42 protein-coding genes and 1 pseudogene (2 of these 43 running past the window's edge) are annotated in these 57671 nt (G+C 65.7%); 18 read left to right on the top strand and 25 right to left on the bottom strand.

Annotated elements, in window-relative coordinates:
- The 12 genes from RBA40_RS02955 to RBA40_RS02900 all read right to left on the bottom strand — a co-directional run.
- Positions 1–516: the start of an acyl-CoA dehydrogenase family protein gene (locus RBA40_RS02955; protein ID WP_306645834.1), read on the bottom strand. It extends 1230 nt beyond the left edge of the window; the window shows 516 of its 1746 coding nt (coding positions 1–516); it begins with the start codon at positions 514–516; the stop codon falls past the left edge of the window.
- Complete coding sequence (locus RBA40_RS02950; RefSeq protein WP_306645832.1) at positions 513–2225, bottom strand: acyl-CoA dehydrogenase family protein; 1713 nt, start codon at positions 2223–2225, stop codon at positions 513–515. The genes RBA40_RS02955 and RBA40_RS02950 overlap by 4 nt, the downstream gene beginning before the upstream one ends.
- Positions 2222–3883 (bottom strand): fatty acyl-AMP ligase, encoded by a 1662-nt coding sequence (locus RBA40_RS02945; protein WP_306645831.1) that lies wholly within the window; start codon positions 3881–3883, stop codon positions 2222–2224. The genes RBA40_RS02950 and RBA40_RS02945 overlap by 4 nt, the downstream gene beginning before the upstream one ends.
- A gap of 69 nt (positions 3884–3952) precedes the next feature.
- Positions 3953–5644, bottom strand: a complete 1692-nt coding sequence (locus tag RBA40_RS02940) for a thioester reductase domain-containing protein (RefSeq protein WP_306645829.1) — start codon at positions 5642–5644, stop codon at positions 3953–3955.
- Positions 5641–13239, bottom strand: a complete 7599-nt coding sequence (locus RBA40_RS02935) for a non-ribosomal peptide synthetase (RefSeq protein WP_306645827.1) — start codon at positions 13237–13239, stop codon at positions 5641–5643. Before RBA40_RS02935 ends, RBA40_RS02940 begins: the two co-directional genes overlap by 4 nt.
- 509 nt (positions 13240–13748) lie before the next feature.
- Positions 13749–14684 carry a hypothetical protein gene (locus tag RBA40_RS02930; protein WP_306645825.1) on the bottom strand — a complete coding sequence of 312 codons (936 nt, stop codon included), beginning with the start codon at positions 14682–14684 and terminating at the stop codon, positions 13749–13751.
- An 11-nt stretch (positions 14685–14695) separates the two neighbouring features.
- Positions 14696–14962 carry a hypothetical protein gene (locus RBA40_RS02925; RefSeq protein ID WP_306645823.1) on the bottom strand — a complete coding sequence of 89 codons (267 nt, stop codon included), beginning with the start codon at positions 14960–14962 and terminating at the stop codon, positions 14696–14698.
- A 68-nt stretch (positions 14963–15030) separates the two neighbouring features.
- The gene (locus tag RBA40_RS02920; protein WP_306645821.1) at positions 15031–15933 is read right to left on the bottom strand and encodes a hypothetical protein; all 903 of its coding nucleotides are present in this window, start codon (positions 15931–15933) and stop codon (positions 15031–15033) included.
- 11 nt (positions 15934–15944) lie between these two features.
- Positions 15945–16886, bottom strand: a complete 942-nt coding sequence (locus tag RBA40_RS02915; RefSeq protein WP_306645819.1) for a cyanobactin maturation protease PatG family protein — start codon at positions 16884–16886, stop codon at positions 15945–15947.
- Positions 16883–17746, bottom strand: coding sequence for a S8 family serine peptidase (locus tag RBA40_RS02910; RefSeq protein ID WP_306645817.1), 864 nt, complete (start codon positions 17744–17746; stop codon positions 16883–16885). The genes RBA40_RS02915 and RBA40_RS02910 overlap by 4 nt, the downstream gene beginning before the upstream one ends.
- Positions 17747–17754: 8 nt before the next feature.
- Positions 17755–18252, bottom strand: coding sequence for a hypothetical protein (locus RBA40_RS02905; RefSeq protein ID WP_306645815.1), 498 nt, complete (start codon positions 18250–18252; stop codon positions 17755–17757).
- A 252-nt stretch (positions 18253–18504) separates the two neighbouring features.
- Positions 18505–21606 (bottom strand): ATP-binding protein, encoded by a 3102-nt coding sequence (locus RBA40_RS02900; RefSeq protein ID WP_306645813.1) that lies wholly within the window; start codon positions 21604–21606, stop codon positions 18505–18507.
- 337 nt (positions 21607–21943) lie between these two features.
- On the opposite strand from RBA40_RS02900, the gene RBA40_RS02895 reads away from it, so the two are divergent.
- The gene (locus tag RBA40_RS02895) at positions 21944–22552 is read left to right on the top strand and encodes a response regulator (RefSeq protein ID WP_306645811.1); all 609 of its coding nucleotides are present in this window, start codon (positions 21944–21946) and stop codon (positions 22550–22552) included.
- A gap of 3 nt (positions 22553–22555) precedes the next feature.
- Here RBA40_RS02895 and RBA40_RS02890 read toward each other — a convergent pair whose 3' ends face one another.
- Positions 22556–26587 (bottom strand): two-component regulator propeller domain-containing protein, encoded by a 4032-nt coding sequence (locus tag RBA40_RS02890; protein WP_306645810.1) that lies wholly within the window; start codon positions 26585–26587, stop codon positions 22556–22558.
- Positions 26588–26922: 335 nt separating this feature from the next.
- Here RBA40_RS02890 and RBA40_RS33510 point away from each other — a divergent pair, with 335 nt between their 5' ends.
- Entirely contained in the window at positions 26923–27291 is a 369-nt protein-coding gene (locus RBA40_RS33510) for a hypothetical protein (RefSeq protein WP_374710449.1), read from the top strand.
- Here the strand turns inward: RBA40_RS33510 and RBA40_RS02885 are convergent.
- A pseudogene (locus tag RBA40_RS02885) lies at positions 27248–27490 on the bottom strand (transposase); the annotation flags it as partial. The gene RBA40_RS33510 and the pseudogene RBA40_RS02885 sit on opposite strands and share 44 nt — an antisense overlap.
- Positions 27491–27633: 143 nt before the next feature.
- Positions 27634–28650 (bottom strand): GlxA family transcriptional regulator, encoded by a 1017-nt coding sequence (locus RBA40_RS02880; RefSeq protein WP_306645808.1) that lies wholly within the window; start codon positions 28648–28650, stop codon positions 27634–27636.
- 110 nt (positions 28651–28760) lie between these two features.
- On the opposite strand from RBA40_RS02880, the gene RBA40_RS02875 reads away from it, so the two are divergent.
- Positions 28761–29558, top strand: coding sequence for an MBL fold metallo-hydrolase (locus RBA40_RS02875; protein WP_306645806.1), 798 nt, complete (start codon positions 28761–28763; stop codon positions 29556–29558).
- Between the two features lie 153 nt (positions 29559–29711).
- A complete protein-coding gene (locus tag RBA40_RS02870) occupies positions 29712–30065 on the top strand; it encodes a hypothetical protein (protein WP_306645804.1) in 354 nt (117 codons plus the stop codon).
- Here the strand turns inward: RBA40_RS02870 and RBA40_RS02865 are convergent.
- From RBA40_RS02865 to RBA40_RS02855, 3 genes are all read right to left on the bottom strand, one after another.
- Positions 30031–30408, bottom strand: coding sequence for an HNH endonuclease (locus RBA40_RS02865; protein ID WP_306645801.1), 378 nt, complete (start codon positions 30406–30408; stop codon positions 30031–30033). The two genes, RBA40_RS02870 and RBA40_RS02865, sit on opposite strands and share 35 nt — an antisense overlap.
- Before the next feature lie 359 nt (positions 30409–30767).
- The gene (locus RBA40_RS02860; protein ID WP_306645799.1) at positions 30768–31004 is read right to left on the bottom strand and encodes an acyl-CoA thioesterase; all 237 of its coding nucleotides are present in this window, start codon (positions 31002–31004) and stop codon (positions 30768–30770) included.
- 157 nt (positions 31005–31161) lie between these two features.
- Positions 31162–31440 (bottom strand): helix-turn-helix domain-containing protein, encoded by a 279-nt coding sequence (locus RBA40_RS02855; protein WP_306645797.1) that lies wholly within the window; start codon positions 31438–31440, stop codon positions 31162–31164.
- A 674-nt stretch (positions 31441–32114) separates the two neighbouring features.
- Here RBA40_RS02855 and vioA point away from each other — a divergent pair.
- From vioA to RBA40_RS02825, 6 genes are all read left to right on the top strand, one after another.
- On the top strand, positions 32115–33356 hold the full coding sequence (vioA, locus tag RBA40_RS02850) for a flavin-dependent violacein biosynthesis tryptophan-2 monooxygenase VioA (RefSeq protein WP_306645795.1): 1242 nt from the start codon (positions 32115–32117) through the stop codon (positions 33354–33356).
- Positions 33353–36388, top strand: a complete 3036-nt coding sequence (vioB, locus tag RBA40_RS02845) for an iminophenyl-pyruvate dimer synthase VioB (protein ID WP_306645793.1) — start codon at positions 33353–33355, stop codon at positions 36386–36388. The genes vioA and vioB overlap by 4 nt, the downstream gene beginning before the upstream one ends.
- Positions 36389–37678: an NADP-dependent violacein biosynthesis oxygenase VioC gene (gene vioC / locus RBA40_RS02840; RefSeq protein WP_306645791.1), complete on the top strand. Its 1290-nt coding sequence runs from the start codon at positions 36389–36391 to the stop codon at positions 37676–37678.
- Complete coding sequence (vioD, locus tag RBA40_RS02835; protein WP_306645789.1) at positions 37678–38796, top strand: flavin-dependent violacein biosynthesis monooxygenase VioD; 1119 nt, start codon at positions 37678–37680, stop codon at positions 38794–38796. Before vioC ends, vioD begins: the two co-directional genes overlap by 1 nt.
- A gap of 9 nt (positions 38797–38805) precedes the next feature.
- Complete coding sequence (vioE, locus tag RBA40_RS02830; RefSeq protein ID WP_306645787.1) at positions 38806–39381, top strand: violacein biosynthesis enzyme VioE; 576 nt, start codon at positions 38806–38808, stop codon at positions 39379–39381.
- A gap of 133 nt (positions 39382–39514) precedes the next feature.
- Positions 39515–40690, top strand: a complete 1176-nt coding sequence (locus RBA40_RS02825; RefSeq protein WP_306645785.1) for an MFS transporter — start codon at positions 39515–39517, stop codon at positions 40688–40690.
- Positions 40691–40734: 44 nt separating this feature from the next.
- On the opposite strand, the gene RBA40_RS02820 is transcribed toward RBA40_RS02825, so the two are convergent.
- Entirely contained in the window at positions 40735–41712 is a 978-nt protein-coding gene (locus tag RBA40_RS02820; RefSeq protein ID WP_306645783.1) for a GlxA family transcriptional regulator, read from the bottom strand.
- A gap of 79 nt (positions 41713–41791) precedes the next feature.
- Between RBA40_RS02820 and RBA40_RS02815 the strand changes: the two genes are divergently transcribed.
- From RBA40_RS02815 to lnt, 6 genes are all read left to right on the top strand, one after another.
- Complete coding sequence (locus RBA40_RS02815; RefSeq protein WP_306645781.1) at positions 41792–42394, top strand: DJ-1/PfpI family protein; 603 nt, start codon at positions 41792–41794, stop codon at positions 42392–42394.
- Positions 42391–42702 (top strand): cupin domain-containing protein, encoded by a 312-nt coding sequence (locus RBA40_RS02810; protein ID WP_306645780.1) that lies wholly within the window; start codon positions 42391–42393, stop codon positions 42700–42702. Before RBA40_RS02815 ends, RBA40_RS02810 begins: the two co-directional genes overlap by 4 nt.
- Before the next feature lie 305 nt (positions 42703–43007).
- Positions 43008–46079 carry a ligand-binding sensor domain-containing diguanylate cyclase gene (locus RBA40_RS02805; RefSeq protein WP_306645778.1) on the top strand — a complete coding sequence of 1024 codons (3072 nt, stop codon included), beginning with the start codon at positions 43008–43010 and terminating at the stop codon, positions 46077–46079.
- A gap of 211 nt (positions 46080–46290) precedes the next feature.
- Complete coding sequence (locus tag RBA40_RS02800; RefSeq protein WP_306645776.1) at positions 46291–47379, top strand: SGNH/GDSL hydrolase family protein; 1089 nt, start codon at positions 46291–46293, stop codon at positions 47377–47379.
- A 17-nt stretch (positions 47380–47396) separates the two neighbouring features.
- Complete coding sequence (locus RBA40_RS02795) at positions 47397–48080, top strand: hypothetical protein (protein WP_306645774.1); 684 nt, start codon at positions 47397–47399, stop codon at positions 48078–48080.
- A gap of 5 nt (positions 48081–48085) precedes the next feature.
- Entirely contained in the window at positions 48086–50542 is a 2457-nt protein-coding gene (gene lnt / locus RBA40_RS02790; protein WP_306645773.1) for an apolipoprotein N-acyltransferase, read from the top strand.
- 75 nt (positions 50543–50617) lie between these two features.
- Here the strand turns inward: lnt and RBA40_RS02785 are convergent, their stop codons facing one another.
- A complete protein-coding gene (locus tag RBA40_RS02785; RefSeq protein ID WP_306645772.1) occupies positions 50618–51043 on the bottom strand; it encodes an acyl-CoA thioesterase in 426 nt (141 codons plus the stop codon).
- Positions 51044–51186: 143 nt separating this feature from the next.
- Here RBA40_RS02785 and RBA40_RS02780 point away from each other — a divergent pair, with 143 nt between their 5' ends.
- Positions 51187–52020, top strand: a complete 834-nt coding sequence (locus tag RBA40_RS02780) for a 4'-phosphopantetheinyl transferase family protein (protein WP_306645770.1) — start codon at positions 51187–51189, stop codon at positions 52018–52020.
- A 12-nt stretch (positions 52021–52032) separates the two neighbouring features.
- Here RBA40_RS02780 and RBA40_RS02775 read toward each other — a convergent pair whose 3' ends face one another.
- Genes RBA40_RS02775 through RBA40_RS02765 form a run of 3 tightly spaced genes read right to left on the bottom strand, consistent with a single transcriptional unit; the run spans position 52033 to position 55039 of the window.
- Positions 52033–53301 carry a sensor histidine kinase gene (locus tag RBA40_RS02775; protein WP_306645768.1) on the bottom strand — a complete coding sequence of 423 codons (1269 nt, stop codon included), beginning with the start codon at positions 53299–53301 and terminating at the stop codon, positions 52033–52035.
- Positions 53298–53978, bottom strand: coding sequence for a response regulator transcription factor (locus RBA40_RS02770; protein WP_306645766.1), 681 nt, complete (start codon positions 53976–53978; stop codon positions 53298–53300). Before RBA40_RS02770 ends, RBA40_RS02775 begins: the two co-directional genes overlap by 4 nt.
- A gap of 8 nt (positions 53979–53986) precedes the next feature.
- Entirely contained in the window at positions 53987–55039 is a 1053-nt protein-coding gene (locus RBA40_RS02765) for a type 1 glutamine amidotransferase domain-containing protein (RefSeq protein WP_306645764.1), read from the bottom strand.
- Positions 55040–55504: 465 nt separating this feature from the next.
- On the opposite strand from RBA40_RS02765, the gene RBA40_RS02760 reads away from it, so the two are divergent.
- Positions 55505–56233 carry a thioesterase II family protein gene (locus RBA40_RS02760; protein ID WP_306645762.1) on the top strand — a complete coding sequence of 243 codons (729 nt, stop codon included), beginning with the start codon at positions 55505–55507 and terminating at the stop codon, positions 56231–56233.
- Here RBA40_RS02760 and RBA40_RS02755 read toward each other — a convergent pair.
- Entirely contained in the window at positions 56220–57044 is an 825-nt protein-coding gene (locus RBA40_RS02755) for a crotonase/enoyl-CoA hydratase family protein (protein WP_306645760.1), read from the bottom strand. The two genes, RBA40_RS02760 and RBA40_RS02755, sit on opposite strands and share 14 nt — an antisense overlap.
- A protein-coding gene (locus tag RBA40_RS02750) for a PfaD family polyunsaturated fatty acid/polyketide biosynthesis protein (RefSeq protein ID WP_306645758.1) crosses the window boundary here: on the bottom strand, positions 57037–57671 show its final stretch. 760 nt of this gene lie beyond the right edge of the window; 635 of the gene's 1395 nt are visible here — the last part of the coding sequence; its start codon lies off the right edge, out of view — the gene reads right to left on this strand; the stop codon is at positions 57037–57039. Before RBA40_RS02750 ends, RBA40_RS02755 begins: the two co-directional genes overlap by 8 nt.

Here is a 57671-nt window from a genome sequence, read left to right as displayed (position 1 = left end):
ATCGGTGCGGGCGTAGACGATGATCGCATCGGCGCGCGCGATGTTCGCGATCACCTGCTTGCCGCCGTTCAGGACCAGGCCGTCCGCGCCGGGCAGCGCCTCGAAGTCGCAGCGTGCCAGGTCGTTGCCGTGGTCGAGCTCATGGTAGGCGCAGGCCAGCTTGCGGTTGCGCAGCAGCAGATCGGCCACCATGCGCTGCTGCGACGGGGAACCGGCGCTCCACACGTTGACGGCGGCGATCAGCGAACTGGCGCCGTAGCCGAGCCCCAGGCATGGGTCGCGCCGGAATACGGCCCGCCCCAGTTCGATCATGCGCGGCAGCGCATGCAGGCGCCCGCCCAGCGCGGCCGGCACGAATTCGGCGCCGAAGCCGAAGCGGTCGAGCGTTTCCTCGCCGGCGGCCAGCATGTCGCCGCGTTCGTCAGCCGCCAGCACTTGGCCGAAGCCGCACGGATTGGCGCTGTCGCACGGGTCGCCCAGCATGTGTTCAAGAGCGCCGACGCCGGATGCGTTCATGCTGCCTCCCCTGCCGGCGCCAGGATTGATGCCCGCGGTGCGCCCGGGGCCGCCAGCGCCTGCGCCAAGGTATCGTAGATCACCATATCGTCTTCCAGTCCGGGTGCATCCGGGGTCAGTTGCGCCAGCAGGCGCACCAGCGCCGCTTCCAGCCACAGCGCGTCTTGCCACAGCGGCGCGCCCTGGTTGGCGGCGTGGTTGGCCAGCCAGTAACCGACACAGGCCGCGCCGGCGAAACACAGTTCGTAGCGGCGCGCCAGATCGAAGGCCGCAGGCGGCACCTCGCGCGGCGACGGTTGATACGCGCCGCACTGCTCCAGCGTGGCGGCGCTGGCCGCGCACATGGCGGTCGCCAGACGCTGCACGCGCGCTGGCGCGTCGGTCAGCTGCGTGCACGTGTGCGGCAGGCTTTGCAGCACGCTGCAGCCGCCCGCCGACATCAAGCTCAGTTTTTCGGGTGCGAATTCGGGCAGCGCGGCGCCGGCATCGAACACAATCGCCAGGCCGTCGCGGTCACAGCGTGCGTCGCGCCAGCCGCGCGCCAGGTTGCGGAACTGGTTGATCAGTCCATTGCGGTTGACGACCGTGCTGCCGTCGAAAATGGCGACAATGCGGTGATCGCGTTCGAGCTTCTGGAACATGCCATGCTCGAACACCTCGGTCAGGAAAGCGCGCGCGCCGAGCAGTTCGCCGAGGGAGCCGATCATTTCGTCGACCGCGCTCGGCACGTGCGCCTTCGCCAGCGCAGCCACCACACTCATCTCGCCCGGCAGCGCCGCCATGCAGCGCCCCGCCACCACGCTCACCGCCTCTGCGGCCAGCAAGGTGGCGGCGGCTTCGCCGATCGCGCGCCGCACCAGCGGCAAATCGATCATGCGCCGTCCATACAACTGGCGCTCGGCGGCAAAGCGCAGCGCCAGTGCCAGCGCGTGGTCGGCCGCACCCAGCGACAGGGCGGAGCAGGCCGTGCGGCTCATTTGCAGGGCCTTGAGCACGATTTCCACGCCCTGCCCGGCCGATCCGACCAGGGCACCAGGGGGTAACGGCGCGTTGGCATAGGCGATGCCGCTGATGTCGGCGCCGCGGATACCGTGCGTGGCTTCCTTGGGCAGGCAGCGGTACGTGTCGGCAGACAGGCTGCGTTTGTCGATCAGGAACAGACTGAAGCCGCGCGAGCCGCCCGCCGCATCGGTGCGCGCCAGTGCGCACAGCACCAGGCCGCGCGTGGCGTTATTGATCAGCCATTTTTCACCATCCACGCGCCAGCCGGCGGCATCCGGCCTCGCCGTCAGTTCACCGGCCAGCAGGTCGCTGCCATGACCGCGTTCGGTCAAGCCCCATGACACCACCGCACCGGCGGCGACGTCGCGTCCGAGCAAGCGCGCCTGCTCCGGGTCGGCCGCCACCCACACGCAACCGGTTCCGAGGAAGGTTTTGCCGTGCGCCACCGCCACGGTCAGGTCGCGCCGCGCCACAGCGCGCCACAGTTGCAGCAGTTCGGAGAAACTCTCCATGCGCCCGCCATGGCGGCGCGGCACGTACCAGGCCGCCAGGCCGAAGTCGTCGAGCACCTTGCACGCCGCCGCCGGAAAAGCTTCCAGGCGATCCAGCTCAGCGCTGACAGCGGGCGAAAACGGCTGGCCCTCGGCGGATGCCGCCTCCAGCACGCTCTCGAGCGCGACCAGGGCCGACAGGTCGCGCGCGCTCACGCCACGCTCCCGGCCACCGGCTCGGCCTGGCGCAGCGCCTGCAGGTGGGCATCCACGTCTTCGTACATGGGCGTAAGCGACTGCTGCAGGAAAGCGGTGCGCATGGTGCCGCGCTGGATCTTGCCGCTGGTGGTACGCAGCACCCCGCCCGGCCGCAGCAGCACAACGGCCGACACCCGCACCCCGACCGACGCCATGACGGTGGCCTTGATGCCGCGCGCCAGGGCCGGCAGCACGCTTTCGCACCACTGCCCGCGCAGTTCGTGGGTGACCACCACTTCCTCGTGCGGCGCGGTGACCGTAAACACCGCGCCGGCGCCGCTGGCCAGTTCCGCATGCTCGGCGCGCACCGCGCGTTCGATGTCTTGGGGGTACAGGTTACGACCGTGCACGATCATCATTTCCTTGTGGCGGCCGGTGACATACAGCTCGCCGCCGTGCAGCACGCCCAGGTCGCCGGTGCGGAAGTAGCCGCCCTGACCATCCACGGTGCAGGCGCCGAAGTCGCGCGCGCTCGCTTCCGGATGCCGCCAGTAGCCTTGCGCCACGCTCACGCCGCGCAGCCAGATTTCGCCGACCACGCCGGTACCGGCCACCTCGCGCGTTTCCGGGTCGACGATCAGCACGTCCAGGTCGTGCACCACGCCGCAGCTGACCACGGAGCGCGCGCCCTGCTCGTTCGGCACGAAGCGGTGGCGTTCGAGCAGGTCGGCGTCGACCGGGCACACGGGCGCCACGCGAGCGCCGCTGCCGGACACGAACAGGGTGGTTTCGGCCATGCCGTAGCACGGGCAGATGACGTCGGCGCGCAAACCCAGCGGCGCAAAGCGCTCCACAAAGGCGCTGATGGTGCGCGCCTGTACCAGTTCGGAGCCGTTGGCGGCGTGGCGCCAGTGCGACAGGTCCAGCCCGGCGACCTGGGCGTCGTCGATCCGCTGCAGGCACAGGTCGTAGGCGAAATTGGGCGCGGCCGTAAAGGCGATGCGGAAGTCGGCGATCATGCGCAGCCACAAATGCGGGCGCTTGAGGAAGGTGTTGGGCGTGGTCAGGATGCAGGTACTGCCGAGGAACAGCGCCGGCAGCAGAAGGCCCATCAAGCCCATGTCGTGGAACAGCGGAATCCAGCCGCCGAAGCGGGTCTCGGGACCGAGTCCGTAGGCGCGGCACAGGCTGTCGGCATTGTGCAGCAGGTTGTCGTGGCTGATCATCACGCCCTTGGGTGCGCCGGTCGAGCCGGAGGTGTACTGCAGCAGCGCCAGGGTGGCGCGGCTGACCTCGGGCATACGCCAGGCATCGACCTCGCCCAGCGCGGCGTCGTCGCTGGCCACGCAGGCAATGGCGCCGACCTGCTGGTCGCGCGCCCATTCCAGCACGGCCTCCAAGTTGGCGCTGTCAGTCAGCAGCGCGGCCACGCCGGCATCGCCGGCGATGCGGGCGATGCGGCGCTGCTGGTGCGGATGCTGTCCCGGCAGCGGGGCCGGCACCGCGATCATGCCGGCATACAGGCAGGCCACAAACGCCGCCGCAAAGTTCAGCCCCGGCGCGTACAGCAGCAGTACCCGGTCGCCCGGATCGGCGCGCTTCGGCGTCCAGCCGGCTGTAGCTGAGCGACTGGGCGCCGGCCGGCCGTGCCGGGTCCGGCACCAGCGTGACGGCATCCTGCTGCGGCGTGGCGCGGGCGTGGCCACGGATCACATCGACGATATTGCTGTGTTCCAGAAAGCGGTTCATGGTGCACTACCCTTCACGTTGGCCGCCGGCAGATAGCCGGTGGCGACAAAATAATCGAGATAAACCTGGATGAAAGCCGGATCGATCGCACGCCGTTCGATGCCGGAACCGGCCAGCGCGGCTTGCAGGCGTTCGTCGCGAAAATGCGGCGCGCTGCCCGGGTAGCCCACGTCGGCCGAGGGAATCTCGGCCCCGAACAGGGGGAAGAATTTGGCCAGGGCGTTGTCCTCGCCGCGCTCCAGCGCCGCCGCCAGGGCGCGGTACCAGTCCGGATAAGGCACGCGCTCGAGCGGATAGCCGCACACGCCCAGCATGTCGACCAGATCGTCCCAGCGCACCGTATTGGCGGCCGGCAGATTGAACTGGCTGCCGTGCCACTGCCCGCCCAGCGCGATATGGGCCACCGCCCTGGCGCAGAAATCCACCGGCGCCATTTCGAGGCAGACGTTGAAGTCGAGCGCCAGGCCAAGCTGGATGCAGCCCTTGATCGAGGCGTTCAGAAAGGTGTCGTCGGAGCAGGCGCCGGTGTCTTGCGCGCCCGTGATCAGGCCGGGCCGGTAGACGCACACCGGCAGCCCGCGTTCGCCGGCCAGGGTGACCAGACGGTCGCCCACCCATTTGCTCTGGCGGTAGCCGCCCACCACGCCGGTCGCGTCGCTCACCGCCACTTCGGCGAAATCCTGCGCTCCGTCGTGGCCCGGGAAGACCGCCAGCGAGGAAATGAAGTGCACCGGCTTGATGCGGTCGCGGCAGGCCAGGCGCAGCACCTCCACGGTGCCCAGCACGTTGACCGCCTTGAGACGTTTGTACGGCAGCGCGTAGCTCGACAGCGCGCCGTTGTGGATGATCATTTCCGCTTCGCGCGCCATCTCTTCGTAGGTGGCGCGCGCCACCCCGAAGTACGGCCGCGCAATGTCGCCCACCACGCCGATCAGGCGCGCACGGTCGGCATCGTGCGACAGGCCGTACAGCGCCATGTTCTCGACCACCCGGTCGAGCGCGGCGGCGCTGTCGGCCGCGCGCACCAGCACGTAGATCTGCGCGTCCGAGCGGTCCAGCAGTTCGCGCAGCAGGTAGGCGCCGGTGTAGCCGGTGGCGCCGGTCAGCAGGATGCGGCTGTACGGGCCGCACGACGGCGGCAGCGCGCCCGCCTGCGGGCGGATATCGTCGGCTAGCGCCGCTTCGGCGAACAGTTCGTCCGGATGCAGGCTGCGCGAATTGTGGCTGCTGTCGCCAGGTACGTCGGCTTTGCCGCTCAGCATGGCCACCAGTTCGGCGATGCTGGGCCGGTCGAACAGGCGCCGCAGGCTCAGGGCCACGCCAAAGGCTTGCTTGACCCGCGCCGCCATCTGCGCGGCCGCCAGCGAATCGCCGCCCAAATCAAAAAAACTGTCGTGGATGCCCACCCGCGCCAGGCCCAGCACATCGCACCAGATCTGGGCGACCTGACGCTCTTCGGGCGTGGAAGGGGCTACGTAGCTGGCCGCAAGCGGCTCGTCGTGCCCGTGCAGCGGCAGCGCGCTTCGGTCGACCTTGCCGTTCGGGAGTTTCGGCAGGTGCTCCAGCACCACGAAACGGCCGGGCACCATCGCTTCTGGCAAATGTTCACGCGCGAAGGCGTTCAGGTCGGCGCGCAGGCGCGTGGCCGAGGCGGATAACAGCGGTTCATTGGCGTACGGTACTGTCATGCTGATGTCTCCTTCAATCGTTGCTGGCCTTCGATCAGGGCGTCGAAACGGTCCATGCGGCCATCGGCGCCAACCATCAGGCGGACCGCGAAGCCGAAGCTTTCGGCCAGTTCGGCCACCTGTTCCGGGTCCACGGCGCTGCCGTCGTCATGCTCCCAGAGCGCTTTTTCCAGGTCCCACGCGGTGGCCGTGCCATCGGCCTCGCGCAGCAGCTCCACCAGTTTCAGTGGGCGCACCAGGCGCTGGTTGGGAATGCCGGTCACGCGCAGCGCGGCCGGTCCGGCCTGCAGCGCCGCTTCCAGCGCCGCCATGCCGGCCCAGGGTGTCTCGGGAGCGGACACGGGGCCATCGGTCCGATCGGCGCCCGGCAGCACCACGTCGAAGCGGAAGCAGTTCAATTCGTTTTCGGCATGGCCGCGTTTCAGTTCCAGGCGTGCGCCGGGCCAGCGGCGGAAAAAGGCGGTGGGCAGGCACAGCTCCGCCTCGGCGGCCAGCTGGCGCGCCAATACAGAGGCGATGTCGCGCGCCGGCATCAGCGCCGGGGCCCGGTGCAGCTGGACCGAGGCGTGGAAGGCTTCGAGCAGCCCGGCGTCGCGCACGTCGCCCACGAACACCGCGCCAGTTGGGCCGGCGATGCGCACAGCGTCGCGCAGCACGCGGTCGAGGTAATCGGTGCCGGGGAAATACTGGATCACCGAATTGATGACCACGGTGTCGGCGCTTCCCGCCGCGATCTGCTCCAGGCAAGTGGCGTCGCCCTCGCGCAGCACGATGTGCGCCGGCAGGCCGCCCGGCAGCCGCAGGGACGCCTGCGCGCTGCGCAGCGCGGCCGGGGATACGTCCAGGCCGGTGTAGGCGTCCACGCGGGGTGCGAATTCGCGCAGGAACAGGCCGACGCCAACGCCCACGTCGAGCATGCGCGAGGGCGCCAGGCGGTCGATGCCGCGCACCGCGTGGCCCAGCCATTCGCGCATCTGGGCCAGGGGAATCGGCGCGTTGTCGTAGCTGCTCAGCCAACCCGCGAAGTCATGCGCGCCGAGGCGCTTTTCCTCGCCATGCTGGCCTTCGGCCTCGGCGTACGCGCCGTCCCACAGCGCGCCCCAGCGTGCGATGTGACCGGCTTCGGCGGCGCGGTCGACCAGCGCGGCCGATGGCGCCACAAACGCCACCAGTTCGGCCGTGCCGGATTCCTTCACGACGGCCACCACGGCCACCGACGCCACCTGCGGGTGGGTCGACAAGACGCTTTCGACTTCGTCCGGCTCGACCCGGTGGCCCAGAATCTTGACCTGGCGGTCGACCCGGCCCAGGAATTCGAGCGCGCCGTCGCTGCGCCAGCGCACCCGGTCACCGGTGCGGTAGACCTGCGCGCCAGCGTCGCCCAGCACCGGGAAACGCTCGGCGCTCAGTTCGGGGCGGTTCAGGTAGACGCCGGAGACGCCATCGCCGCCGATCCACAATTCGCCCGCCACGCCAACCGGCACGGGACGTCGCGCGCAATCGAGTACCAGCACCTGGGTATTGGCGATCGGGGTGCCGATCGGGATGCCGCTCAACAAAGTATCCTTGCCTCGCACCAGTTCGTGCACGGTGGACCAGATCGTCGTTTCGGTCGGTCCGTACATATTAAACACACGGGTGGCCGGGAGCGCGGCCAGCAGGCGCGCCGCCAGCCCGACCGGAAACGCTTCGCCACCGACCAGCACCGCACTGGCGCCGGACAACGCGGCCAGCGCAGCCGGTTCGGCCGCCACCGCCGCCAGGAGCGACGGCGTGCCCTGCATCACGTCGATGTTGTGGCGCTTGCACAGGTCGGCAAAGGTATGCTCGCTGTCGGCGCACTCGGCGTCGTGCAGCGCGGCCAGGCGGGCGATGCCGGACAACTCGGCCATGACAATCTCCGGCGCCGCACCAGCATCGGGCTGGTATGCCACGCAGTCCGCGCCGGCGGCGGCCAGTGCATGCAGCATATCGGCATCGCCTGGCAGCACACAAGGCACGGCCACGGTAACGCTGGTGCCGCCGGCGGCGCGGTAGGCTGCCGTGCGTGCCGCCAGTTCCTCAAGCGACTGGCCCGGCAGCGGCGCGATGATCGCCACGCGGCGCGCACCGGCGTCCGCATAGGCCGCCACGTCGGCGCCGGCCGCGATCCAGCGCAGCTCGTCGCGCAGGCCATCCGGCAGCACCGGCCAATTGTTCGCCGCCGCCAGCTCGATGGCCGCGGCGCCCCAGCTGGCGGGCGTTGTCGGCAGCAGCAGGGCGTGACGCAGCATGCGGCGGCGATCAGCCTCGTCGCGCGCCAGGTTGCCGATGATATGCTCGGCCGCGATGACCACCCTGGCGCCGCGCGTCAATGGCCACAGCAGTTCCAGCACCGAAATGTCGAACGAGACGCTGGTGACGGCAAGTACCGCTGTTCCGGGCGCGCAGGGAATGCGCGCATCCATGCCGGCGAAGAAATTGATCACGTTGCGGTGGCGGATCAGCGTGCCTTTCGGCAGGCCGGTCGAGCCGGAGGTGTAGATGACATACGCCGCGTCGTCGGGACCGGCGTCGAGCGCGCTGTCGGGCACCAGCGGTGTGTCCGGCTGGGCGGCGATGGAAGCGGCATCGAGGTCGACCAGCAGCACTTGCGGGCAATCCAGGTTGCTTGGGCCGCCACGCTCGGTGACCAGGCAGTCGATGCCGGCGTCGCCGGCGATGTAGGCCAGGCGCTGGGGCGGAAACGCCGGGTCCAGCGGCACATAGGCGCCGCCGGCCTTCATGATCGCCAGCAGCGACACCAGCAGCGCACTGCCGCGCCGCAGGCTCACGCCCACCAGGCTGCCGCGCCGCACGCCGCGCTGGCGCAGTTCGCGCGCCATGCGGTTGGCGCGCGCTTCCAGTTCGGCGTAATCGACGTTTTCCCAGCGGTGCGCGGCGGCGGGTGCGTGCGGCTCCCATGCGGCCTGCAGCGCGACCAGGCCATGCACCGTGGCCGCGCGGTCGTAAGCGGATTCGGTGGCGTTCCAGCGCGCGATGGTGGCGTGTTCTTCCCCGCTCATCAGGTCGAGGGCACAGGCATCCTGGCCGGGATGATCGGCCAGCGCTTCGAGGGCGCGGGCATAGTAGGCCGGCAGGCGCTCGCACAGGTCCGCATCGAGGAGCGCAACGTCGCAATCGAGCCAGAACCGCAGGCCGCCCTGCACCGGATCGACCAGGAAGTTGGCGGCCAGGGCGATATTGGTCTCGGCCACGCCGAGGCTGTCGAGGACGATATTGTCGGCGCCGCGCCCGGCCTGCCAGTCGAGGTGGAAGTCCATGAAATTGACGTAGCTGTCGAGCTGGAGCTGGCCGCCCAGGTCGCGCTGGATCTGCCCGAACGGATAGCGTTTGTAGGGCGCCGCCTGGCGCTCATGCTCGAACACCTTGCCGGCTAGCGCCAGCAGGCTGGCGCCTTCGCAGTCGACGCGCAGCGGCAGCGTGTTGAGGAACACGCCGATCACCTGGTCGCCGCCGGCCGCTTCCAGGCGTGCGTTCGACACGACGCCGGTCAGCACCTCGTTGCTGTTGCAGACCATGCGCAGCAGCGCCACGTGCGCGGCAGCCAGGAGCGCCTTGAGCGGCAGGCCGTGCTGGCGCGCCAGTTGGCGCAGCTGCTCGCCCAGACCGGCGCGCAGCGGCACCTCGAACGCCTGCTGGCGGGTGGCGCGCTGGGCGCCTTGCTGCAGCGTTTTGCGCGGCAGCAGGGTCGGCTCGGCGCCGCGCAGCATGGTGGTCCAGAAATCGCGCGCGGCCGGCTCGCCCATGATGCGGCGTTCCTCGGCGACAAAGTCGCGGTACAGCGAGGCGATGGCCGGCTGGAACAGCTCCTGGCCAGCCAGGCGCGCCCGATAGCGGTTGACGATTTCCTGCAGCAGGGAGGCGTCGCTCCAGCCGTCCAGCACCACGTGGTGTTCGAGTACCGACAGCTGGAAGCTGGCAGGGCCGCGTGGATGAACCGTAAAGCGCAGCAGCGGCGCCGCGGACAGGTCGAAGCGGAAAAACTTGGCTTGCTCGACCCACGCGGCGATGGTGCGGGCGGCGCCGTCCGGGTCATGCGCGCCCAGGTCGTCGGCCAGCTCGAACGGCACCTCGACCTGCGCATGGACCAGTTGCAGCGGCTCGGAATAGCGCGACAGATCGAAACTGCTGCGCAGCGCCGGATGGCGCCGGAAGGTGTCGGCCAGCGCGGCGCGCAGCGCGTCCACGTCGAGCGGCGCACCGATATGCAGGCTGGTGACGACCCGGTACACCGCGCTGTCGGCATCGAAGTCGGCATGGAACAGCATCCCGCCCTGCATGGCGCTGAGCGGATAGGCGTCTTCCAGCCCGTCCGGCAGGCGTGCGCGGTCGTCAGGGCGCAGCAGCGCGAACGGCGGCGCCGGTGCGCGTGCCGGCGCATGCCGGTCGAACGGCTGCAAACGCGCGGCCAGGGCGGCAATCGTCGGTGCCGCGAACAGGTCGGCGATGGCGAAGGTGTATCCCTGCCGTTCGAGCGCGACGCGCATGCGGATGCTCAGCATCGAATCGCCGCCCAGCGCGAAGAAGGACTGGTCGACCCCGATCTGCTCCGTCTCGAGCAGCTCGCGCCACACGGCCAGCAGCACGCGCTCGGCCTGCGTGGTGGGCAGCGCCAGCGCGACGCCGGTATCGACCTGCGGCACGGGCAATGCGCGGCGGTCGATCTTGCCGTTGGAGGACAGGGGCAGCTGGTCCAGCATGACGATATGCGAGGGGACCATGTACTCGGGCAGCTGGCGGGCCAGGTCGGCCAGCAGCATGCTTTCCAGGTCGGCCGGCGCGCCGGCGGCGGGGGCGACATACGCCACCAGGCGGCGCTCGCGCGCGCTGCGGTCCCACACCACGACCACCGTCTGCCGCACCGCGGGATTGGCCAGCAGGGCCGCTTCGATTTCGCCCAGTTCGATGCGAAAGCCGCGCAGCTTGACCTGATGATCGAGCCGGCCCAGAAATTCGATGGCGCCATCCTTGCGGTAGCGCGCCAGGTCGCCGCTGCGGTACATCAGGCCGGGCGCAAACGGATTGGGCACGAAACGCTCGGCGCTGAGCTGCGGCTGGTTTACATAGCCAAGCGCCACCTGCACCCCGCCGATATACAGTTCACCGGGCACGCCGGCCGGCGCCGGCGCGCCGCTGGCATCGAGCAGGTAGATCTGGGTGTTCGCCACCGGATAGCCGATCGGCACCGCGCCCTGCGCATCTTGCGGACGGCAATGCCAGGCGGTGACGTCGATCGACGCTTCGGTCGGGCCGTACAGATTGAGCAGGTCGACGTTGGCCGTTTCCGGCGCGAAGGCCGCGAAGAACGCGCCTACGGTATCGGGACGCAGCGCTTCGCCGCTGCAGAACACGCGCCGCAGGCTGGTCATGGCGGGCAGCGTTTGTTCGAGGAACAGCTCGAGCATCGGCGGTACGAAGTGCAAGGTGGTCACGCCCTCGCCCACGATGGTGTCGGCCAGGTAGCGCGGATCGCGGTGCCCGCCCGGCTCGGCCAGGAACAGCTTGCAGCCGGCCAGTAGCGGCCAGAAGAACTCCCAGACCGACACGTCGAAGGTGAACGGGGTCTTTTGCAGCACGCAGTCGCTGATGCCCAGGCGGTAGGTTTCCTGCATCCACAGCAGGCGATTGACCACGCCCCGGTGCGGTACCGCCACGCCCTTGGGCTGGCCGGTCGAGCCGGAAGTGTAGATGACGTAAGCCGCGCACTCGGGCGTGGCGGCCGGCAGCGAGCCCGCGGCGGCGGGCGGCAAGCCGGCCAGCACCTGGTCGACCGCGACCGTGCGCACCGGCAGCGATTCCAGCAACCCGGCCAGGGTCGAACGGGTCAGCACCAGTGCGAGGCCCGCATTGTCGACCTGGTAGGCCAGGCGCGCCGGCGGCAGGTCCGGATCGAGCGGCACGTAGGCGGCACCAGCCTTCATGACGGCCAGCAGCGACACCACCAGTTCCAGCGAGCGCACGTCGCACACGCCGACGCGCTGTCCGGGAACGGCGCCGAGCGCGCACAGGTGTGCCGCCAGGCGGTCGCTGGCATCGATGAGTTCGCCGTAGCGCATGCTGGCCCCGGCCACCGCGATGGCGACCGCGTCCGGCGTGCGGCGCGCCTGTTCGTCGATCAGCTGGTGCAGGGTGGGCGAAAGGTCGTAGTCGCGCGCGGTGGCGTTGTATGACAGCAGTTGCGCATGCTCGCCCGGCATCAGCAGGTTCAGCTGGCCAAGTGCCTGGCCCGGTTCGGCCAGCAGGAAGGTATCGAGAAAGTGAACAAAGCGCTGCTGGTGCGCCGCCAGTTCGTCGCTGGTGTAGAGGTCGGGATTGGCGTCGAAATAGATTTGCAGGCCGGAGCCGTCCGATTTGCCGTAAAAACCGATCAGCAAGTCGTTCACCGGCCCCGACGACAGGTAGTGCGCGGTGGTGTCGTGCTCGCCGAAACGCACCTGGTGGTCGAAGGAAATCACGTTGACGGTCGGCCCGGTGAGCCGCTCGCTGGTGCCAGACAGTTTGAGCGCCTGATGCAGCTCTTCGCCGCGGTAGCGCTGGTGTTTCAGCACGCGTCCGACCTGCACGCTCACGTGGACCAGCAGCTCGGCGATGGTCAGCGAAGCGGGGAGCGCGAGGCGCAGCGGCAGTTCGTTGGCCATCATGGCCGGGGTGTCGAGCGCGGCGGGCGTCATGCGGCCCGTGACCGGCAAGCCCAGCACCACGTTGTCGTTGCCGGTGACGCGCTGCAGATAGGCGGCGGTGGCCGCCAGCACCAGCACCGACCAGCGGCAAGCGCCGCGGCTGCTGGCCGAACGCAAGTGCCCGATCGACCGCGCCGGCAACGTGACGGTGCGGCGCAGCAGCTCGCTGGATGCCATCGAGGCCACGCCCGACAAGCGCGCCGGTTCCGCGTGGCTGGCGAAGGCATCGGTCCAGTAAGCGCGGTCGCGCGCATGCTGGGGCGAGGCGCGGTAGGCCGCTTCTTCGTCGAGCAAGGTGTCCAGGCTGCTGTACGGCGTGGCCGGCGGCATGCTACCTGCGCGCAGGGCCGTGTAAAGCTGGCCCAGCCGGCTCCAGTAGCGGGTCTGCGCGAAGCCATCCATGACGATGTGGTGATAGCGCAGGTAAAACTGGTGCCGGTCCGGTCCCAAAGTAAAGATGACTTGCTTGAACAGGGGCGCTGCGCCGAAATCGGCGGCCTGGCCCAGGTCGTTGCGCATCCAGGCGGCGGCGCTCGCGTGCGGGTCGCGCTCGGCGCTGAGGTCGACCATGGTCAGCGTCTGCGGCGGCACATCCTCGATGGTCTGGCGCACGCCGCCATCGTGCTCGCTGAAGCGCACGCGCAGCGCCTGGGTTTCCTGCACCGCCAGGCGGGCGGCGGCATCGAGGATCGCCAGGTCGAGCGCACCGTCGATATCGAGATAGCCGCCGCAGTTATAGCGCGGATTGGATGGATCGAGCTGTTGCGCAATCCATACACCTTGCTGCGCCACCGATAAGGGCAAACCTCCCGGCGCCATCCCGCTATCGGTTTGGGCGGGCCGTATTTCATGCATTGCCGACATGGACATCATACTGTTCCTTCTTCCGCAGCAGCGGATCAATGGGGTCTCCGGGTCGCCCGCAATGACACTGCAGGGACGAGGGCCGCTATACATATTCATTCCGGGTAGTTAACGAATGAAAATAAAGATGAGTACGGTTTTTATTGCTGGGTTTATCGCTGTTTGCGCAGGTGGCGGCGTGTTTTTCTCGCAACAGATACTAGGGGGCGCAGACTTACAGATCGCCTACGGATTGCCGAAACCACGATAAAAAAAACCCGATAATATTGAAATAAGATGGAATAATAATTTCGTTGTGAAATTATTATTTCGTAATGGATATTATTTATGCGCGAAGCATTATCTGGAGGGAATTGTAACGATTAGCACGATCAGAGTTTATTGATCGAAATTTATTGGGCTTGCTGAAGAATTCGTTTTTTGATGTAGGGAAACAATGCGCTAGGTCGGCACGCGCGCCGGGATTCGCTTTTTACAGCTGTCCCGGCGCGGCCCGCAAAACTGCGCTTGAGCACCCCTCAGTTGGAGGACGACGCGATGGCCCCCGGAAGCCGAAGAAAATCGGACAGCGCACGCACGCATATCGAGGTGGTTAACAATGCCTTCATCTCCGGTTGCGGATCGAGTGACGTGTCCGCCTTTCGATCCGGCACGAGAAGCACTGGGGCCCCCGGCCAGGCAGGCGACTGCACTTGGTCGAGCAGCACGGCGCACCACCCGTTGGCTGCGTCGGCATCGTGCAGGGCCAGTGCGGCCAGAAGCCGGTGCGCGACGTCGAAGCCCGATCCGGGCCGGGGTACTGCGTCCAGCGCCTGCCGAAACCCGACCGGCCGGCCGCCCGGCGCCTGGGCTGGACAGGCACTCACCAATCGCAGGCTCCAGGCGATGCCGTAAGCCTGGGTGGACCACCAAAAGGTGTGGCCGGGACAGCGCTCGATCAATCTGCGCACGATCCGTTCCAGCGCGGCGCCCGCCTTAGGCATGGCGAGCAATGCCAACCCGGCGTTTGCCGCAACGTCATCGTGCGCGTCGGTCCAACGCCCCCATCCTGGCTCGACAAAGGTGTGGACGCCCCCGCCCGCATCGACGAAGGGTGCCAGCAGGCCGGCACCATCGAATGCCATGCCTTGGGCCGCACAGAACCGCAGTGCCCATGCCGTGGAATCGGCGTCGGCACCTGTGCGGCGGTTGTAGCCCCACCCCGCGTCGGTCCTGGCGGAACAGACCGCGCGGCAGGCGCGTGCCAGCGCCGCACGAACCCGCACGCGCGCCGCAGGGCCAGGGTCGGCGGCGCCTGTCAGGCACCAACCCACCCACGCCGTCGTCCATGCTTCGGACGGCCCGGGCGCAAGCTCGAACTCGCGCCAGAACCCGTCGTCATCCTGCTGCGATAACAGGTAATCGATGCCGCCCGAAATGGCATCGCGGATGGCGCGCTCGAAAGGCGCTGGCACGGGACCCCGATTCACCAGTCGTCCGGGCTCGAGACACCAATGCACACGCCGCAGGGATAAGGGGTGTGGGTGTCCAGGGTGCCGTAGCCGACGAAGACGCCGTTCCAGCTGACGGGCGCCGATCCGCCGGGGCAGAAATAGACATCCTTGCACCACTGGACCAAGGCGGTGCAAAAGGTATCGGTCCCGAGCGGCCTGCACGCGGCCGCCGAATCCCAGGGGCCGGCCAGCGCGACGGCCGGTTGCGAGGCTTCCAATGCTGTGAATCCTGGTAACATTTTATTCTCCTTCAATCGTTGCTGATGGGCAATATATTCGGACCGCACTATCACGGCCCGACCTGGTGCTAGTAGTGCGGCAGGCGGCGCAGTTCCCGCAGGTTTCTCTGGGTGTCGATGACGGGACGTGCCGGCACGCTGGTGCAGCAAGGTTCGCAAGCGAAATAGATGCGCCAGCCCCGCAGGCCATCGGGACCGTATTGCGCGCTCAGGTAGCTCGCCGCGTCAGCCCGGAGATCGCGCGCGGTCCGGCGCAGCGTGTCGATACGCTCTGCAGGGACCCGGGCGCGCGCCAGGAAATCGAAGGCGATGTCCAGCGCAACGTTGGCGGGATCGAACTTCAAGGCCCTAGCCTGTCCCTCTTGCCCGTCATCCACACCGATCACGCCGACGGGGCCAGGCCGGTACAGCGCGTGCAAGTCTTTCTCCAGCAGCGATTGCAGCCCTGCCGGGTAGCCGCAGGCGGCCAGCAAGGCAGGCATCCTTTCTCCGAGCGCCCTGCCCGCGTGTTCCCCGCTTTTGAAATACAAGGCCGTGTTGTTCATCCCCTTGTCGCTGGAACGGAAAGCGATCCCGCGCGGACCGTTCACGCCCAATGCGCGCGCGACATCGTCCGGCCCGGGACCGTTCCATTCGAATGGCCGGGCATGCGCGAGCGCCGATCGAAACGCGGCCTCGTCCGGCTCGCCCGGGAACCGGCAATACAAGGTGACCGCACTCGCCGCGTTCCCGTGCCAATCGAGGCGCAGCAGAAATGCATCGGGGCGGACCGCTTGCGCGAAGCGCCGCACCGACCAGGCCCAGTCGCCGGCGTACGGTATCTCGCCGGCCAGCACGTCCAGGTCGTTCAATTGGCTCCCGGTCAGCGGGATCATGCTGCTGAAGCGATGTTCGTCGTCGCTGTAGCTGTACTCCACCTGGCGGCTGAGCGCGCCTCGAAAGAGTTGCTGGAAAGTCGCAGCGGCACCCATGGCGCGCATCCTCAGCCGACCGCGTACATCGCGCTGTCGACAAAGGGAGCCAGGCCGAGTGCCGACGTGGACGCCTCCGTGCCCACCACGAAAGGCCATTCCTCGGTCACGTCGACGGTGCAATACAGGCGCTCGGCGACGCCGGTCGCGCGGTCGACGAATGCCAGGATGACAATCACGTGGCGCCGTCCGCCCACGGTCTGATGCACGCGCGTCTCGAGGCCCGCCAGGTGGTGACCGGGCCGTTCCGCAGCCGCCAGGAAGATACCGGGATGCTGCACCAGCAGATAGTTCAGCGCGCGGTGGCCCTCGGTGGCGCCCAGGTTCTCCGGGGTGCGGGACGTGTCGCGGAACAGGTTGCGGGCCACGGCGTCGAAGTGCGCGGGGTCGATCTTGCGCGATTCGAGCACCGGCTGCGCGCTGCGGGTGAGCCCCTCGACCCATTCCGACAAGGAGAAGTTGTAGAGCTGGTCGGCCGATACCGTCGTCAGCAGCAAACCGCCGTGCGCGGGTGCTGCCGCGAATGTGCCCGTACGCCCGACGAGCACGCAGAAATGGGCTTGGTCGTCGCAGCCGGCAACGGCGTCGAACAGCGCCTCCTTCATGAACCCCCCGGCCGGATTGATGGCATACGCGGGCATGCCGTCGATCAGGAAGATGTAGCTCATGCGCATGGCCAGATGTGGGTTGCGCTCAAGAACCGAACAGATGCGGGCTCCACGCGCGAGACCGCTCGACTCGCGCAGTGCGCACTCGCGTTGTTGGTACTCGCGCTCGATGCCCAGCGAGGGGAAGCGCACTTCCAGTTGCCCGATCGCGTAAACATACTGTTCCGACACGCTGGTGCGGGCCTTGCCGGCACAATCGGGACACGGCGCGGCCGATGCCGTGGCCGCTGGCGATCCGGGAACGTTGGCGGGGAGTGGGGACGTCTCGGGCTGCATCGCATTCATATCGGGATCTCCTGGGCAAGGCAATTTGGTTGGGAAAGTACGGAGGCGTCCAAAAAACGCCATGGTGGTCTGAACAGCGTAGCGACAAGATCAGGCCAGGCATCGGAGAGACGCCTCACGCGCAGCAGTTCCAGCGCGCCGGCCGCAAGCACCGCCGCGAAACTGGTCCCGGAACGCAGCTCGTAGCCGTGGCCCGCTCCGGCTCCGGGAACCTGCTCGCCAGGCGCGTAGACGACATTCGGCAGGCGTCGCGCGTGGGCGGAAAATTCCGAAATGTTTCCCGATGCGCCAATCGAGCCGACCACCAGGATCCCGGGCCACGGACAAGGCACCTGGCCCCAGCCGGCGCCGTGATTGCCCGCCGGGACCACGACGATGGCACCCTGCGCGCGCGCCCATTGCACGGCATCGCGCAGGCAGCGCCAGTGGGGCGAATCGGCCTGCAGCAGCTCGGTGGAAAAGACGATGGTGCGGCAGCCGGCGTCGACGGCTTGCCGCAGCGCCCGTGCGAGCGCGTCGGCGGTGGCCGCGATCGATGCGCGCCCCTGCAACATGGCGTCGTCGATGACGGGGAAGTTGAACACAGTGGCCCCCGCGCACAGGGCCAGCACGCGACCCTGGCGCGCATCGTCGTCATTGCCCACGAGCAGTGAAACGCAAAACGTCGCGTGCGCGCCGGCGCTGCTTGACGCCGGCGCCGCCGATGTCACGATGCGCTCGCCGCCTAATGCGGGGTGAGCGAGGTCGGCGGCACCGTCCAGCAGCGCGATGCGGGCCGACGCGGCGCTGCCGCGAAAATGCCCTGGCGATACGGCAATGCCCGCTTGTCTCAGTATGAAGCTTCTCGACACGCCATCCATGGCCCGGGTCAGCCGCCGGCAATGGCGTTGCAGTCGGCGGCGAAGGGGTAGGACACCTGCGACGCGTTTTCCTTGGCCCCCAGGGTGCCCGGAGCTGGCGGCACCATCGGATACGCGAGGAAGTAGTTGGTTGCCGCGGCGTCCGATCCGTCCGGTTTCTCCGTTTCCACGAGGATGCCGATCCGCGCATTGAGCGTCACGGCTTGCCCGGCACCGACCGGTACCGGGCCGGTGCCGCCCAGGTTCTGCTTCATCGGGGGCGAAGCGAGCTGCATGGCCGCCGAGTCGAACGACCAGCTCTTGCCGAGTTTGGTGTTATCGATACGAAATACCTTGAAGACGGCAATCGCGTGGCCGGCGGGCGCCGTGATGGCGCCGCTACCCGTCTGCGCGTGCGTGCACACGCCTAATTGCCGATAGTGAATGACCGCGATCGGGTCCAGCGGCGTGGTGCAAGCGGACAAGGCAAGGGCGAGCAAAGCGGAGACCATGCGGAGCGAGTTCATTGATTCTCTCCTTCAAGGGGCACGGAGCACATCGGTTCGTCGCAGCAAAACGTGGCAGGAGGATATTCACCGCTTACCGCTGAAACATGCCCGGCCTTGGTAGCACAGCGAGGGGACGTCTTATTAAAGTCTGTTGCCCTTCTTATACTGCGGCATTGAGAAATATCAATGGTTGATTGCCGACCTGATCACTCTGCTAGTGGCGGCAAGTATCGCAGGCAGCGCGACGGCGCACAGGCCGGCGCTGCGCCGTTACTGGGTGCGAAAGCCCAGCTGGCTAGCCAGTTGTTCGGTTTCGGCCGATGGCTGGCGGCCCATGACGATCGATAGCATTTCCTTGCACTTGCGGTAGGTGCTCAGGGCCGATCCGGCATCGTTTTGCGCGATCGCGCAGCGCATCGCGCCCCGGTACAGGTTTTCGGCCAGCGGTTCGGCATCGAGCGCGCGCTGATACAGGGCCAGCGCATGATGCCAGCGCTGGCCGTGTTCGAGCAGGCGTCCCAGGGTCGTGCTGGCCGTCAGGAACCGGTTGCGCCAGCGGATCGCCGCCGCCGCCATCGCCCCGCCCTCCCCTTCGTCGCAAAAGCTGCCCTGGTAAATGCCGAGCAAGGCGACGCTGGCCTGCTCGACGCAAGCGAGCAAGGTCGTTTCGCTGAAGCCGTCGATCTCGGTGCACAGCTCGGCCAGCAGCGCCACGTCGGACCACACCCTGTCGGGCGCCAGTTGCACCGCGCCCGCGGTCATCAGGACCAGGTCGTCTCCCTGCAGCAGCTTGCGCAGGCGGTGCACCGTGATGTGCAGGGCGGCGCGCGGATCGTCGCCGTCGGGCCAGAACTGGTCGCAAAGCATTTTTTGAGGGCGGCTGGCGTTGCCGCCAGCGACCAGGGCCTTGAGCAGCAGCAGCGGGCGCTGTTGCGCCTTGCCATTTGCGACAACCGGCTGCCCGAACAGGGTCAGCTCGAATTTGCCGAGCGTGCGCACGGCGACTGGCCACGGCCAGTTCGGCGAGCGCCGCTGCGGCGCCGGCAACTGCTGGCGGATCACCAGGGCGCGCACGTGCTCGGTTTCGATGCCGTATTTCAGCGCCAGCGCCGCCAGATGGCTGGCCAGCACCGGGATCGCGGCGAACAGCCGGCTGGACTGGCGCAAGCGGTGCGCCGTCAGCACCGGCCGCAACAAGCGTGCGGCACCGGCTTCGTCGCCGCCGGCCGAGCACAGGTAGGCCAGCACGAACTGGCGCGCTTCCTCCACCAGCAGCGCGTCATGCCCGTAGGCATGCGATGCGGCCTTGCCGAACCAGGCCTGCGACTGCTCGACGTCGCCGGCCAGCGCGTACAGGGCCGCCAGCAAGGCTTCCGAGCGGGCCAGCCCGGCGCTGGCGATGCCCACCTCGGCGCTCATCCCCATCAGGGCCAGCGCCGCCTGCACGGCTGCGGGAATGTCGCCCGACAACGCATGCCATTGCATGTCGAGCGAATGAAACTCGATCCAGTCGGTCTTGCTCGTGGGAACCAGCGCTGGGCGCACCCGGTCCAGCAAGGCGCGCGCGGCGGGCAGGTCGCGCACGCCGAGCAGATGATCCAGTTCGAGAAACTGGAACAGCAAGGGATTCAGGCCGAAGCTGGCGACGATGCTGCGCGCGTCGCCGGCGCTTTTCTCGGCCTCGCTGTATTTGCCGTCCTTGCTGTACCAGCGCGCTACCCGGCCGTGCCACCAGACCCGGTGAAAGGCGCTCACGCCCGCATCCTCGGCGATCCGGCTCAGGTCCGCCACCAGCCACTGGGCGGCGTCGCGCGCCGCGTTCCAGTCGAAGTAACGCAGCAGGATCGCGCCCGCCATGAGTTTTTCGAACGGGCTGTCGACATTCCGGAGCGCGCGCAGCGCATGCTCGGCGGCCGGAGCCAGCAAGGGCGAATCGGGCTTGACCAGCAGCAGCGCGAGAATCAGGCGCGAGTGCACGCGCAAGTCGAGCAGCGGGTCCATGCGCGCCAGGTCGCTGCGCGCGAGCACTTCGCCAAGCCGGTCGATCCAGGCGGGCAAGGCTTCGAGTTCGGTCCATTCATGGTCGTAGCTGTCGATGATCGCCGCCACCGTGGCCAGCAGGGCCGCATCGTTGCCGGCCTCGGCGAAACTGTGCGCGGTACGCTGCAACATGCGGCGCGCGCGCAGCGGCGCCACCTGGATCAGCGAGACGCCATGCCAGTACCACAGCCACGGCGCCATGTCGGTGTAACTGGCCGGCAAGGTGCTCATCCATTCACGCCAGGTGTGGGCCCGTCCCGCCGCCAGCATGTCGGCGGCGCGGCGCAACAGGAAACCAACCAGTTCCTCGTGGGCTTGCGCATCCTGATACAGTTTGGCCGCCTCGTCGATTCGGCCCCGCCCTTCGAACATGGTACCGGCGCGTACGAGCAAGGCGTGGCGCTCCACGCTGGCCAGCCCCTGGCGCGCCTGCAATTGCAGAAATTCACTGAACAAGCCGTGAAAATGGTAGGTGTACGGCTGGTCGCCGCGGCGCTCGACGAACAGGCGATTGCGGTACAGGGTTTCGAGCAGCTGCGATGCCGCGTCCGATCCGGTCAATTGCTCGGCGTCGGCGCAGGTCACGCCCGGCAGGCACGATAGCAACAGCAGCAGGCGCCGGGCGTCGGCCGGCATGCGGTCGAAGATTTCCCCGGCAAAATAACGAAATACGGCGTCCTTACTGTCGAGGATGGGCGTGGCCGAGGGCTGGGCATGATGCAGGTGGTTGCGCAACATGATGATGCCTGCGGCCCAGCCGTCGAGCTGCTCAACCAGGGAATGAAATTCCTGCGCGTGCGCGGGAGTGGGCTGTGCCAGCTCGATCGCTTCGGCGGCGGTAAAGCGCAGATCGCGCGCGCCGAGGGTGGCGATGCGGCCGTCGAGTTCCATCCGGCTCAGGCGCGGCGGCGGCGGCTCGCGGCTGAGCACGATCACATTCACATTCGCGGGCACGGCGTTGAGGGCGGTTTCGAGCAGGCCCCCGGCATTGTGCCAGTCGAACTCGTGCGCATTATCGAGCACCAGCACGCTGCGCCTGGGCATTTTGCCGTAAAAATCGCGAAAAAATACCTGCTCCAGCGGCGTGGGCAGATGCTCGCGCAGCGCGGGCGCCGATGCAGCCTGGGCGCACTCCATCTCGCGCACCGCTTCGCCGAGGAAGAAAAACAGGGTAGCCGGATCGGAGTCGCCTTCGTCGAGCTGGCACCAGGCCGTGGGAGGCGCGCTGCGCGCCAGGAAGGTGGCTGTCAACGTGGTCTTGCCTGCCCCGGGCGGCGCGCTGATCCAGATGATGGGGTGCGCCGCGCACAGGGCGGCAAGCTGCTCGAACAAACGCGGTCGCAGGTAAGCGTTGTGCAGTCGCGGCCGTTCTAATTTAGCGTAAGTCACGGAGAGCCATCTGCCCCGAAAAGGTTGCGATAGAAACAATAATGTAAGCATAGTGAGTTGAGTGGGCGCGCGCAAGTGCCATTTCAGCCGCTCAAAAAACCGACGTAACAGATTGACGTATAAGGAAAGATGTGGGTTTCCCCCGGTTCATGGCGCCGATGCTATTGCGGCCACCGCGCCACCCGTGGCGCGTTGACCGCTTATATGAATTTGTGTATAAGGATCGCTACCCTGCATGCAACGCTGTCGTTCATGCGGCTCCACTCTCTTCAAGCAACTTATGGCCATTTTCAAGCAGGAACGTCTTGCCAGGATCGAAAGCGACCTGGCGCAGCGCGTCTTTCGGCACACGGTAATGATCGTCGACGACAAGGATTCCAATGTCTCGGTGATGGCCGCCATTCTGCGGCCGTATTTTCATCTGATCGAAGCCAATGACGGCCAGGAAGCGCTCGCGCTGATCGACGATATGGCCGACACCAGCATGCTCGCCTGCGTGATCAGCGATCACCGCATGCCGAAGATGACCGGGGTCGACCTGTTCGAGCAGGTTCTTCCGCGCCTGCCGCACGCACGGCGCATCCTGGTGACCGGCTACCTGGACCTGGACGCGATCGTCGACGCCATCAACAAGGGCGAGATTTATCGCTTCATCGCCAAGCCCTTCGATGCCGCCGAGTTCCTGCTGACCGTGCGCATTGCGGTGGCGTCGTTCGAGAGCGAGCGCCAGCTCGCGCAATTTCACCAGGAACTCGAAGCGCAGTGCTCCGACCGCTCGGGCAAGGCGGGCGACATGCTGGCCGGCGTCAGGCAAGCCAATGAAGAGATGGCAACGCTCGACGCCGAACTGCGCGCCCTGCGCGGCACGGGGCAGGACCGGCCGGGCTGAACCTCATGCGGCGCAGCTCTGGCCTTGCGCGATCAGCGGCAGCTGCACGGTGAAACAGCTGCCCTCGCCTTCGCTTGAACGCACCAGGATGGCGCCGCCGTGCTCCTCCATGATACCGAAGGAAATCGACAAACCCAGCCCGGTGCCGTCGCCCACCCCCTTGGTGGTGAAAAACGGATCGAAGATGCGTCCGACCAGATCGCTGCGAATGCCGCAGCCGTTGTCCTCGAAATCGATGCACAGCAGCTCGCGCTCGATGCGGCTGCTGATGCGCAGCAAGCCCGGCGCGCTGCCGGGGTGCTGCGCACGCTTGCTGCGGATGGCGTGGCAGGCATTGACGATCAGGTTCATGAACACCTGGTTGAGCCGCGCCGGCCGGCATTCGATCACCGGATCGATCTCCAGCTCGCAGTCGATGTCGGTCTCGTCCGAAAAATAGGTGCGCACCAGGTTGACCGTGCATAACAGTGTCGCACCGACGGCCACCGGAACCTTGTGGCTGTCCTGCTGGCGCGAGAATGCGCGCAGGTCGGCCACCAGCGTGCGGATGCGGGAGGTGCCGTCGACGATGGTGGCGAGCTGGCCGACCAGTTCGTCGATACGCTGATTGAGGCTGGCCAGGACCGCCTCCCCACTCTCCTCGCCCGCCAGCTCGAGCAGGAAGCGGCGAAACCGCTCCAGGGTCACTTCCAGCACTTGCGCGCCGGCGTGGGCGAAGTTGACCGGATTGTTGATCTCGTGCGCGATGCCGGCGGTCAGGGTGCCGATCGATGCCATCTTTTCCTGCAACACCAGCTGTTGCTGCGTGCGGGTGAGCGCATCGAGCGCCTGCGACAGCTGCTGGTAGGCATTGGCGTTATCCATCGCCACCACCACGTGCGAGGCAAGCGCCTTGAGCAGGTTGACGTGCACGCTCTGATAGGCATTCTTGCTGAAACTTTGCACCGTCAGCACGCCGAACACGCGTCCGTTGATCAGCATGGGAACGAACAGGAGCGAGCGCGGCCGTTCACCATGCGCCTGGCCCTGCCTGCACGGCGCGCCGGGCGCCAGGTAAGTGGCAAGCTCGCGGTCGATATCGTTGATCACCACCTCGGCCTGGCGTTCCACGCACCAGGCCGCCAACCTGTCCGGATCGCTCATGGTTTCCTGCGGCGGCATGCGCCGCTGCCGCTCGATCCAGAACGCCAGCGCGATCGGTCCCGGCTGCGTCTGGCAAATGCCGATCCCGAAGACGCTGGCATCCATCAGCGAGCGCACCTGCTCGTAGACGGTGAGCATCACCGCCTCCGGATCGAGGGTGGCGGACAGTTGCCTGCCCACTTCGCTCAGAAACAGAATATTGCGGTGCGCCTGTTCCACCCGCGTTTTCTGGCGCTCGACTTCGGCTTTTTCGATTTCAATGATTTCCGTTTGCAGCAGCACCTCCGCCGTGCGTTCGATCACCAGCTTCTCGAGCTCGTTGCGGCGGCGCGTAAGCAAGGTCACGCGCAGGCGCAACGCCGCCAGCAGCAGGCCGCCCAGCAATGCCGCCGCCAGCAGGCGGAACCACCAGGTTTTCCAGAATGGCGGTGCGATCGTGACCACCATGGCGGCCGCGCGGGCGCTCCAGACACCCTGGTCGTTGGCGGCCAGTACCTCGAAGCGGTAGCGGCCCGGGTCCAGATTGGTGTAGGTGGCGCGGCGGTGGGCGGCATCGGTGCGCACCCAGTCGCGCTCGAAGCCGGCCAGCCGGTAGGCGTAGCGATTCTTGCCGGGGTCGTTGTAATGCAAGGCGGCGAACTCGACGGCAAAGCCGCGCTCCCCCGCCGCCACGTCCAGGCTCAGCGGCGTGCTGCCGGCCGCGTCCAGCGCCACCCCGGCATCGAACTGGCCTGGTTGCGGCGCCCCGTTCAGCACATGGATGCCGACGATGGCCACCTGGGGCGGCGTCGACGCCGCGCGCACCGCCCCGGGCCGCAGCGCGGTGATGCCTTTGGCGCCGCCGAAATACAGTTCGCCATCGCCGCCGCGCAGCGCCACGCCGCCACGGAAATTGCCCGTGAGGCCATCGCCCACATGAAAATGGCTCAACGCGCCGCTGCGCGGATCGAGCACGGATAGCCCGGTTGCCGTGCTGACCCAGATGCGGCCGGCGGCGTCGTCGAGGATGGCCGCGATGGCGGGCGTCCAGCGGCCCGTCGCGCCGGTGAGGGAGCGCAGGCGCGGCGTGCCGTCGGCAGCGCTCTCGACCACGTTCAGGCCGCCGGCGCTGCCGACCAGGATGCGCCCGTCGCGGTCTTCGTACAGGGTGCGCACCCTGTCGTCGAGCAAGCTGTCGGCCCGTGCGGGATCGTGGCGGAAATGGACGAATTTGCCGCTGCGCGGGTCGAGCATGTCGAGGCCGCCGCCATGGTATTCGGACCCCACCCAGAGGCGGCCCCGGCTGTCTTCGAGCAGGCAACTGCTGCCATCGACCGCCCGGCTGGCCGTGTCGCCCGGGTCGTGCCGGTAAGTCCGCTGCGCACCGCTGGCGCTGTCGTAGCGAATCAGGCTGTCGCCCGTGCCCAGCCACAGCGCCCCGCCCCGCCCCGGCGCGATGGCATTGATGGCATTCGTGCCGGGCTGCGTGACCTGCGCGACAGGCAGCGGCGCCTTGCCGGGCGCCATGCGCCACAGGCCGGACGAGGTGCCCAGCCATAACGGTCCGCCCGGGCTCTGGTACAAGGCATGGATGGCGCTCTCGCCCAGGGCGCCGCGCGCGATGGCCGAAACGGCGCCGGTGGCGGGCGCGAACAGCGACAAGCCCCTGCGCCCGCCCAGCCAGAGACGCCCGCCGGGCGCTTGCGCCATGCTGAGCATCGCGTTGCTGACCGGCTCGCCAGCGCCTTGCGCATCGTGCGGCAGGTAGCGCACGAAGCCTTCGCTGTTCAGATTGGCCAGCCGGATGCCGTCGGTCTGCACCGCCACCCACAGCATGCCGCCGCGGTCGCGCATCACCGTCCGGATATGGTCGCTCGGCAAGCTGTGCGCATCGGCGGCGCGGTGGGTGAAGGTCGTCATGCTGCCGTCGCTGCCCTTCCAGCGCACCAGGCCGGTCAGGGTCGCGATCCACATCACGCCGCCTTGATCGGGGTAAAACGCGTTGACCCGGGTCGGTGCCAGAGCGAGCGGCCGCCGCGACTGCCATGCGCGTGCCGGGTCCCAGGTGACGACGCCGCGGTCGGTGCCGATCCACAGCGTACCGCCGGGGTCGGTGCGCAAGGCGCGCACCCGGTTCATGCCGGGGTCGGGCGCGCGCGGCGCGTCGAGCCGGTGATGGATGACCGCGGACGCGCCCGGCGCCAGATAGTCGAGCCCGCCCGCCCAGGTGGCGGCCCACACGCCGCCGTGGGCGTCGAGCGTGATTGCGTTCACATCGTTGCTCGACAGGCTGGCCGGATTGGCGGGATCGTGGACAAACTGGCGGAAGCGGCCACGGACCGGATCGACATGCTGCAAGCCGCCCCAGGTGGCCAGCCACATGCCGTCGGCGCCGTCCGGGACGATCGCCTTGACCACCCGATGGTTGTTGGGACCGGCGGGCGGCGCGAACAGGGTGAAGTCGTCCGAGCGCGGCTCGAAGCGCGCCAGGCCGCCATCGGTACCGGCCCAGATGCGGCCGGCGCCATCCTCGTGCAAAGCCAGGACGGCGTCGCCGGGCAGGCTGCGGCGTTTGTCGGGGGCATTGACGTAATGGACCATGCGGTAGCCGTCGAAGCGGTACAGGCCGGCGTTGGCGGTACCGATCCATACGAAGCCCTGGCGATCCTGGAGCATGGCGACGACGCTCTGTTCGTCCAGCCCGAGCGCGTCGAGCCGGTTAAAGCGCAGCGGCGAGGTCGTCGCGCCGGTGGCCGCCGCGCTGGCGATCAGGAGCATGCAGGCAAAACCGATGGCGCACAGCCAGCGCACGACGCGTGCCGGGCCTGCCAGCGCGGCGACGACCCTTCCTGCATCGACGCTTGGCCCGACAAGCTGCTTGCTGAAAGCGCCGATGGTTGTCCGGCCGCTCATCAGGGCGCGGATCAAGGCAGGCGAGCGCCGCGCTGGCGTCGCCCGGACCCGGGAGAAGGATGCAACTTGCATGCGGGAAGCTGGGTTGGTTCTGATTCGAGGCGATACCCGATAGTGTGCCCGAAAAATCGCGTGCTCAGGTGAAAGATGAACGGCTGGACATCGTCGGGCCGGGAGCGGATCGGCGCCAGGCCATGTCGATATTTTTTCCACAACGCTCGTGAAACAGCCTCATGGAGCATGCTAACCCCTTGAATTCACACCGAATAAAATTTATGGCACGAAATATGCGGAGACCGGCCTGCGTGTATTTACAACGATAACAGGAGACGTTCATGAATCGTTTCGCTACAGAATTTCGCGCAATGCCGATCTCTTCGGGTCAATTCCCGGCCAGCCAGCACGGCCTGCGGGCCGCGCTCGCCAAAGCGCGGGTGCTGTGTATGCTGGCACTGCTGCCGAGCTTGACATCGGCCTTCGGACCCAAAACGCCTATCTGGATCGGGCAACAACTGCTGGAACATCTTCAGGCTTCCTGCCGCGCCACGATCAAAGGCATATCGGTGTCTATCAACGCCGCCGAGCCGGTAACGTTGACGCCGTGCGTCAGCCTCGATCATGCTGGCATCGGTGGCAAATGCTTCGCCCTGGACCAGCCATGCACAACCTGCGTTCGAACCGGATTCCATAGCAGTACCCAATGATCAGCATGCACGCCATGAGTTCGGGATCAATCGACGGCCGACCAGTATGGCTATATGAATCGGCCAGGGACAGCCGAAATTCGCTCAGGTCGAGGTACCGGTTCACTGCTCTGAGCAGATAGTCTTCGGGAACATATTCCTCCGGACTGAGCACAACAAAATGGCTCTCGCTTCGTTGCCTGACGCCCCATCGTCTCAGCCTCCTCCTTTGAGGCCTGTTTGACGGTGATAAGCAGTTAACATCGCGAGCTCGAGTGGACTTTTTCAACGCAATAGGCCAAAAGCGGACTTTGAACTCGTACCCACAGAACACCTGGGTCAGTTTTCGGTCAGCGCGAGAGCTTATAAGTGAGTCAATTTTCGGTCGGCGTCAATAGCATGCACGTTAAAGCTGCGCCGGTACTGCGCTGGAGACTGTCCCGTGAGGCGTTTGAACAGTGTGCTAAAGGTAGCGACATCCAGATAGCCGACGCGCTCCGTTATTTGCGCCAGACTGAGGGTCCCCGATTCCAGCAAACGCTTAGCCATGTTGATGCGTTCGCCCTGCAGGTACTGCAGCGGTGTCTGCCCAGTCTCCACTTTCAGACGGCGCAACATGGTACGGGCACTGACATGGAACGCGGCTGACAGCAAGGAGAGGTCGTATGGTTTGGACTGGTTTGCGCTGAGCCACCTGTGCACATTGTCGGAAAAGCGTCCGGATGGTGCGGCGGTCATGCCAGTGTCGATGTATGCCGCCTGGCTGGCCCGCAGGTTTAGCAGCGCCGTGCGCTCTACTGCCCGCGCCTCCTTCGGCGTTGCAGCCTGACGAATAAGCCGCACCGCCAGATCGAAGGTGGCGGTGAATGAGCCGGTCGTGATGACGCCGTCGTCCTCAACTACCATTGCAGCTACATCGACTCGCGCCAACGGAAAACGTCGTGCGAGGTCGGCAGCGAACATCCAGGATGTGGTTGCGCGGCGGCCGTCCAGGAGGCCCGCTTCGGCGAGCAGGAAGGCGCCGACGCACATTGACGCGACCGGAGCGCCGCGCGCGTGGGCCTGCGCTATGGCCTTCACTTCGCCCGCCAATTTTTCGTGTGGACGGGTGCAGCCATCGCGGTCGCTAATGTCCATTCCCGGTATCACGAGCAGGTTCTGCGAGCTGCGCAACTTTTGGGTGCCTATACCGACGCCACCGGCCGCCAGAATGGTGCCTCTGGCGACGCTAGTGACACGAACTTCAAACAATGGCTCGGCGGCGGCGCCCCGCATCGCTGCCGCGATACGATTTGCAAGCAGCAGTGTGTCGCAAAGCCCAAAGACTTCCATCCCTATGCAGCCATCGTAGGCCAATACATCAATTTTCTTCACAGTCATTTGGCCATATTGCCATATTTTTCAGCGATATGGCCAATTCTCGCGTTACCGCCAGGGGCGGATAATGTTTTTGCTGGTGGCGTAAGCCCCCCATCCTGAAAGGAATTGCAATGCGAATCACTCACCTGCGAAATGCCACGATCATTATCCATGTCGGCCCATACAACATTCTGGTCGACCCGATGCTGGCGCGAAAGGATGCACTGCCGCCGTTGCGCCTCTTCGCGCGCAAACGCTTGCGTAACCCGACCGTGGAACTGCCCTCCAACGCCAGCAAGGCGCTGGAAGGCGTGACACACTGCTTAATAACGCATTGCCAGAAAGGGCATTTCGACCACCTCGACCGTGCTGCAAAGCATTGGCTGCGCGAGCGCAAGATTCCAGTGATCTGCACTCCCCATGATGTTGAGCATCTTCGCAAGCGTGGCTTGACTGTTCTGCCATTACCTGAGAATCACTCGGAGCCGCAACCGTTTCTCGACGGCGTGATCCGAACTGTTCGCTGTACCCACGGCCTTGGCTTGGTGGGCGCAGTAATGGAACATGGGGTTGGCTTTTTCATAGAAATGCCAGGCGAGCCGAGCCTGTATTTGTCCGGTGATACGGTCCTGACCGATGAGGTCCGCAATTTCGTGCGACGCCACCAACCAGAGGTTTGCGTGATTCCTGCCGGCGGAGCGCATTTCGATCTTGGCGGTGACATCATCATGGGAGCGGACGAGGTCGTTGAATTCATGCGAATCGCCAAAGGGCGCGTTGTAGCAAACCACATGGGAGCGTTGAGCCACTGCCCGGTGCAGCACGATGACCTGCGACAAGCGGCCGTGGAATCGGGCATGAAGGACCGCTTGTCCATCCCGCGGGACGGCGAGACTATGCAGTTCGAAAAAATTCGGGCAGCGGCGTAGCAGTTCAACCAGAGCCAGCAAGCGTTCCACAATCCAGATTGTCATGCGTCGCTTGGAGAGCAGTTCGTTAGTGGCTGGCTTGCGCATCACTGATTTATCGCACTCAATGAAAGGCTACGGCACTTCGCAGCCAGGTTCGTTTACGAAATCAAATTGAGCAGCGTGACGAAAATAGATGGCGTATCACAAAGCTCGATGGCAAAAGCGGATGTGCGCTTGTTCCAACTGCATCTGGTTGATCAAGGCTTCACGTCGAACACCCTGAACGTGACGATCACCGGACTGGCGTTTTTCTTTGAAGTCACCGTCCACCATCCCGAACTGATGGCCGGGATATTTACATTTGTCGGTGCAAGGCACCCGACCAGGAACCGTGTCATGTCCGTCGCCGCGCCGGCTCGCAGCGCGTGCTGGCCAACCACTGGCGCCGCGAGCAGATCGAGCGGGCCTACCTGGACGCGCTGCCCCGGCTTCACCAGGAAAAGTACGGGACCGGCATTCGTTTGAACAGTGCTGGCGAGTGCCAACCTCCCTTCAACATGCGATTGCGAACGAGGCACGCATAGGCTTTTGCATCTGGAACAGTCGCGCGGCGATGACGCCGTTGATTACAGAAGCGGCAAGCAGCCCGGATATTTTCCGCCCGATTGGTGCCACCTTCGCATTTGGCTATGCAATGTTCCGCTGTGCGTTGGAACCAAGCCGCCTCGCGCCTGCTGAGGTTATAACGAGCAGCGAAAGCTGAAGGATTGTCGAGCCACATCGGCCAGCCGCAATAACAACAGTGACCTGCTTGAATTCGAAACGCGCGTGCGCGCGCAGCCTTGACGGCTTTGATTTTGTCGGGCATCGTTTTTTCCTGAGTCGTGAAAGGGGGTGATCCCGGTTGCGCTTTGCGTCCTCCGGGCACCGCCGACTCAGTCAAACGGCCAAACAAGCTGATCTCCGATCAGCCCGTTTCGATTGTTGCTCAAGTATTGAAAAACTTCAAGTATTTCAACCAGCAACAGATACGCGTTAATTACGCGCCAGGGACATACGCCTCAAGAAACTCGGACGGCATGCGGCGCACCCGGCCGCTGCTTATTTCAATGCACACCAGATCCCGTCGCCCACGCAGGACAGTCACACCATCGCTGTCCCTGATCAATTGAAAACGGCGCCCCATCGCGATCTTGCCATCGCCACCGGTCAGCCAGGTGGCCGGGGTCAGGGACTCACGAGAACGGTGGGAAGCAGGTAGTCATACTGGCCGCGCCGGATCGCCAGCGCCCGGTCCAGGCGGCGGTAATCGTCCAGGTTCAAACCAAGCTTGTGCGAATGCGCCCAGCCGATCTGTTCGCACCATTGAACATACACGGCATTGTTGGTGTGATTGAGCCCGTCGATACCCCCTGGCTGCGGCGTGATCGTCTGCACAAACGGATTTACATGGTCCCAGTCCAAAACAGTCCCTTTTCACTAGATTTGTGCGATTGCAGGCGTCATCCGACAGCATTTTATTTACCAGGCCCCCGCATGCGCAACCGGCCTCTCGACATACACACGGGTTTCCAAACGCCCGCATCATTGCGTGTTCCCGCTCTCACCCGAAGCGCGCCTGTTAGTCGCTCGGCACCACGCCCAGTTGCGCGGCACAGGCGCGGCGCAGATTGGACTCGTTGCCGAAGCCGCTTTGGCTGGCGGCGCGCTTGACTGGCATGCCGGGGCGTGCGAGCAAGCCGCACGCGGCCTCCATGCGCAGCAGCAGCTGCGCCGGCCACAGGCCGGCCGCCTGGCGCAGCCGGCGGTGCAGGGACCGTAACGACAGCGCACAAGCGGCCCCCATCTGCTGGGACGGATGCCAAAAAGGTCCGTGAAAAAGGCGCACTTCGTCCGACATGCATGAGCCTCCCACCTAATGCCAGGTCTCTTCTCTTCTCATCCCGCCGAAACTCGACGCCGATCCGCCGCGCGCTGAGCTCCAGGCTTTTCCAGCAGTTCAATTCCTGCTTACCCTCGTCGGATTTCGACGGCACTGTGCCAGCATCGAGTCCCCACCGCTCCAAATCGGCACAGCACTTTTCGGTCCACTTAGTACCAGCGAACAACTGGCGCCGCCTACCTATACAACTTGATAGCTACGTTCACAAAGAGGTATATGTAAAGTCGTGTTGCCTTTGCAATTAGGCAAGAATTCCGGATGGGCAACAGCACGTTGTCGTGTGGATCCGGGATGACGGCGATGAGAAACACGCAGGTGAATTCGCAACGGAAACTCGTTCTTCAGCATCATCCGCTTGCCACAGAAGCGGCGGGCCCTTGGCCCGGCAACAGAAAACACGCTAAGCAAAATCGACCATTCGTCAACCACGCCGGTTGTCGACGGACGCACTTCATCCCATAGCCGGTCTCGTCCGGCAAGCGGGCTGCACGCTGCGCCTTTCGATATGCCGCAACACGGCGGGCGCACCTTGGTTACCGGTTCTTGATTAACTAAAAGGATTCTGGATGACAAATTATTCTGACATTTGCATAGTTGGCGCAGGCATAGGGGGCCTCCGTTGTGCCACCCAATTGATCAACGCCGCCGCCGGCAAGAATTTACGGATCAGGGTGTTCGACATGGATACGACGGTGGGCGGGCGCATCCAGTCGCATAAAGTAGACGAGGAGGAAATCGCCGAACTCGGCGCCGCCCGCTACTCGCCGCAACTTCATCCGCATTTCGAGCAACTCATGCAGGAATGCGGGCTGGCGCATGCGACCTACCCTTTCACCCAGGTGGTGTCGCTCGATCAGGCACAGGAGAAACTGAAGGCAACTCTGCTGAGCCTGAGTGCGATGCTGAAAGAACATCCAAACGATTCCTTCCTTGACTTCGTCAGCCAGTACCTGGGCGCCGCCGAAGCGACCCGCATGATCAAGGCGACCGGTTATGACGCCTTGCTGTTGCCGGTGGTCTCGGCAGCGATGGCCTACGACATCATCAAAAAGCACCCGGAAACACAAAGCTTCACCGAAAACGCCGCCAACGAGTGGCGCTATGCCACCGACGGCTACAGCGAGCTGCTGCATCAGTTGCAGCGCCAGGCACAGGACGCCGGCGTGGACTTCAGGCTGGGGCACCGTTTGCTGTCGGTTGAAAAGTGCGGCGCCGACCATGTCCTCGCCTTCCGCCATATGGGCGATACCCAGTTGCACCGTGCGCGCCATGTGATCATGACCCTCCCGCCGACCGCCATGAAACGCCTGAACGTGGATTTTCCGGCCGCCTTCAGTCCCTTCCAGTACGATTCCCTGCCTTTGTTCAAAGGATTCCTGACCTTCGAAACAGCCTGGTGGGATGCGCTCGGACTGACCGACAAAGTGCTGATGGCCGATAATCCTCTACGCAAGATCTACTTCAAGGGCGACAAATACCTGGTGTTCTACACCGACAGCGCCAGCGCCACCTATTGGCGGGAGTACCTGGAGCAAGGGGAAGACGTTTACCTGGACCGGGTCCGCCACCACCTGAAAGAAGTGCTGCCGCTCAACGGTCAGCCGCTGCCGCAAATCAAGGCGCATTTCTACAAGCACTGGCCGCATGGCGTCGAGTTCAGCCTGGAGCCGGAAGCCGCGCATCCGGCAACCCTGCTCCACCGCGACGGCATCATCTCCTGTTCGGATGCGTATACCTCGCATTGCGGCTGGATGGAAGGCAGCTTGATCAGCGCCGGGCACGCTACCCGCCTGTTGCTGGAACGGCTCAGCCATCCGGAAGTACAAGCCGGCGACGACGTGACACTGGCAACCTCCCTGACTGAGCGCGCATGAGCATTCTTGACTTCCCCCGCTTTCATTTTCGGGGATTTGCCCGCGCTAATGTGCCGACCGCCAACCGCAATACGCACGGCCATATCGATATCGCGACGAACGCGGTATCGATCGCGGGTGAACCATTCGACCTGAGCCGCCCGCCGTCGGAATTCCATCAGCACATGAAACAGCTTGCCCCCAGGTTCGATGCGGCGGGCAAGCCGGATCGGGAAGGCATCTTCAGCGAGGCGGCCGGCTACAATTTTTGCGGCAACAATCACTTTTCGTGGGAAAACGCCAGGATCACCGGCGTCCAGCTGCGCGATGGCGAGGTCGATACCGAGGACGCCCTGGTGGGCGCCAAGCTGGCCCTGTGGGGACATTACAACGACTATCTGCGCACCACGGTCAACCGCGCCAGATGGGTCGACAACAACCCCGCCGAGCCGGACACCACCCTCATTTACGCGGGCCAGTTCACGCTCAGCGGCAAGCAAGCCACGCCCAACACAGCGAGCCTGTTCAGTGCCGATATCGGGCAGGCGCATTCGGTACGCTGGGTCGGCAGCGGCCATATCAGCGAGCGCAGCGGGCATTTTCTCGATGATGATTTCGGCCGTTCCAGGCTGTTCCAGTTTTCCGTGGCGAAGCAGGATCCGCATTTCCTCTTCAATCCGGACACACCGCTGCCGGCCAGCATGCGCGCCTTGCAAGAGGCACTGGCCGACGAGGATGTGCTGGGGCTGACGGTCCAGTATGCGCTGTTCAATATGTCGACGCCGCAGAAACCCGACTCGCCGGTGTTCTACGACCTGGCCGGCAGCATCGGCCTGTGGCGCCGCGACGAGCTGGCCACCTATCCGGCCGGCCGTTTGCTGCTGCCGCGCCAGAGCAGCCTGGGGCCGGTACTGGTGAAGGTGCATGCGGACCGGGTCTCGGTGAATATGCCGACGGCCATCCCGTTCACCACGCGCGAGTCCGGCGCAGTGTCCGAACAGCATCCTACCCATGCCCTGGGCGCCAAGCAGGCGCTGGGCGATCTCATGCTGCACGGCGCCTCGGGCAAGCTGATCGCCCGCATCCCGGAACAGCTGTACCTCGACTACTGGCGCCATCATGGTGTCTTCGACGTGCCGCTCCTGCACCCGGCCACGGCATCCGGTTCGCTCAGCCTGGCCAGCGCGCAGGCGCAGTGGGAGGAAGCCGACTGGGTGCTGCAGTCCGACAGCAACCATCTGTATCTGGAAGCGCCCAACCGGCACAAACAGCAGGACTTTCCGCAGACCATCACGGTACAAAGCCGCTTGCGCGGCGAGCTGGCGGCGCATCCGGCGCTGACGGCGCATCCGGCGCTGACGGCGCAGGCGCAGGATGGCGAGATCGTCGCCGTGCGCGTAGCGCCATCGGCGCTGGGAGTTGGCTACGCAAACCTGACCCTCACGGGCCGCCGTTCGGGCGCGACCCGCATCATGCTGGGCCAGGCCAAGGGGCAGCAGTTCATCGGCGCCCGGGTGCTGCCCGACGACTGGCATCTGGACGACATACCGGCCGAACAGGTCGATTACGCCTTCCTCTACCGGCACGTGATGAGCTACTACGAGCTGGTCTATCCCTTCATGTCGGACAAGGTGTTCAGCCTGGCGGACCACTGCAAGTGCGAAACCTATTCGCGCCTGATGTGGCAGATGTGCGATCCGCAGAACCGCGACAAGAGCTACTACATGCCGAGCACGCGCGAACTGTCGCTGCCGAAATCGCGCCTGTTCCTGAAATACCTGACCCAGGTCGAAGCGGCCGCCAGGTCCACGCTTCCTCAAGCGGTCGCACCGCATGTCATCGGCTGCAAGGCCGGGTTGATCGCCGAGCTGAAAAAGGCGATCGACCTGGAACTGTCGCTCATGCTGCAGTACCTGTACGCCGCGTATGCCATTCCCAACTATGCGCAGGGAGTGAAACTGGTCGAGGCCGGGCGCTGGCTGCCGGACGAGCTGGAGCTGGCCTGCGGCACCGAAGACCGGCGCCGCAACAGCGGAGCGCGTGGCGCCCTGCTCGAAATCGCCCATGAAGAAATGATTCACTACCTGATGGTCAACAATGTGCTGATGGCGCTCGGCGAGCCGTTCTACGCCGGCGCCCCGGCGCTCGGAGAGCAGGCGCGCCAGCGCTTCGGCCTGGACACGGAATTTGCCTTCGACCCTTTTTCCGAGCATGTGCTGGCCAGGTTCGTACGTTTCGAGTGGCCCGACTATCTTCCCACGCCCGGCAAATCGATCGCCACCTTCTATGCGGCGATCCGCCAGGCGGTGGCCGATCTGCCAGATCTGTTCGACGCCGACGGTGGCAAACGCGGCGGCGAACACCACCTGTTCCTCAAAGAGCTGACCAATCGCGCCTATCCCGCTTATCAGCTGGACGTTGGCGACCGCGACAGCGCGCTGTTCGCGATCGACTTCGTCACCGAACAGGGCGAAGGGGTGGCGGTCGAATCGCCCCATTTCGCCGTATCGCATTTCCAGCGGCTGCGCGCCCTGGCAGGCCGCTTTTCGGCACGCGAGAAACCGTTCGAACCGGCCGTGCCGGCGCTGAGAAACCCGGTACTCGACCCACGCGCCGACTGCACCGTGGTGACCGATCCCAAGGCGCGTTCGCTGATGCAGCTCTACCAGGGCTGCTATGAACTGACCTTCGCGCTGATGGCGCACCATTTCGCGCAAAAGCCGCTGGGCAGCCTGCGCCGCTCGCGCCTGATGAATGCCTCCATCGACATCATGACCGGCTTGCTGCGGCCCTTGTCGGCCGCGCTGATGAACATGCCGTCCGGCGTGCCCGGCCGCAACGCCGGACCGCCCGTGCCCGGGCCGGTCGACACCGCCATCAGCGGCGACTACGGCCTGGGATGCGAGACGCTGGCGCAGAAATGCCTGACGCTGGCGCAGTACGCGCGCAGCCTCGAGGCCGGGGTGGTGGGCACGGCGCAGATCGACATGTTGGAGTTCTTTAATCAGCAACTGACCGATTTATCTCGGGGAAAGATGTCAAGAGAGGCCTGAATGCACAAAATCATCATCGTGGGCGGCGGCCTGGCGGGCAGCCTGACCGCCACTTATCTGGCGCAACGCGGACATGAGGTCCACGTTATCGAAAAGCGCGGCGATCCGCTGCGGGCGGAGTCAGCCAACGCCGATCCGGTCAACTCGCGTGCCATTGGCGTGAGCATGACCGTGCGCGGCATCAAGGCGGTGCTGGCGGCCGGCATCAGCAAGGAGGAGCTCGATCAGTGCGGCGAACCGGTCGTCGGCATGGCATTTTCGGTCGGCGGCGGCCACAAGGTGCGCGAACTGACCCCGCTCGAAGGCTTGTTTCCATTGTCGCTGGACCGCACCGCGTTCCAGCGCCTGCTGAACAAATACGCCGTCATGCACAAAGTGAATTATTACTTCGAGCATAAATGCCTGGATCTGGACATGGACAAGAAAACCGTGCTGATCCAGGGCCCGGATGGCGCCTTGCAGCATTTGCAGGGCGACCTGATCATCGGCGCCGACGGCGCCCACTCCGCCGTGCGGCGCGCCATGCAAGCCGGCATGCGGCGCTTCCAGTTTGAGCAAACCTTCTTCCGCCACGGCTACAAGACCCTGGTACTGCCGAACGCCGCGGGACTGGGCTTCCGCAAGGACCTGCTGTATTTCTTCGGCATGGATTCCAAGGGCCAGTTCGCCGGCCGCGCAGCGACCATCCCGGACGGCAGCATCAGCTTCGCCCTCTGCCTGCCCTACACCGGCACGCCCAGCCTGGCCACGCGCGACCGCGCCGCCATGGGGGAGTTCTTCAGCCGCTACTTCGGCATCCTGCCGCCGGCCAGCCGCGAAGAGCTGGTCAACCAGTTCATCGCGCTGCCCAGCAACGACCTCATCAATGTCCGCTCCAGCACCTTCCATTACAAGAGCAATGTCCTGCTGATCGGCGATGCGGCGCATGCGACTGCCCCTTTCCTCGGTCAGGGCATGAACATGGCGCTCGAAGACGTTTACGTCTTCATCACCTTGCTGGAAAAGCATGGCGATGACCTGGGCCTGGTCTTGTCGGAATTTACGGGGCAACGCAAGGTACAGGCCGACGCCATGCAGGATATGGCGATCGCCAACTACGAAATGCTGAGCAACCCGAATTTTATTTTCTTCCTGCAGACCCGCTACACCCGCTACATGCACAAGAAATTTCCCAGTGTTTATCCGCCCGACATGGCGGAGAAGCTGTACTTCACATCGGTTCCCTACGATGTGCTGCAACAAATCCAGAAGAAGCAAAACGTTTGGTACAAACTTGGAAGGGTAAACTAATGAAAATTCTCGTCATCGGCGCCGGTCCGGCCGGACTGATCTTTGCAAGTCAAATGAAGCAAGCCCAACCCGCTTGGGATATCAGCGTTGCGGAAAAAAATACCCAGGAAGAAGTGCTGGGCTGGGGTGTGGTGCTGCCGGGACGCCCGCCGCGCCATCCCGCCAATCCGCTGTCTTACCTGACGCAGCCGGAACTGCTCAATCCGCAGTTCCTGGAAGAATTCAAGCTGGTGCACCACGACCAGCCGAACCTGATGAGCACCGGCGTCACGCTGTGCGGCGTTGGACGGCAAGTTCTGGTGCAGGCGCTGCGCGCCAAATGCGTGGCGGCCGGCATCACGGTCAGTTACGAGACGCCGCTGGCCAGCGTGGCGCAACTGGAAGCCGAATACGACCTGGTGGTGGTGTCGAATGGCATCAACCACAAATCGCTGGAATTGCCGCCAGCACTGGCGGCGCAGGTTGAATTCGGTAAGAACAAATACATCTGGTACGGCACCACCCAGCTGTTCGACCAGATGAACCTGGTGTTCCGCGAAAACAGCAACGGCGTGTTCGCCGGCCATGCCTACAAATACTCGGACACGATGAGTACCTTTATCGTCGAGTGCAGCGAAGAGACGTATGCCAAAGCCGAGCTGGAATTCCGTTCCGAGCGCGAGGCCGCCGCCTATATCGCCAAAACGTTCGCGCCAGAACTGGGCGAACACCGTCTGGTCAGCCAGCCGGGCCAGGGCTGGCGCAACTTCATGACCCTCAGCCGCGAGGTGGCCAGCGACGGCAAGTTCGTGCTGATCGGCGATGCCCTGCAATCGGGCCACTTCTCGATCGGCCATGGCACCACCATGGCGGTGGTGGTGGCCCAGCTGCTGGTGAAAACGCTCAGCGCCGAAGCCGACACGGCCGCGGCCCTGGCCAGCTTCAACGCCCGCGCGCTGCCACTGGTGCAACTGTTCAAGGAGCATGCCGACGCCAGCCGCCTGTGGTTCGAAACCGTGGGCGAGCGTGTCGGGCTGAGCAATGCGGAGCTGACCGCCAGCTTCGATGCCCGCCGCAACCACTTGCCGCCGCTGCAGGATGCGCTGATGGCCAGCCTCGGCTACGCCCTCGGTCGCTAAGGAGACGCCATGCCACCGCACGCCACCCCGCCGCTGCTGCCGATGCAATGGAGCAGCGCCTACATCTCGTATTGGTCGCCGATGCGGGAAGACGACCAGGTCACTTCCGGCTATTGCTGGTTCGACTACGCCCGCGACATTTGCCGCATCGACGGCCTGTTCAATCCCTGGTCGGAAAAGGAGACGGGACACCGGCTCTGGATGTCGGAAATCGGCGACGCCCGGCGTGGACAAAGCCGCAAACAGAAAGTCGCTTATGCCAGGGAAACGGAGCCGGCCGGCGTGAAGCTGTACGAGCGGGCGCTGGCCGATGAGGTCACGCCCTTCCACGAGCTGTTCCTGCCGCAGGCGATCCTGATCGACGGCGAAGCGCGTCATGGCGGCCGCCACACGGTGCTGGGCCAGGCGGCCGACGCCTGGGTGGTGGAGCGGCCGGGCAAAGCCGCCTCGGTGTTCTATCTCCAGGCCGGCGGCAATCACTTGCTGCGCATGGTCACCGGCAACGACGCGCAGCATCAGTCGGTACGCGACTTTCCGAACTTCCTTGCCGGCGACATCGCGGCCAGCGTTTTCGTGTCGGAATAAAACGACATTCCGTCCCGTCAAACGGCCAATCAGCCCGGCGCACGACCTGCGCCGCCGGCTTTCCAGGGATGGTCCCACCGGCCATCCCTACCGATCATTCCAGTTTCAGCCATTACTCTCGAAGGAATCCTGTATGCCGTTGGTTGTCTACATTCTCGGGTTGACGATTTTCTCGATCACCACGTCGGAATTCATGGTGGCGGGCATGATGCCGTCACTGGCCCAGGCGATGGGCGTGTCGTTGGCCCAGATCGGTTACCTGATCTCGCTGTACGCCATCGGCATGGTCATCGGCGGCCCCCTGACCACGGTCGCTTTGCTCAAGCTGCGCGTACCGAATAAACAGGCATTGCTGTGGATGCTGGGCCTGTACGCCATTGCCCAATCCGTCGCGGCCTCGGCCACCGGTTACGACATCATGGCCATGGCACGGGTTGCCACCGGCGTCGCCGGGTCGGCCTGCTTTGGCATGTCGCTGGCGATCTGTGCCGACCTGGTGCGCCCTGAATCGCGCGGCCGCGCCGCAGCGGTCGTCATCGGCGGGCTGATGCTGGCCTCGGTCCTGGGCGTGCCGATGGCCACCCTCATCGACCAGCACATGGGCTGGCGCGCCAGCTTCTGGCTGGTGGTGGTGCTGGCGGGCGCGTGCATGGTGCTGATCGCCTTCCTGGTGCCGCGCTCCAAGCCGTCCGAAGCGGTCAGCCTCGGCGACGAACTGGGCGAGTTCAAGAATCGCCATCTGTGGACGGCATATGCCAGCAGTGGACTGATCATCGGCGCGACCTTTGCGGCCTTCAGCTACTACACGCCGATCCTGACCGGGATTACCGGTTTTCCGTCTTCCTCGATTCCGTGGCTGCTGGGTGTCTACGGCATCGCGAACGTGGTGGGCAATGGCGTGGTGGGTCGTTTTGCGGACCAGTACACCATCCCCATCATGGTCGGGGGCATGATGCTCCTGGGCATCAGCCTGACGCTGTTCGCCCTCTTCGCCGACCATCAAACGATCAGCGTTGCGATGCTGGTCGTCACTGGCCTGGTTGGCATGTCCATGAATCCCGCCATCATCGCGCGCGTGATGAAGACCGTGCATCCCGGGCCACTGGTGAACACCGTTCACACATCGGTCATCAACATCGGGCTGGGCGTCGGATCGTGGATAGGCGGCCTGGGTATCGCGGCAGGCTGGGGCTTGCGCTCGCCGCTGTGGGTCGGTGTCGCGCTGGCACTGCTTGCACTTCTCAGCTTGCTGCCTTACCTCGGGCAAAAGTCGCGCGATGCGAGTGCGGTCGCACTCGGAAGAAGCTAGGGACATGAGGCTGGCCATGGCGCATGCCGCCATGGTGTCGACGCTTAGCCGAAGCGCGCCTGATAGTCGCTCGGCACCACGCCCAGCTGCGCGGCAAAGGCGCGGCGCAGATTGTACTCGTTGCCGAAGCCGCTCTGGCTGGCGGCGCGCTTGACCGTCATGCCGGGGCGTTCGAGCAGGCCGCAGGCCGCCTCCATGCGCAGCCGCAGCAGCAGCTGCGCCGGCGACAGGTCGGCCGCCTGACGCAGCCGGCGGTGCAGGGTCCGCACCGACAGCGCACACGCGGCCGCCATCTGGTCGACGTCGATCCGCTGCCGCAGGCGCGGCCTGAGCCAGGCGATCAGCCGGGCATGCACGTCCTGCGGATCGGCCTGCGCCAGCAGCTGGGAACTGAACTGGCGCTGGCCGCCCGGCCGCTTGAAGAACACCACCATCCGCTTCGCCACCGCCAGCCCGGCGGCGTGTCCCCGGTCTTCGGCCACCAGACTGAGCGCAAGATCCATGCCGGCGGCGATGCCGGCCGAGGTGTACACCGGACCATCCTTGATGTAGATCGCGTCGTCGTGCACATCGATAGAGGGAAATTGCGCCTGCAGCAAGGCCGCGTCGAGCCAGTGCGTCACGGCGCGGCGGCCGTCGAGCAGGCCGGCGCGCGCCAGCAAGAAGGCGCCGGTACAGACCGCGCAGCAGCGCCCCACCTGGCCGGCCGCGCGCGCCACCCAGCGCACCACGGCCGGGTCGTGCGCGCCGTGCGCTTCCTCCATGCCGCGTCCACCGGAGACGATCAGGGTCGACCCGGCCAGGTTGCGCCCCGCCGCCGGCAGCGGCGCGGTCAGCACCGTCACGCCGCACGTCGAAGCCACCGGACCGCCGCCGGGCGCGATCATGCGGATCCGGTAAGGCTGCGGCAGTCCCGCATCGCGTGCCTCGTCGTTGGCGCTGCCAAAGACCTGGGCGGGGCCGGTCGCGTCAAGGAGCATGAAGCCGGGGCACACCAGCAGCCAGATATCGATCATTGTCATGTGGCAGATATTCCACCATCAATGTCATTTGTGTCAATTCCGGTCGTGACATGATGCACCTGTTACTAACGGAGGCAATATGACACGCACCATCGTTATTTATGTGTATGACGACGTCGAAGTACTCGATTTCGCCGGTCCCTACGAAGTGTTCACCTGCGCCACGCGCGTTGCCGCCAGATTGACGCCGCACGCCGCGCCGCCGTTCCGGGTGCGCACGGTCGGCGCCACCACGGCGATGCTGCGCGCCCGGGCCGGCCTGAGCGTGCTGCCGGAAGCCGATTTTGGCGGCGCCGGCGCCATCGATGTGCTGATCGTGCCCGGTGGCGTGGTCACGGCCGAAATGTCGAAGCCGGACGTGATTGCCTGGATCGCCGCCACCGCCAGGGCGTCGCAACTGACCGCGTCGGTCTGCACCGGCACCTTCCTGCTGGCGCAGGCTGCCCTGCTCGACGATCAGGAGGCGACCACCCACTGGGAAGACGTGGCCGATCTGCGCGCCGCGTTCCCGCAGGTGCGCGTGCAGGCGGAGCGGCGCTGGATCGACAACGGCGCCATCGTCACCTCCGGCGGCATTTCGGCCGGCATCGACATGTCGCTGCACCTGGTCGAACGGCTGGCGGGGCGCGAACTGGCCGTGCGCACCGCGCGCCAGATGGATTACGACTGGAACCAGGGATGAGGATCGTACGCAGCAAGGACTACACCGGCGCGCACGCCTGGGAGGCGCAGCTGATCGCCGTCATGCAAGAGGCCACGGTGCGGCTGCACTGGACCGACCAGCCCTACCCCTGGCATGTCAACGACGGCGACGAAGTGTTCGCGGTACTCGATGGCGAAGTGGCGATGCACTATCGTGAAGATGGCTGCGAGCTGGTGGCGCACCTGTGCGCCGGCGACATCTTTTACGCCGCCGAAGGCGACGCTCACAGCGCACACCCGCAGGGACAGGCGCGCATCCTCGTCATCGAACGCGCCGGCAGCGTGTGAGCGTCAGGCGCCGCCCGTGATGACGATGCCGGCGGACGTTCACATACCGGGACGCCGAAGTACTGTATTTTCAGGCAAGGTAGCAGTTCAGGCACATCGTCTCGCCAGAGTGACATCCGCACGTTTGGTTGCAGCAACTATTTGACACTGGCAACCTGGTCCCTGATACTGGAGAAACACATTTTGTCCTTTCCGCAGGTCAACATCGCGCAAGGCAGATATTCCGAGTCCGGACCGATGCACAGCAGTCAAGGGGAATGGCGATCCGACCAACAGCAAGATCCGGCGTCGCCAGTGCCGTCCTTTTGCGTCACGCACGCGTCCTGGTGGGACTGTGCTTCCTGTGGTTCACGGTGGCGCCCGCGCAAGCGGACCTGCCCGCCGCGCAGGTTTCCGTCGGCACCACCGGCGCCGCGGGGGGCTTGCCCAAGCCCCGGTTCACTTATCGCAGCTACGGCGCCGAACACGGTCTGAACAACGTGGGCGTGCTGCGCCTGGTACAGGATCGTCAAGGTTTCATCTGGGCCGGCACCGAAGATGGCCTGTACCGCTACGACGGTTACCGCTTCGATGGCTTCGGCCTCAAGGAAGGTTTGCCGTCCACCGTGATGACGGCCCTGCTGGAAGACGCGTCCGGCGTGCTGTGGGCCGGCACCCACGGCGGCCTCGCCCGCTACGACGGGCAGCGTTTCATGCCCGTCAAGGCCAGCGCGGGGTTGCCGGCCGTTTCCATCACCGGGCTCGCCCACGCCAAGGCCGAGTTGCTCGTCGCCACGGCGAAAGGACCATACCGGGGCGACATCCGGTCCGGCTTCAGCCCGCTGGCGCACTGGCCCGGGGGCGAAGCGACCGCCATCCTGCAATCGAAAGCATCGTCCTCCCTGTGGATCGGGCGCTGGGATGGCGACGCGCACATGCTGGCATGGCGTGATGGCCGCTGGCACGACATTCCGGTCCCCGCGGGCAAACCCGACGAGCGGGTCGACGCCCTGGCGGAAGATGGCGAGGGCCGGATCTGGGCCCGCACTCCCACCAGCCTGTGGCTGCTGCGCGCCGATGGCTCCGGCTTCGACCTGGCCGCGACCCCGATTCCCCTGGTCAGCAGCCGCGGCTACCTCGCCACCGGCAAACGCGGCGACCTGTATGTGTCGACCGATCACGGCTTGCTGCATCGCACAGGTGGACACTGGGAGATCACCTCGGGCAAAAATGGCTTGCCGGGCGCTCCCTGGCCGGTGCTGGAAGACCGGGAAGGGTCGCTATGGATCGGCTCGGTGGGCTTGCATCGCCTGCTCGGACGCGGCATCTTGCATGCCTATACCACCAGCGAAGGACTGCCTTACGACGTGGTGTGGAACATCTTCCGCGACCGCGACCAGCGTTTGATGGTCGGTACCAGCCACGGCCTGGCGGTGAGCGACGGCGCGCAGTTCCGGACCATCAAGGGAACCGAAGACAACATGATCCGCTCGATCGTCCAGGCGGCCGACGGCAGCATCTTTCTCGCCGGCGTTCCGGGCAACGAAATCCTGCGCTACACGCCATCGACCGGCGCACTGATGCGCCAGATCATCAGCGCCGGCAATCCGGCCAAGCGCACGTTCCGCCTGCTCGCCGGGCGCGACGGCGCCGTGTGGGCCAGTACCGATGGGGCCGGCCTGTGGCGCGCCGACAGCGGCGCTGCGCAGCTGCATTTTGAGCAAGTCGTCCTGCCGGGCGGCACCTCCAGCGAATACATCAGCGACGTGCGCGACGATGCGCACGGGCGCGTCTGGGTCGCCGCCCAGAACGGCCCCGCCGTGCTGGAAAACGGCAAATGGCGCCGTTTCACGGCCGCGGACGGGCTCCGGAGCAGTTCGGTCAGCTACATCGTCGCCATGCGCAACGGCGATTTCCTGCTGCCGTACTTCGATCCGCTCGGCGTGGCCCGGGTACGCTACGAGAACGACAAGCTGCACCTCCTGAAGCACTACGACGCGGCATCGACCCAGTCGGCCGACAAGGTCTTCCTGGCAGGCGAGGATGCGCTCGGCCGCATCTGGCTGGGGGGCGGACAGGGCATCGACCTGCTGACCCCGCAAGGCAGCCGCCACTTCGGCGCGACCGAGGGATTGATCGGCGACGATACGGCCGCCATGGCGTTCCTGGCCGAGAAAAATGGCGATGCCTGGTTCGGCACCACCAAGGGCCTGGTGCGCTTCGACCAGAAGGCGTTCGCGGCCCTGCCCGTCGAACAGCCGCTGCGGACTACCCTGCTGCGCACCAGAATCGGCGGGGTCGACTACCCGGCGGCGGCCAGTGGGGTGCGCGTGGCGCCGGACAATACCTTTGAAGTGCGGTTTACGGGCCTCAGTTTCGTGGGCGAAGGAAAAATCCAGTATCGGGAACGGCTGCTGGGCCGCGAAACCGCCTTCAATATTACGGACAGCCGCGACGCCCGCTACTCCGGACTGGCACACGGCAACTACCGGTTCGAAGTGTCGGCGCGCATCGGGCCGAACGGCGCATGGGGGCCGGCCTCCAGTTTCGCCTTTCAGGTCATGCCCGCCTGGTGGCAAACCTGGTGGCTGCGCGCCATCGCTGCGATCGGAACGCTGCTGCTGCTGATGCTCGGCTATCGCTGGCGTGTCGGTCACATGCGGGACGAGAATGTGCGCCTCGAAAACCTGGTGGCGGCCCGCACGGAAGACCTGCAGCAAGCCAACGCCGCGTTGCGGGAGTCGAGCATGGTGGACCCGCTGACGGGCCTGAAGAACCGGCGCTTTCTCAGCGTGCTCATGCCCGAGGAACTGGCGCGCACCATGCGCCAGCACCGGTTTCGGGAGCTTGCGGCCGATACCGCCGTCGAGCGCAATATCGACCTGTGCCTGTTGATGGTCGACCTGGATCACTTCAAATTGGTCAACGACGAGCATGGCCACGCCGCCGGCGACAGCGTGCTGCGCCAGATCGCCGACGTGATGCGGCGTACCTGCCGCGCCTCGGACGTGGTGGTGCGCTGGGGAGGCGAGGAATTCCTGATTGTGGCACGCAATACCGACCGCGACCATGCGCATGCGCTGGCGAACCAGGTGTGCCAGGCGGTCCGCTCGCATCGATTCGACCTGGGCAATGGGGTCGTGCTGCAAAAGAGCTGTTCGGTGGGCTTCACGGCATTCCCGCTGCTGCCCGGCGCACCGGAGCGTTTTGACTGGGAGCAGGCGCTGGAACTGGCGGACCAGTGCCTGTACGCGGCAAAGAACAGCGGCCGCGACGGCTGGGTAGGATGCTTGCCGCAGCTTGCCGATAGCGATGAGCGGGTGCACATGCTGCCCGTCTTCGGGCCCTGCATCGTGCTCAGTTCATGGAACGACGGCAGGCAGGTCAAGTGGCATTAACGCCCACGGCGGCGCCTGCATGGTAGGACTCGGCAGGCGGCGCTCGTCACTGCGCATTTACAACAAATTAGCATATTTTTAACGCAAAACACGCAGCACCAATGCTTAATTAGCACTGTTATCGCGATTTGCAATACATTGAGTGTACCGAGCTCAGGCTTATGGAAATAGCTGGCCTGTCTGCTGGGACCCACCATAAAGGAGACACTACATGAGCATTCGCTTTCGTCGTTCCTTGCGCACTTTACTACCCGCACTCGCACTATTCGTCTCGTATTCAGAGGCAGCCGCCAGTACCATCAACCAGAACGCCTCGTGGACCATCGACCGGGCCGGCACAACCACCAAGTACCGTTCCGTCGCCTACGGGGACTCGATCTATGCGGGTTTCAACGGCTCCGTCACCAGCGCGGCCAAATACGCGGCGCCAACGGTGAACGCGGAATATCTCTCGGCGCAGTGGGGAACGGACATCGAAAGCGTGCGCCGCACCAAGTCCGGTGCGATCGCCGAAGACGTGTACAACAATAAAATCGTGGCTGAGCGCTCGTATATGCAAGCCAGCAACACTCGCGTCGTCACCTTCGAAATGTGCGGCAACGATGGCTTGCAGGCGCGCGCCAGCTTCAAGAGCCAGACCGGCACCTGCAATTACAGCGGACTGACCGCGGCGGAGAATAGCTGCAAGAAGTATGTCACGGCCGCGATGGACTATATTAATGCCAACGCCTATGCGGGCGTGAAGCTGAAGGTGATCTCCAACCTGCACTACCCGGGCTATGCGGTGGACAATGTGCAAAGCACCTGCAAGGATGCGACCACCGGTGCCACCGTGAAAATGCAGGACAAGTTCCTGCCCGCTCTGGCCAGGATGAACTTCATTATGTGCGACGTGGCGCGGCAAAAGGGCTTCCAGTGCGCGGACAACTTCGCCCAGTACATGGGCGCCGACTACGATAGCAACGGCGACGGCCAAATCGACGCCGAGGGACTGCGCTATGTGAGCGGCGAGAGCGAAGCGAGCTACGTTAGCCGCCTCACAACGGCACTGCGTTCGACGATCCGCGACGCCAACACGCACTTCGTATCGTCAAGCAGCAGCTACGATTACATCCAGTCGGACGACACCCACCCGACCTACAACGGCAGCACCTTCAGTTCCGGCCTGTTCGGCAGCACCACGGGCAGCGGCGCGCCCCGCTACACTACGTTTAGCGGCGGCAAGAGCCCAATCTGGAATCAATACGGCCACGAGCGCATCGGCTGGGCGGTATCGACCTACAATCCGGCCACGCCGTAACCGCCAGGCGCCGATCCTTGGATACGCCTCCGCGTTCCGGGCCGGCAGCGGCCAGCAGCGAGAAAAGCGCTGCTGGCCATGCCTGGGGTCCATCCCGGGGCCGCATTATCATCGCGGTGTTGCTCTGCATCGCCGGCGGCGTCATGCTCGCGCTGCTGTGGATGCCATCGCGCCCCGGGACCGCCGCCGCGCCGGCGCCGTTGCCTGCGCAGGCGTGGCCGCCGGCCCAGGCCCCGGTCGCGGCCACCGCGCCCGTCGCGCCGGACGACATCCCGCGCAAGGAGCAAGCGCGCGCGCCCGAGGGCGACGCCGACCCCACGCCCGACCTCAAAAGCTACGTTGCGCGCGGCGAGAATCCCAGCATGGCCGAAGTCATCGAACGTCTGCACCAGCGCGGCATCCACTCCGGCCTGGGCGCCTTTTCGCCGCCGGGAACCAGCCCGCCCCTGGTCGGGCTGGCGGTGCCCGAGGACTTTGTTTTACCGAAGGGCTACGTGCGCCATCACCAGGCAACCGATGACGGCCAGCGCATCGAAGCGGTCCTGATGTTCGCGCCCGACTTTCAATTGCTTGACGCCGCCGGCAAGAGCGTCGCCATGCCCAAAAACGGCATCGTGCCGCCCGAACTGGCGCCGCCCGGCATGCCGATCCGGCGCATCGTCATCCCCCCGGCAATCGCACAGACACGGCCTGGCCGCTGAACACCATGACCCTATTGTCCAATCCGATAGTACGCAGCGCGGGGGGCATCCTCGCCAGTGGCGCCATGGTGGCGCTGTACGCGCGCGGCGGCGCCGCCTGGGTGCTCGGTTTCGTGCTGCTGGTGCCGTGGCTGCGCACCCTGGACACCAGCCCCACGCTGGCCACGGCGCTGCTGCGTGCCTACCTCATGACGCTGGCCTTCACGGCGGCCGCTTTCGCCTGGTTCGGCAGCGCGCTCGGGCTGTATGCGCAGGTCGGCGCGGCCACCGGCGTGGCGCTGCTGCTGCTGGCCGCGCCGCTGTTCCAGCCACAATTTCTGGTGTTCGCACTGGTGCGCCACATTACGGTCCATCGCTACGGCGCCATGCTCGGCGCGCTGGCGGGCGCCGCGGCGTGGGCGGCGACGCAGCGGCTGGTACCCGGACTGCTCGGCGACACACTTGGCCACGGGCTCTATCCATCGCGCTTGCTGCGCCAGGGCGCCGATGTGGGCGGCACCGCCGGCCTGACCGTGCTGCTCCTGCTGGCCAACGAAGGCGTTGCGGCGGCGCTGGCGCGGCGCAGCGGCGGCTTGCGCGCCGTTGCCAGGCCGCTCGCGCTGGCCGCCCTGGCGCCGGTACTGCTGGCCGGTTACGGCCTGGCTGTGCTGTCTGCCAGCCCCGGTCCGGCAGGCAAGCCGCTGCGAGTAGGATTGATCCAGTCGAACATCGTCGCCTACGACCGCCAGCGCCAGGAAAAGGGAACACACGCGGTGGTGCGCGAGGTGCTCGATACGCATTTCGCGATGAGCTACGACGCGGTCGTCCGGCAGCGTGCGGATGCGGTGCTGTGGCCGGAAACAGCCTACCCCACCACCTTCGGCAATCCAAAGAGCGATGCCGGCGCCGAATTCGACCGTGAAATACTGGCCATCGTCAATTCAGCCGGCGTGCCGTTCGTCTTCGGCACCTACGATCGCGACAGCGCCGGCGAATACAACGCGGCCGCGTTCGTGCAGCCCGGCACCGGCCTGATGGGCTTTTATCGCAAGACGCGTCTGTTTCCGCTCACCGAGTACGTTCCGGCCTGGCTGGACGGACCGCTGTTGCGGCGCTGGCTACCGTGGACCGGCGACTGGCGGCCCGGTAACGGCGCACGCGTGTTTCCGTTGCGCCTCAGCGACGGACGCGAGATCCCCGTGCTGCCCCTGATCTGCCTCGACGATGTCGATACCAATCTGGCCATCGACGGCGCCCGGCTCGGCGCGCAGGCGATCCTCACCATGTCGAACGATTCCTGGTTCACGGCCACTGCGCTGGGTGCGGAAATGCACCAGGTCGCGGCCGCATTTCGCAGCATCGAAACGCGCCTGCCGCAATTTCGCGCCACCACCAACGGCTTTAGCGCCGCCATCGACGCCACCGGCAGCGTGCTCGCAGGCACGCGCATGGGCGAACGCACCCTGGTGATCGCCGATGTGCCGGTGCGCATCGCGAGGCGCACGCTGATGGTGCTCTGGGGCGACTGGGTCGGGCTCGCCGCCAGCGCCTTCCTGGTGGTGCTGGCGGCATGGTCGGCCTCCCCATCATGGCGCCGTGCCGCGCACGCCCCGGCGCCGGCGCGCCCTGGATTGCTGGAGCCGGTCAAGGTCGCTGTGTTGCCGCCCGCAGCCCGCATCGGGGCGGGCCTGTTGCGTGCCTTCGCGCGTGGCAGCCTGTTCTGGATGTGCGCGGCACTGCTGCTCAATGATGCCTTGCGCACCAACACGCTGGCGCAAGTCCGGATCTTTTCCGCTTTCTTCCTTGTTCCCGAAGCGGCTGCCTGGTGCGTGCTGTTCCTTTTTTCAGCCAAGGCATCGATCGCCAATGGCCACCTGGTGCTCACACGCGACGCGCGGCGCCTCGAGCTCGCCCTGTGCGACATCGCCACGGTGCAGTGTTGGCGCCTGCCGATTCCCTGCCCCGGAATCTCGTTGCAGCTCGCCTGCGGCCGGCGCTACGCGCTCGCGCTGGACAACCCGGGCGTCCTGGCCGCTGCGCTGGTAGCCGCCGGCGGCCCTCCGGTTCAGGCGCGCACGCGCACGCGCGCGGTGATGCAGGCATATGCCCAAGCCGGCCTGGCGATCCGGCGCTCGCGGCTCGATCATCCGTTCGCCAAGTTTGCGCTGCTCCCGCTTGCGCTGGCGACTCCCGCTTTCCACCTGCACCAGCACATTTCCTACGGCAGCGCTTTCGGCGAGTACTACAGTTTCGGCCTGAGGGCTTACCTCACCGCCTTCGCGCTGTGGTGGGCCGCATGGTCGATCGGTGTGGTGCTGAGCGAGGCGCTGCTGCGCTCTGCGATCGAAGCCGGCACGCTGCTGGCGGCGTGGCTGCGCCCCGCACAGGCGGTCGATGTCCGGCAGCGGCTCGAACGCGGTGGCCGCGCTGCGCTTTTTCTCGGCCTGCCCGCGTGGCTGCTGCTGACCGTTTACCGAGCGTAGAGAAGCGAGCGGTTTCGCCACTCGCATTGGAACGAATGCCTTGCCGGCTTGCGGCGGCCGCACGTATCTTTTCGGCTACGCGATGGGAACGTACGCGTCAAGAAACTCTGCTGGCATACGGCGCACGCGGCCGCTGCTTATTTCTATGCACACCAGATCCCATCGGCCACGCAGGACTGTCATTCCATCGCGGTCTCTGATCAGTTGAAAACGGCGCTCCATGGCGATCTTGCCATCGCCACCGGTCAGCCAGGTGGCCAGCGTCAGGGGCTCACCCAGATTGGTAGCAAGCAGGTAGTCATATTCGCTGCGCCGGATTGCCATGGCCCGGTCCAGGCGGTGATAATCGTCCAGGGTCAGGCCAAGCCGGTGCGAATGCGCCCAGCCGATCTGTTCGCACCAGCGGACATACACGGCGTTGTTGGTGTGCTTGAGCCCGTCGATATCCTCCGGCTGAGGCGTGATCGTCTGCACAAACGGATTTACATGGTCCCAGTCCAAGACGGCCTCTTTTCATTTGATTTACCAGGCCCTGCCAACCCGGCTGCGCGGCGAGGGCGCGGCGCAAATTGTACTCGATGCCGGGCGTGCCTCTTCTGCTAGACTTGAGCGATGCCCCCACCCATAAGCGTATCGCGCAATTGATGACCCCCGACCGTTTCACCGCTCCCAGCAGCGCCTCGCGTGGCGCCACCCTCCCGATCAGCCAGGGGCACATCGACATCTGGCTGGTCTTCTACCAACATATCGCCGACCCGGCCCTGCTGACCACATTGCTCACACATCTGAACGAGTCCGAGCGCGCGCAGCAGCTGCGCTTTCACTTCGCCGACGACCGCCTGCGCTACCTCGCCACGCGCGCGCTGGTGCGCACCGTGCTGTCGCGCTACGCCCCGCTCGAACCGGCCGACTGGGTGTTCACCCCCAACGACTACGGGCGTCCCGCCATCGCCAACGACCACCCGCAAGCGCGTACGCTCAGCTTCAACCTGTCGCACACGCGCGGCCTGATCGCCATGGCCGTGACGCGCGACAGGGTGCTGGGGGTCGATGTCGAAAACCTGAGCGCCCGCGAGATCTCGGGCGCAATCGCCGAGCACTTCTTCTCGCCGGCGGAAGTGGCGGAACTGGCCGGCGTGCCCCCGGAACGGCGCCAGGACCGCTTCTTCGAGTACTGGACCTTCAAGGAAGCCTACATCAAGGCGCGCGGCATGGGCCTGTCGATCCCGCTCGACCGCTTCAGCTTCCACTTCCCGGACGAGCGCCAGGTCTGCCTGGCCATCGAACCCGATCTGGGTGACGATGCCGCGCGCTGGCGTTTCTGGCAGTTCCAGCCGACGCCCGACTACCTGCTTGCCCTGTGCGCCGAACGCCTGGACGGCGCGGAGCCGCTGCTGACAGTGCGCAGCGCCATCCCGACCGTGTCCGACGTCCCCTTCGCGTGGACACTGCTGAAAGCCGACCGCGCCAGCCGTTAGTACCTGGCGCAATCAACCCGGCCACCAAAGACGGGCCCGGGTGCCGCCGCCGGAAACGCTGTCGATCGCGATGTCGATGCCGACGCGCGCGCCGAGCCGCCGCGCAATCGACAGCCCCAGGCCGAAACCGTCGCTGGCTTCGCCTTTGGCGCCCGGCCTGAACAGCCGCTCGTGCAGAGCGGGGGCGATCCCCGGCCCGCTATCGGCAACGACCAGGCTGCCGCCTTCCATATAGATCCGTATGTCGCCCTGCTGCGTATGGCCGAAGGCGTTGCTGACCAGGTTGGAGAGCAGGATCGCCAGCGCCGCGCGATGGCTCTGGACGATGGTGCCTTGCGCCACCTCAACGCTGACCTCGACAGCTTTCCCGTCCAGCAGATGCGCAAACTGCACCACCGCTTGTTCCACCAGCGGCAGCAACGCCACCGGCTCGGCCACGGACGCATCGAGCTCCTCGCGCGCCAGCGACAGCAAGGTCGCAACCGTCTGTGCCATCTGCGCCGCGGCGTTGCGCACGCGCTGCAACTGGTCAGCCGCCTGCGCCGACAGCGCTTGTTGCACGAGCAACTGCGCCGCGCCTTCGATCACCGCCAGCGGCGTGCGCAGCTCATGGCTCGCATCGCGCGTGAAGTGCTGTTCGCGTTCGATGAACGCGGCGATACGCGCCATCGCCTCGTCCAGCTTGCGCGCGAGCGCACCGATTTCGTTATCCGGAAAGTCCTGTGCGAAGTGCCGCGGCAGCTGGCCCGGCTCCGCGCCCGACACCAGCAGCGCAAGCCGCGTCAACGGCGCCGTGGCGCGCCGCGCCAGCCAGTAACCGATCCCCAGTGTCATGGCCAGGATCGCCAGCGTCGACACGGCGAGAAAGCCGAGAATGAACGGCATGCGCGGCCGCACCACAAGGTCGCGGCTCACTTCCGCCACCAGGTAAGCCGGTGTAGTGCCCAGTGCCAGCTGGCGTACGTAATAGTGCCGCCCGCGCTCGCCGAAGAATTCGCCGTTGCGTACGCCGTCCCCCAACTGAAGCGCAAGGTCCGCCGGAAACGTGGCCAGAGCGCGATGCAGAGTGACGCTATCGTGCAGCGGCGCGGCCAGGCCGCCCGACGCACTCCAGCTGCGCTGCTGATGCGCGGCCTCCTGCCGCAGCATGTTGTCGAAAAAACTGTCCTCGACTGAATAGACGAACAGCACGCTGAACAGGCTGAAACACAAGGCCGTGGCCAGCGCGAACAGCGCGAACGCCGCCATCATCCTGCTGCGCAGCGAAGCACCGGTCTTCACGCGCCCGCATCGAGCTTGAACCCGACCCCGTGCACGGTCAGCAGCATCGCGCGGCCGAACGGTTTGTCTAGACTTCGCCGCAACTGATAGAGATGCGTGCGCAAGGCATCGGAATCAGGCGGTGTGTCGTACCACAGCTTGCGGGTCAGCTCCGAGCGGGTGATCACGCGCGGATGCGCCTCCGCCAACGCCAGCAAAATCTGATACCCGACCGGATTGAGCTTGACCGCCTGCCCGTCGCGCGTCACCGCCTGCGCCTGGCGGTCGATGCGCAAGGTGCCAACGGCCAGCGTATGCTCCTCATTGAGCGTATGCCTGCGCGCCAGCACGGTGCAGCGCGCGAGCAGTTCCTCCAGTGCGAACGGCTTGACGAGATAATCGTCGGCACCGCTGTCGAAGCCACTGAGCTTGTCGTGCAAGGCATCGCGCGCGGTCAGCATCAGCAGCGGCATGCGGCGCGTCATCCGCTTGCGCAGACGCCTGCATACTTCCAAGCCGTCGATGCCGGGCAAGCCGAGGTCGAGGATCATCAGATCATAGTGGTTTTCCATGGCCAGCTTGAGCCCCAGTTCGCCGTTGCCCGCGAAATCGGCGGTGTGGCCGTGCAGCTCCAGCCCATCGGCGAGATTTTTCGCGAGCAGCGCATGGTCTTCGACGACGAGAATATGCAGGGGCATCGGAGTCCTTATCCGTTTGCGAGGCGCTGGAGGTTGACGGCATCGATCGCGCGCCACTGCATGGCGGCCACCACCGAATGCATCAGTACCATCATTTTATCAAACCGCGGCAGCACGGCCCGCTCGGCGCGGGCCGCGTCCAGGCCGTCGCGATAGTAGGTGGCCAGCAGCCGTAAAGTGAGCTCTTCGGCGGTGCGTTGGCGCGCCACGGGCCGGTGTCCCAGCGCGGCGATCATGGCTTCGGCCACCGACCAGGTGGACCAGGCGTTCTGACCCGTGACCAGGCGGCCATCGACGACGGTGTTGTCGATGTACTTGGGACCGGCGACAAAGCGCGCGCCCTCCGCGACCGCCCTCTCCTCGAGCAGGAAGCCAAAGCGCGTGCGCGCGTCCTTCATCAGAAACAGTTCCTCCTCATTGGTGAAGGCGGTCATGCGGCGGCCAGCCACCAGCGCCTTGCCGCTGGCCAGCTTCACGCCCAGCAAAGCCGCCGGCCCGTGACAGACCGCGCCAACGACGCCGCGTGCGGCGATATCGTTGACAATGCGGGACACGTCCGGATTGTCGGGCAAGTCGTACATGGCGCCCTTTCCGCCGACGAAATACACGGCCGCGTACCGGCGCGCATCGACATGGGCCAGCGCAAGCGAATTAGCCACTTTGTCCTGCGCGGCGGCGTCGTTAAGGAAAGCGTAGTCGGCTTCGCCCATGTCGTCCAGATCGATCCTTTCCGGCGGCTTGCCGCCTTTGGGCGAGGCGATATCCACCTCGTAGCCATTGGCCTGGAACACATAGTAGGCCCGGGCGAGTTCGGTCAGCTCGTAGCCGGCCCGCTTCATGGCGGGCCCGCCGCGCTCAGTACTGCTGACCACGGCCAGGATGCGCCCGCGTTTCCGCGCCACCGCGTTTTTCAGATAGGCCAGGTCGGCCACGGCGAACTGCGGATTCGCCTTGGGCAGCTTGTCCAGGTCCAGGCTGCGATAGTAAAGATAGCCGCCAGCGGCCAGCAGCACCAGGGTCGCGGCCAGCCAGGCCCCCGCGCGTCGTAATTTCTTGATCATTGCCACCTCCGTTGTTGTCGTATGGCGGACAGGATGGCGTACGCAATGTGAATCGGACGTGAAAATGGCAAGGTGCCGAAAAAGGACTGAGGTACCCAGGCGCCGTCCTGTCCAACGATGTGATCACTGCACTTGAAGGCAGCGACACTGCGAATCAATTGATGAGTTCGCAAATCGATTATTTACGCAGCTAAGGAAGGTGACATACCAGCCCGGTACTACAGCGGCCGCAAAGGCGATCGCTGCCGGTTGCCGAGGGCGCCCTGCCGCCCGGCGACCGCCAGCGATGCGGCGCAGGGCAACATGGGGCGTATCATGGCCGGCTGCGGCAGGTCGCGCGATGGATCGTGCGATATAATACAGGCAACACTGGCAAGAGCGCATTGTTGCGCGACAGCGCCCGCCCCCGTTCACTTTTCTTCCTCACCGATGACACACAACGCCTGGTTCTCATCGCACCTCCCAATGTCCAATACGCGTATGCGCCTGGTGTGCCTGCCCCACGCGGGCGGGGGCGTGGCGGTATTTCATCCATGGAAAAAAGACTTGCCTGCCGATATAGAGGTGTGCCCGGTCCAGCTGCCGGGCCGCGATTCGCGCTATCACGAACCGCTGCGCACCGATGCGCTCGCCATGGTCGAGGAAATCGCCGCACAGCTGGTGCGCGCGCCGCGCGCCGAGTCGCTGGTCATCTACGGGCACAGCATGGGTGCAACCCTGGCCTTCGAACTGGCGCGCGCGCTCGGCGCACGCGGGCTCGCGCCCGACCTGGTCATTGTGTCGGGCCGCCCGGCGCCGCAGCGCCAGCTCGGCGCGGCAGAGGCACTGCACACGCTGCCGGACGCGCAATTTATCGACAGACTGAACGAACGCTACGGCGGGGTGCCGCAAGTCCTGCTGTCCGATCCGGAATTGATGGCCATCTACCTGCCCATTCTGCGTAACGACCTGCGCCTGGTGGAGACCTACCGCCACCATCCGGGACCGGCACAGGATTGGCCGCTGATCGTCTATGGCGGCCTGGACGACCGTTCGGTCGGGCGCGACGGCCTGGCCGAATGGGAGGCCGTGACCAGTGGGCCGTTCCGCCTGTACATGCTGCCCGGCGACCATTTCTTCTACCAGACCCGCCGCGCCGTCTTCCTCGACCGGCTAGCGACCGATCTGAGCCAGTTCCGCCTCAATCGCCGCTGAAGCGCGGTTCGCGCTTGTCGCGGAATGCCTGCAGCGCCTCGTTCAGGTCGCGGCTGAGGAAAAAGTTGGTATTCCACTGCGCCACGTATTCGAGGCCTTCTTCCTCGCTGTGATCGTCCGCGTGGTCGAGCACCTGCTTGACCCCCTGCACGGCCAGCGATGAATTGGCGGCGATAACGCCGGCCATGCGGCGCGCCGCCTCCATCAGCGCGATACGGTCGCTGAACACCTCATTGACCAGGCCGACGGCCTGGGCGCGCTGGGCGCCGATCATACTTCCGGTAAACGCCATCTCGCGCACGAAACCGCTGCCGCATAGCCGCCCGATACGTTGCAGGGTACCCAGGTCGGCCACCATGGCCATCTTGGTTTCCTGGATCGCCAGCATGGCGTCGGCCGCAGCCAGGCGGATATCGCAGGCGCTGGCCAGATCGAGTCCGCCGCCCAGGCACATGCCGTGGATGGCCGCGATGACCGGCTTCCTGCAGCGCCGCACCGCCGTGAAACACGCCTGGAAATCGCGGATGATCCGGTACAGCGCGCGGTTGCGCGCGGCCGTGCTGGCGCTGGCGCCGAGCTCCGGGATCAGGCCCATCGCCTCCTTCAGGTCGAGGCCGACGCTGAACACCCGCCCTTCGGCCCAGATCAGCACCACCGACACGGTATCGTCGTCGGTGACGGCGGCAAAGGCTTGAGCGAGCTCGGCAAAAAACAGCGGCTGCATGGCATTGAGGCTGCCGGGATTATTCAGAACGATCTCGGCGAGCGCCCCGTGGCGCTCCAGCCGGATCAGGCGGTATGACTCAGACATGGTGACCTCTTTCTGGTTGGCTCAGGGTGATGCGCCCGACGATCTGTTGCAGGTGGGCGGCGGCGGCGCCCATCAGCGCTTCGGCCACCGCATCGACGTGGCGCCGGCGCCACGGTTCCAGCGGTGTGCCGCGCACCCAGGCATTGAACGCGCCCATCGCCGGCCCGCAGTGGATCTGGTAGTCGACCCGGCCGGCCGGCGTGCCGGACATGGCCAGCCGGTTGCTGTGCACGTAATACCAGCGGAAGATCATCGCCATCTTCTGCTTGGGATAGGCCTCGGCACGCGCGATTTCGGCCGGCGCCGCGCGCGCGTAGTGGGTCTTGGTTTCTTCCCACACCGCCTCGAAACTGCGGCCGTGGAAATAGGTCTGTTCTATGGTGCGCCGCGTGCCCGCATCGAGTTCGTCGATCGAGGCCAGTTGCCGGTACAGCTCGTACAAGCGGTTGGCGCGGGCGGCGAACAGCACGCCTTTGCGCAGCACCTGGATGCGCGCGCCGATCTCGAACATGTCGCCGGCCGGGGCCATGTCGCAGTCCTGCGAGCCGGCACCGGCCAGCAAATCCTTGACGGCGTCGCTGGTGTCGGCTTCGATCGTGCATTGATTGATCGATCCGGTCAGCACGA

This window comes from Massilia pseudoviolaceinigra (genome assembly GCF_030846505.1).
GTDB lineage: Bacteria > Pseudomonadota > Gammaproteobacteria > Burkholderiales > Burkholderiaceae_D > Telluria_A > Telluria_A violaceinigra.
Note: the sequence above shows the minus strand (reverse complement) of the source record. Positions and strands in the feature narration are given on the sequence as shown.

What these genes read in the sequence shown, in the direction of transcription:
- vioC (WP_306645791.1), top strand. Translation starts at nt 36,389, where the DNA reads ATGCACAAAATCATCATCGTGGGCGGCGGCCTGGCGGGCAGCCTGACC.
- RBA40_RS02780 (WP_306645770.1), top strand. Translation starts at nt 51,187, where the DNA reads ATGACCCCCGACCGTTTCACCGCTCCCAGCAGCGCCTCGCGTGGCGCC.
- RBA40_RS02875 (WP_306645806.1), top strand. Translation starts at nt 28,761, where the DNA reads ATGCGAATCACTCACCTGCGAAATGCCACGATCATTATCCATGTCGGC.
- RBA40_RS02890 (WP_306645810.1), bottom strand. Translation starts at nt 26,587, where the DNA reads ATGAGCGGCCGGACAACCATCGGCGCTTTCAGCAAGCAGCTTGTCGGG.
- RBA40_RS02760 (WP_306645762.1), top strand. Translation starts at nt 55,505, where the DNA reads ATGTCCAATACGCGTATGCGCCTGGTGTGCCTGCCCCACGCGGGCGGG.
- RBA40_RS02905 (WP_306645815.1), bottom strand. Translation starts at nt 18,252, where the DNA reads ATGAACTCGCTCCGCATGGTCTCCGCTTTGCTCGCCCTTGCCTTGTCC.
- RBA40_RS02765 (WP_306645764.1), bottom strand. Translation starts at nt 55,039, where the DNA reads ATGATCAAGAAATTACGACGCGCGGGGGCCTGGCTGGCCGCGACCCTG.
- RBA40_RS02810 (WP_306645780.1), top strand. Translation starts at nt 42,391, where the DNA reads ATGAGGATCGTACGCAGCAAGGACTACACCGGCGCGCACGCCTGGGAG.
- vioD (WP_306645789.1), top strand. Translation starts at nt 37,678, where the DNA reads ATGAAAATTCTCGTCATCGGCGCCGGTCCGGCCGGACTGATCTTTGCA.
- RBA40_RS02945 (WP_306645831.1), bottom strand. Translation starts at nt 3,883, where the DNA reads ATGCCGTCACGCTGGTGCCGGACCCGGCACGGCCGGCCGGCGCCCAGT.
- RBA40_RS02910 (WP_306645817.1), bottom strand. Translation starts at nt 17,746, where the DNA reads ATGGATGGCGTGTCGAGAAGCTTCATACTGAGACAAGCGGGCATTGCC.
- RBA40_RS02815 (WP_306645781.1), top strand. Translation starts at nt 41,792, where the DNA reads ATGACACGCACCATCGTTATTTATGTGTATGACGACGTCGAAGTACTC.
- RBA40_RS02800 (WP_306645776.1), top strand. Translation starts at nt 46,291, where the DNA reads ATGAGCATTCGCTTTCGTCGTTCCTTGCGCACTTTACTACCCGCACTC.
- RBA40_RS02820 (WP_306645783.1), bottom strand. Translation starts at nt 41,712, where the DNA reads ATGACAATGATCGATATCTGGCTGCTGGTGTGCCCCGGCTTCATGCTC.
- vioB (WP_306645793.1), top strand. Translation starts at nt 33,353, where the DNA reads ATGAGCATTCTTGACTTCCCCCGCTTTCATTTTCGGGGATTTGCCCGC.
- RBA40_RS02915 (WP_306645819.1), bottom strand. Translation starts at nt 16,886, where the DNA reads ATGAATGCGATGCAGCCCGAGACGTCCCCACTCCCCGCCAACGTTCCC.
- RBA40_RS02770 (WP_306645766.1), bottom strand. Translation starts at nt 53,978, where the DNA reads ATGCCCCTGCATATTCTCGTCGTCGAAGACCATGCGCTGCTCGCGAAA.
- RBA40_RS02825 (WP_306645785.1), top strand. Translation starts at nt 39,515, where the DNA reads ATGCCGTTGGTTGTCTACATTCTCGGGTTGACGATTTTCTCGATCACC.
- RBA40_RS02895 (WP_306645811.1), top strand. Translation starts at nt 21,944, where the DNA reads ATGGCCATTTTCAAGCAGGAACGTCTTGCCAGGATCGAAAGCGACCTG.
- RBA40_RS33510 (WP_374710449.1), top strand. Translation starts at nt 26,923, where the DNA reads ATGAATCGTTTCGCTACAGAATTTCGCGCAATGCCGATCTCTTCGGGT.
- vioE (WP_306645787.1), top strand. Translation starts at nt 38,806, where the DNA reads ATGCCACCGCACGCCACCCCGCCGCTGCTGCCGATGCAATGGAGCAGC.
- RBA40_RS02940 (WP_306645829.1), bottom strand. Translation starts at nt 5,644, where the DNA reads ATGACAGTACCGTACGCCAATGAACCGCTGTTATCCGCCTCGGCCACG.
- lnt (WP_306645773.1), top strand. Translation starts at nt 48,086, where the DNA reads ATGACCCTATTGTCCAATCCGATAGTACGCAGCGCGGGGGGCATCCTC.
- RBA40_RS02925 (WP_306645823.1), bottom strand. Translation starts at nt 14,962, where the DNA reads ATGTTACCAGGATTCACAGCATTGGAAGCCTCGCAACCGGCCGTCGCG.
- RBA40_RS02755 (WP_306645760.1), bottom strand. Translation starts at nt 57,044, where the DNA reads ATGTCTGAGTCATACCGCCTGATCCGGCTGGAGCGCCACGGGGCGCTC.
- RBA40_RS02865 (WP_306645801.1), bottom strand. Translation starts at nt 30,408, where the DNA reads ATGCCCGACAAAATCAAAGCCGTCAAGGCTGCGCGCGCACGCGCGTTT.
- RBA40_RS02920 (WP_306645821.1), bottom strand. Translation starts at nt 15,933, where the DNA reads ATGGGTGCCGCTGCGACTTTCCAGCAACTCTTTCGAGGCGCGCTCAGC.
- RBA40_RS02880 (WP_306645808.1), bottom strand. Translation starts at nt 28,650, where the DNA reads ATGACTGTGAAGAAAATTGATGTATTGGCCTACGATGGCTGCATAGGG.
- RBA40_RS02935 (WP_306645827.1), bottom strand. Translation starts at nt 13,239, where the DNA reads ATGATGTCCATGTCGGCAATGCATGAAATACGGCCCGCCCAAACCGAT.
- RBA40_RS02855 (WP_306645797.1), bottom strand. Translation starts at nt 31,440, where the DNA reads ATGTCGGACGAAGTGCGCCTTTTTCACGGACCTTTTTGGCATCCGTCC.